This is a genomic window from Corynebacterium sp. HMSC035E02 (assembly GCF_001836065.1).
Classification (GTDB): Bacteria; Actinomycetota; Actinomycetes; order Mycobacteriales; family Mycobacteriaceae; genus Corynebacterium; species Corynebacterium hiratae.
This window is the reverse complement of the sequence record NZ_KV827376.1, coordinates 58375-114909: the sequence shown is the minus strand read 5'-3', so window position 1 is coordinate 114909 and position 56535 is coordinate 58375. Positions and strand designations below refer to the sequence as shown.

The window sequence follows — 56535 nt, the reverse complement described above, 5'->3', positions numbered from 1 at the left end:
CCTTCCTTATCGGTACCCGCGCTGCGGCCTCCGATAACAAGGATCTGGAGACCTACTCCGAGCAGTCCCCGCTGGGTGCTGCCCTCCTGGGTGCTGCTGAGGGCGAAACCCGCGAGTACACCGCGCCGAACGGCAAGACCTTGTCGGTGACCGTGGTCTCCGCGGCACCTTATGATTCCGCAAAGGCCGCAACTCCGCGCAAGTCCTAATTTATACTGCTCTTAGGTCATCGTTTTTCTGAGAAAGAGTTTTATCACATGAAGAAGTTCACTCGTTTCGCTGCCGCTGGTCTGGTTGTCTCCGCTGGACTCACCCTGGCTGCTTGCCACCCGCCGAGCGAGCAGGATTCCACTGAGAAGGTCGACACCGGTGCCACCTTCACCGGTGAGGCCCCGGGTGCTGGTGCATCCGAGTCCACCGCAGCAACGGCTGAGACTGAAGCCACGGCTGAGACTGAGGTTGCTCCGGCCGAGTACACCACTGCTCCGGTTCAGCAGTAGGCTCACCGTCAGCTTAAAGCGAAAGCGGCGTCCCGTTATTCGGGCGCCGCTTTTCGCGTTATGAGGTTATGAGAAAATCCCTCACCCGCAGTCCCCTAGTTTTCTTCCCGGGCCCACTCGCCGATGACTCCGGGCAGCACCGCGGGCGCTTCACCGAGGAGATCTCGGCGGTTCGGATCGCGTTCAACCTGCGTGGTGACGGATTTGATCCTCTTTTCGCTTTCACCGCCGCGGGCTGCTCCGCCCACCATGGGCATCATCCGCATACCCGCGCCGCGGGTTTGACCGCCGCTAGCCTTCGCGGCGCCTGCTCCCCCAGCGGCACCTACGACACTATTTGTACCGCCAGCGTTACCAATACCACCGGCGCTGCCGGCGCCAACGCCGCCAACTCCACCAGCGCCACCGATCACTCCGCCTCCGGCCATACTGCCTGCGCTTAGCGACGCCCTTCCGTCCCTCTGCAGTCCACTCCCCGCTACGGCCCCGGGAAGGCCACCGATAACCGGGTGCGTACCCGTCTGCGGTCCGCTGGGCGCAGTACCGAAGCCGCCCAGCCCCGCCGCTGCGGTCGTCGGATTCGCCGACATCTCCGGTAATCGGCCCAGCCCTCGGCCGCCGAGTCCAGCAACGCCCCCAGGCAGCGCGTTGCCGCGGGCATTCGCCAAGCCAACGGCGCCAAGCCCCTGCCCACCGACACCGCTGCCCAGACCTCCTAGCCCGCTCAAACCAGCACCAATGTTCGGCGCGCCAATCTGAGTTGCCGACGTCCCCGGAATACCAGCATGAGACGGGTTCAGTGTTCCTACGCCTGCGCTCGCGGCCGACGTGTTCACGTCCGCCGCACTAACGGGTGCCAACGAATCTCCGAAACCCAACTCGCTGAGGATCGTGCGTCCACGATCATGCAATGCGCTATGAAACTTCGCGATGTCACCAGCATCCATTCCAACGCTTTCAAGCCCCTGGATTTCACCGTCTGCAACGCCGAAGGAACCTGGCCCGACGGCGCCGCTTTCCATCGCCTCAGCAATCTGCTGCGGCCAGGCAACGCCTTCCGTAGTGTAGCGGGATCCATCACCTGCGACCGCGCCGAATTGGGTACTGACATCCCCACCACCGCTGGGTGGTGCCGCATCCATGAGCGCGTGCTGATAGGGCATGGCGGCAATAACCTGCTGTTGAAGCACGCCCTGCATATATCCCAACGCTGCCTGTTCTGCGGCCTCGCGTGCAACGGGATCTGGAATTGCTGCTACCTCGAAGGCCAAGGCGATTGCCTCTGGCTGCACATTCATCAGCTGCGCTTGGAAGCCGAACAGCTTTTGTTGCATCACGTCCGCATTGGCAATGAAGTGTGTGCCCGCCTTCGCAACTTCACGAATCTTCTGGGCCGCTCGCGTGGTGGCTTCGCTATCATTCTCCGCCTCCAAGGACGCGGCCGAGTTCTCCAGCCCCGCAACGATATCGGCGACTTCTCCGCTCAAGGCTCCCCACCGCGCATTCGCTTCCGAGACATCCCAGAAACGGGTGCTGAACAAGTTGGATGCCAGGCCCATGATTGATGCACCGGTGTCAACGATCGGAACCGTAAACCCAAATGGGCTGTATCCCGGATCTGGTTGCGACACGATCGGCATCGCCTCCGCCGCGCCCCCGCCACCGGCGTCTGCGACATCCAGCCCTCTGCTGTTGAGTTCATCCTGTGATTCGAAGCCGGCAAGCTCGGTCTGGAGCGCCTCCCCGAGCCAAGAAACCTGTCCCCTAAACCCCTCCAAGGAATTACGCGCCGACCCCGGGTCGGTTGCCAGCACGCGTTGGTGGATTGCGCCGACTTCGCTTAAGCCAGTAACTGGAGAGAATCCTCCGTCAAGGGGGCTATGTGCCCGCTCCTTAGCAAGAGACAGATTTCGATCAAAGTTATGGATTGCTTCAACTTGTTGATTTAAATTTCCTTGATTAATAATCATCATTCACCCCCGAGCCCCCATCTAATTAGATGACGGCGCGTATTACCCTTTCAACGTTTTTACAGTTGCCCTTTATCGAATTAGCGCTAGACAAATTAGTCCAAGATAATGAGATTGAACCTTCGACTGTCTCCACATACCCCGTACACGTTGCATTCGCGATAAGCGATTCTTCAACCAAGTAGATTACTTCTCCGCCTCCTAGCTCAGCCTCGGTTCCATTAGGAAAAGCGGATCGAATCTCAGTAACCGAGTAATCCCTAGATTCTATGCTCACACTGGCTTTGCTTCCATCACGTTCCAGGGCCTCAAAACGACAAGATCGAAAACCAGTCTCCCGATTGATTTCACCCGTGAAAAGTAGTCCCAAATTTCTAAAAGCAGATTGAGCCTCCGCGGTACATGGATCAAACACCTGGAAGCCAGGCTCCGTACGATCAAATTCACCAAGTGGCGGTAGTACCCCACCGCCCGCACGAGACTCACTGCTTGAAGCTTGAGACTCTCGCACCTTCGTGGCGGTGGCTTCAGCGACCCCCGAGTCCACTGAGCCACCGCCGGACATGTCGCCAGAAAAGTTGCTAAAGCCCCCCGAGTTATTACCATTGTCGCGAGCACTAAGGCCCAGCGGAGCTGCGCAGTTTGAAAGCACCCCTATACAAACCGCCACCAACGCAAGGCCCCCGATTCGCTTCATGGTTTCCCTTCAACCAACTTTTCTGACTATCAGAAGCCTCTCGCCAGAGCCAAGCTCAGCGAACGGCTTCTGCGACCAGAATGCACGAGAATGCGCAATATGTCGCGCCAACCCCACATAGCCCATTTTCAATGGGTTGCAAATAATGATGTATTAGATGCGAGTAATAAAAGGTTCATAAATAGGTGCTGGTCGTCGCCTGTAAGAATTGTGGGTGCGCGCCGTGAGACTCTTGTGCCTGCGCTGCCGATTATGACCATGCAGGTGCCCCCTAATTACAACACTGTTAACATTCGATTGTCGTTTTTCACCCTGCAGGCACGACCCCATCACGCGTTTCGGAAGTAAGTACCAGATTCATCCACGCAAGTGTCCATAAAACCACCTATGACCTTGTATAACTTCCATGGAGAAGGGTGGCAACCAGTCGTAGAAAGTGAATCCAGGCCACACGCCGTACTGCTGCCAAAGTTCACTCCGGAACACCGTGGACGGGATTCTCCATCCGTTTTTCCGACTTGGGTGATCGAACATTTCTCCCAAGACAACGGCATCTTCTCGCCGATTTGCACTTTTTGCAAGGCTTGTTTCTTTCTCTTCGCGCCCCGCCTGGCAAGGTGAGAAATTGCCAATTGAGGCACACAAATAATCGCAAGACCCCTGGCACACGTGTACTAACAATGGGGAAGGCACTCTTCTCATGCCTAGGACATCGCCACCTATCGCGCAGCACTGAGCGCCTTGCTTCCCCACGGGGGTTGTAGTTGCAAGCGAACTGGACATAGAAAACCGGCGGCCGGCACCCAGAAGTCGTTGTGGGTGCCGGCCGCCGGTTCTTAAAGGCGGTGCCGAGGCTAGTCCCTGAAGTAGCTCAGCAGACGGAGAATCTCGGTGTAGAGCCAGACCAGGGTCACAGCCAAGCCGAGAGCGATGCCCCAAGCATACTGAGCCGGAGCGCCCTGGCGGATGAGACGGTCAGCCTGATCGAAGTCCGTCATGAAGGACAGGGACGCCAGCACGATGCAGACGAGGGAGAAGATGATGGCGAGCATGCCGCCATCACGCAGCGGGTTAAAGCCGAAGAAGATGGCACCCAGCAAGTTGCCCAGCGCCATCACAGCCACGCCGGCGATGAGGCCGAACATGATCTTGTTGAACTTCGGGGTGACCTTGACTGCACCGGTCTTGTAGACCATCAGCATGCCGATAAATACGCCAACGGTGCCCATGATGGCCTGGCCGATAAGCGCCATACCATCGGAGTTACCGAAGGATACGCCGGCAAACATGAGCGAGAATCCGCCCACGAAAAGGCCTTCAAACACTGCGTAGATCAACGTCACCGCAGCAGATCCGAACTTCTTACCAAACGTTGAGACCAGAACAGTAACGAAACCGCCCAGCGCACCAACCAAGGTAAGAATCATTGAGATGCCCGGGTTGATCAACTCACCAATAGCGAAGTTGAGTACGGCCATAACGATAATGACGCCCAAGGTGATGCCAGTCTTGGTCACGACATCATCAACCGTCAGCGGACGATCAGCGCTGCGGTTTTCTTGGCTGAATGGATTGTCACTCTGCCCGTAGGGATTACCCTGGGTCTGGCTTTGGCTGGACGAGAGGGAACTCATCACGGGGTTACTAGAACGCACGCGAATCCCGATTCCTTTCACAGTCTTTCTCTAAAAGCAGCCCCGGAGGGGGTGCCGTGTTTGTCATTTCACTGGGATCAACGTGCCCCATTGCTAGGAAGTTCCCAAAAATCCCAAAATTCGCAAAATTGTCCACACGTGCCAACGAAACGTCGGGAAGCACCGCTGCACTGCGGTAGCACACTGTGTCCTTGGCTAAGGACTGTGAGGTCTTCTCCCCGCTCCTCGTCCAAGGACGCTACGAAGAGGCTAGGGTTCTTTTCATTCACTATCACTTCAATGGAAGGCGGCAAGCAGCATGAAGAAATTTAGCCTTGCGGTTGCTGCTATTGCTTTTGCCCTCGGCAGTTGCAGCACCGGGCCCGCACCTGAACCAAGCCCAACGAGTACTAGCAACAACGAAACTGGGCCCGACGAGGCGCCACCAAGCACAAGCCCGTCCAGTACCTCCCCCGCAGACGCCTCCACATCCACGGAACCAGAGTCCCACGTGGAAGAGGCACAACCTGACCCAGAACTTCCCGCATCCGACGCTCCTGTAGCAGTAGAACAAGTACCCGCGGAACCCACCGTCGTGGAATGCCTTGAGGGCACCCCTGGCCCAGCACGATGGTCAGATGGCACAGTCTCTTACTCTCAATGGTGTTTCGACACCCGAGGCGGCGAGCAGTACCTCGAAAATGAGGGCCAGGCCGGACTAGAAGAAACTGAGGAATGCGTCGGCCCGGCGGCAACATGTGGATACGGCACTGCAGATAATGGCGCCCGTAACCCAACCTCGGGCGAAATCCAGACTTACCACGGCTGCCAAGACGGATACATTGATGACCCAGACCTGTGCTCCGCAGTAGAAGATATAGTCCGAGCTGCCGACCCAGACGGCTCCATCTATCAGTAGACAAACCCCGCATCACAACAACCGATCCCGACGCTGAAAGCACGGCCCGAATGCAGGGGCGGTACCGCTAGGGGCTTGTGAGTCAGAGACACAGTTCCAGCAAAACTGTGTTGTCTAGCGATTTTTTAGAGGGTTTTTAGAGGGTTTTCGCTTTTTGCTCCAATTTTTCCAGCATTTCCGCTGGTCATGGTGCCCCCAGTGGGACTCGAACCCACACTGAATCGATTTTAAGTCGACTGCCTCTGCCGATTGGGCTATGGGGGCCAAACCGTGCCCACTTATCTTAGGGCACGGGTGGACACATGCCGAAAATAGGGTCGGCAACCGTAGAACTGTGCCGGTCCGCGGGACGGTACCGGCCTAGTTCGCTTAGTTTGCGACAAGGCCGCTAATGATGCCATCGAGGATGTCCTTCTCACTGATGAAGAAGGAACGAGCATCACTGTTGCGCTCAATCATCGTCATGATGCCCTCCACGGCCACGCAGCCGCCGCCGATGACATCGGCGCGGCCCGGGTGGATGACGGGGTTGAGGGCCCTCACGTCCGAGGACAAACCGATCATCTGCCGGGTGAGTACCCGCAGAGCGTCGAAGCGCAGCTCGGATCCGTGGATGGAGTCAGCATCGTAGCGTTCCATGCCCTGAGCCAGCGCCGAGAGCGTCGTGAAGGTACCGGCGCAGCCGACAAAGGTTTGGGCTTTGTCGATGGGCACGATCTTTTCCACTTCAGCCATGCGTTCAGCGACGTAATCAGTAGCGATCTCAATCTCTGCTTCGGTAGGCGGATCGTTGCGCATCATGCGCTCAGTGAGTCGCACGCACCCCATCTGCGCAGAGTGGGAGCCGAGAATCTCGCCGTCGATTGTCCCGACGACGAACTCCGTCGAACCGCCGCCCAAGTCGATGACGCAGTAGGGCCCCTTCTCAGAGCGCAGGTCCCCCACCGCACCGGTGAAGGACAGCAGTGCTTCCTCCTCCCCGGAAATGATCTCCGCGCGGGCACCCGGCTGGACCTGACCAAGAAGCTCCTCGGTCATATCGAAGAACTCGCGGTGGTTTTTGGCATCACGCGTTGCCGAGGTTGCCACCATCCGCACGCGCTCAACCTTCTCAAATTTCATCTGCTTGACGTATTCTTCGAGGGCTGCACGAGTCCGCGCGAGTGCCTCTGGCTCGAATTCACCGGTGGCGTCGACGCCTTGTCCGAGGCGGACGATCTCCATCGTGCGGGAGATATCCCGAATCTTGCCATCCTCTTGGATCTCACTGATGAGCAGGCGGATGGAGTTGGTTCCGCAGTCGACAGCAGCGACGCGAGTCATAAGGCTAGCCTTTCTCTTAACCGGCGTTAGAAAAATCAAACTGGGTCATATCAATGCCCAGGTCCCCCACGGTGGGCCAATCCTCCGGGATGGCGCTTCCCCGGAGTTTACCGTGTTCTGCAGCCATCGCGACGGCCTCGGTGCCAAAGCGGACCCGGCCCGGGCCTTCTGCCAAGGCATAAGCAATAAGCACGTGGAGGCACTTAACGCGCTCAGGCATGCCGCCACCGGAAAAATCAGTGCCCAAGTCCTCCATGGCATTGCGGGTTTCCAGGTAGTGTTCGTGCGCTGCCTGGTAGTCCTTCTGCAAGTCCTCATCCGCCGCGAGACGCTGCTCCATCCATTTCATGACGTGGGCAACTTCAAGGCGCGATGCCTCAGCGGTCAGGCGCGGATCGGTGAGGTAATAGAGGGTAGGAAACGGAGTGCCGTCGGGAAGCTTAGGCGCCGTCTTAATCACAGCAGGAGCTCCGTCGGGGGTGCGGTAAGCAATGTCCACGACGCCGCGCGGGGTGCGGCCCAATTGTTCGCGGACGACTTCAATATCAGCATCGGTCACGGTCATAGGAACCATTGTGACACGGAGGCGCGGGTGCGTCCTATTCAGCAGGAGCTTCGACTAAGTCTTCCGGCGGGTTCTCCGCTTCCGGTGGGGTTTCAGTGTCCGGTGGGGTCTCAGCATCCTGTGACACCGAATCCCACAGCACCGTGTACCACGCGCGCTCGTCGACGTCCTCGCGGCGTTCCGAGGTCACCGTATCGCCTGAGTCCATCCGCGGATCCATGATGCGGAACGCGGTTTCTCCTTCATCCATCACACCGAAGCGGCGGCGCGCTTCTTGTTTGACGTATTCCTCCGAACGGTATTTATCAATCTCGGTGAGGAGGTTTTCCTTCTGCTCCTGCTTGGCGGCGATGGAGCTTTCCAGGCGCGCTATCTCCGACTGGCCGTGGTAGTAATTGCGCAGCGGAACGGCAATGGATAAGAGGACTACGAGCACGACGGCGATAATGACGCCCACACCCAGAATGTCGAGCCCCTTAGGCTGGGCCGGGCTCTTCTTCGGCTTGGCGCGCTGCGCGTCGCGGGCACGCGTGTGGACCGGAACGGTGTTCCGGCGCTTCGTGCGGGAAGAAGTAGTGCGTGCCATCGGGAAGTCATTGTATCCCGCTACAGCCCAGGTGGTGCGCGGCGCGCGTCGTGTCTCAGAAATAACATGCGTCACAGCGCTATGGAGGCCACCCCGACGAAAAAAGGTGCCACAGTTTCCTGTGACACCTTTCGCTTAGACGCTATCTCAGCGAGTGGCCGGTTCCCGGCTACTCCTAGAAACTAGCCCTGGAAGCGCGGGAATGCGGAGCGGCCGGCGTAGACGGCTGCGTCGCTGAGCTCCTGCTCGATGCGCAGCAGCTGGTTGTACTTGGCCACGCGCTCAGAACGTGCCGGGGCACCGGTCTTGATCTGGCCGCAGTTGAGGGCAACCGCGAGGTCAGCAATGGTGGTGTCCTCGGTCTCGCCGGAACGGTGGGACATCATGGTGCGGTAGCCGTTGCGGTGAGCCAGCTCGACGGCGTCGAAGGTCTCGGTCAGGGTGCCGATCTGGTTAACCTTCACCAGCAGTGCGTTGGCTGCCTTCTTCTCGATGCCCTCCTGGAGGCGGGCCGGGTTGGTGACGAAGAAGTCATCGCCCACGATCTGGACCTTGTCACCGATGGCTTCGGTGAGCTTGGTGTAGCCCTCCCAGTCATCTTCCTGCAGCGGGTCCTCGATGGAGACGATCGGGTAGTTGGCAACGAGATCCTCGTAAACCTTAGCCATCTCCTCAGCGGTGTGCTCGCCGCCCTCGAAGTGGTACTTGCCGTCCTTAAAGAACTCGGAAGAAGCAACGTCGAGTGCCAGGGCGATGTCCTCGCCCGGCTTCAGACCGGCCTTCTTGATTGCGTCAACGATGAGGTCGAGTGCAGCCTTGGTGGACTCGACGGACGGAGCGAAGCCGCCCTCGTCACCCAGACCGGTGGACAGGCCCTTGTCCTTGATGACGTTCTTGAGGGCGTGGTAGACCTCGGTACCCTGACGCAGCGCCTCGGAGAAGGACTCTGCGCCGATCGGAGCAATCATGAACTCCTGGACATCCACGCCGGAATCAGCGTGGGAGCCACCGTTGAGAATATTCATCATCGGAACGGGCAGGACGTGAGCGTTCGGGCCACCGACGTAGCGGTAGAGCGGCAGGCCAGCAGACTCGGCAGCAGCCTTGGCAGCGGCAATGGAGACGCCCAGGATGGCGTTGGCGCCGAGGCGGGACTTGTTATCAGTACCGTCCAGCTTGATGAGGGCCTGGTCGATCAGGCGCTGGTCATCGGCCTCAAAGCCGGCAAGTTCATCAGCAATCTCTTCGTTGACGTTTTCAACTGCCTTGAGAACACCCTTGCCCAAGTAGCGGTCACCCCCGTCACGCAACTCGTGAGCCTCGTGAACACCGGTGGAAGCGCCAGACGGAACGCCGGCCACACCGCGTGCTCCATCGTCGAGGAATACTTCAGCCTCAACGGTGGGGTTGCCGCGGGAATCAAGAATTTCGCGTGCCATTACGTGGATGATGTCAGCCATGCTGCTTTCACTCCTATAGAGCCAAATTGATCTTGGGTTCGTGTTCTGGGAGGGGCTCCCAAACCACCTGCAGCCAATTGTTCCAGAAAACTTCGGAACGTGTCGGGCGGAAACGGACAACGTGATAAAGATCTAGAAAGGCGCTAGGACGTCGCAGGCTGTTCAATGGCATAGGAATTCGCCGCAGCGGCCACTTTACGCAGGTAATCCTCGGATTGGTTGTAATTGAGGATGGCTGAGCGCCAGCCTTCCGGCGTCGAAAGGTCCCTATCCCCGAAACACAACAAGGCGGCAGCACCCAGCGCGGCATCATCGATTTGATTTGGATCGGCTACGCCATCACCGTTGGCGTCGCGACCAAAATGCTCCCACGAAGACGGGATGAATTGCATGGGGCCTACCGCCCGATCAAACTCAGTATCGCCATCAAACACGCCGCCATCGCTGTCCGGAACGTGGGTGGTGTTGTTCGTACCGTCGAGAGGGATACCCACGATGGGCGGCTCGGGGTGACCGTTCTCATCGAGTGAAGAACGGTGGAAGATATTGCCGTTATAGGTCCCGTGACGGGTTTCCACCCAGCCAATCCCGGCGAGGGTATTCCAGCGCAGATTGCAGTTCGGCCACGACTGCCGCGCGATCAATTCGGCGTTGCCATAGGCCCGCAAAGCTTGGGCGGGGATGCTGGTGGCGTCGGCAAGCTGATCAGACCACCACGTCAACTTGTCCGCGGTGCGCCCTGGCGCTTCGACATCAATATTGGGCACCTCTGCCCCACCGACGGGTGGAAGATCCTCCGGAACGGGGGACAGCTGCCGGAACGGGGAAGGCTTATCAAGGAAGGAAAGACTCCACGCCACCAGGGAAATGATCAGAATGATGGCCAAGACAATGCCGAGGCCACAGCCCCCAATCCTCCGTAGCCCCTGTGTCATAAAGGTGAATACTACAGACGGTTTCACGTGTGGGTTAGACCGACACAGAGGGCGCCGCTTGGCGACGAAAGGAACCTAGCTAAGCAAAAATATTTTGAGTAATTATGTCAAAGTATTCCCATGCGTAACATTGTGCGCTACACTGCACCGATGAACGGTCCGCCGCGCCTACGCCGGTCCTGCACGTTCTTTCAACGCCCTTTCTTCAATCTCAAGGAGTTCCATGTTCATCCGCCGTATCGCTGCCACCGCTGCCGCTGTTGTCACCCTGGGTGCTGTCGTGCCCGCCACCGCGTCCGCCGCATCCCTCGAGGAGTTGGGCGGCTTCCTTTCCCAGGGCATCCAGAATGCTGACTGCAACACCCTCCGCAGCACCCTGACGCTGATGGATCAGGCGACCGAGGGCGAGCTGCTCGGCCCGGACACCACCCGCAACCAGCTATCAAAGAACCTCATGGCTCTGGGCAACACCGAGGAACTCGGCCCGCTGGCCCTCGCCGCTGTGAAGTACTCCGGCCAGACCGCTGACCGCGCCCTCGAGTGCAAGATCGTTAAGGAAGACACCATCGTCACCGGCGGCACTGGCCTGTCCTCCACGCTCACCGACTACGCTCCTCTGCTGTCCTCCATCATTCAGAAGGGCTAGTCCTTTTCTCGGGCCTTACCTTCGGCCCACAGGCGCTCCTGCTCCTCTACCTCCACGACGTCCTCCGTGCCGTCAAAAAGGTAGGGCGCGCGGGAGCGCATTTTGTTGACGAAGGACATGGCGACGTCATCGAGGCTAAAAGCTCCGCGGCGCGACGCTATCTCGGCATGGAAAAGGACTTGTAAGAAAACATCACCGAGTTCCTTGAGCAGCTCGGCGTCAGAGGCGCGCTCCCGCACCGCCTCGGCGAACTCCGCGGACTCTTCCTCCAGATACGGCAGCAGGCTCTCATGAGTTTGATCGCGTTCCCACTCCCCGATGCGCCGGGCCCGCGTCATCACCTCGCGCGCCTGCCACATCGGCTCTTCCAGGGAGGGGGCTAGGACGAGCTCCGCATGGGCGTCGATAAGCGCGCGCACCTGCGGGTGGGACGGATCTGTGCTCACCACAACACCGTGGCCTGCCGGATCCTCACCGCACAGGAGCTGGTCGAAATTCCACCGCACCTTCACCGGTACTTCATCGGTAAAAACAACAGGTCCCTGCAGTTTTCCAACGGCCTCTAGAGGGATTAGGGTGGGCCAGCGCGGATCTAACAACAGGACAGTCATAAGCAACGAGTATAGGTCCCGGGTTCCATGAGCTTTCGCTGCAGTTGCACAAAAGCCCGCCTTAAGGGGTATTTTTAACCAATGACCACTTCCAATCTCACCGAATCGCCGCGCACGCACTCCGTGACGCTGTGGACGCTTGTCGCGCTCATCATCGGTTCCACGGTGGGCGCGGGTATCTTCTCTCTCCCGCAAAACATCGCCTCCGTCGCCGGCCCGGGCGCCATGCTCATCGGCTGGCTCATCGCCGGCGTGGGCATGCTCTCCGTCGCCTTCGTCTTCCAAATCCTGGCGCACCGCAAGCCGCACCTCGACTCCGGTGTGTACTCCTATGTCCGCGCCGGCTTAGGTGATTTCATCGGTTTTACCTCCGGTTGGGGCTACTGGCTCGGCTCCGTGATGGCGCAGGTGGGCTACGCCACCTTGTTCTTCAACACCATCGGCCACTACGTCCCCCTCTTTGACGCCGACCACCGCTGGGTTTCCGCCATTGCGGTGTCTTTGCTGTCGTGGGGTATTTTTGCGGTGCTGGCCCGCGGTATTAAGCAGGCGGCCATCATGAACATGGTCACCTCCGTGGCCAAGATCGTGCCCATCCTGGCCTTCATCGTCATCCTCGCTTTCGTGGGATTTAGCTGGGACAAGTTCACCCTGGATATCTGGGGCAAGGCTTCTGATAAGTCCCTCTTTGAGCAGGTGCAGGGAATCATGCTCTTCACCGTGTGGGTCTTCATCGGCGTGGAGGGCGCTTCGGTCTACTCCAAACAGGCTCGCACGCGTGCCGACGTCGGCCGCGCCACCGTCATCGGCTTCATCAGCGTCTTGGCGCTGCTGGTGTCCGTGTCCACGCTGAGCTTCGGCGTCCTTACCCAGGAAGAGCTCGCAGCGCTTCCGGATAACTCGATGGCCTCCGTGCTCACCGCCGCGGTCGGCGAATGGGGCGGCGCGCTCATCTCCCTGGGCCTGTGCCTTTCCGTGCTTGGCGCCTATGTGTCCTGGCAGATGCTGTGCGCGGAACCTATCGTCATGATGGCTGTCGATGGTCTTCTCCCCCGCAAGATCGGCACTGTGAACATCGCCGGCGCGCCCTGGGTTGCGCAGCTGATCTCCACGCTGACGATTCAGCTCTTCGTCATCGTCTTCTTCCTCAACGAGACGTCCTATAACGCGATGGTGCAGCTGGCCACCATCATGTACCTGCTGCCCTACATCTTCTCCTCGCTGTACCTGGTGCTCTTGGCGGTGCGCGGCAAGGGGCTAACCCACCCGCACGCCGGGGTGCGCTTCGACTTGTCTGGCCCGGAGGTGAGCCGCCGCGAGAACCGCCGCCACCTCTACATCGGCCTCGTCGCCTTCATTTATTCCGTCTGGCTCATTTACGCCGCCGACCCGGTCTACGTGCTGCTTGGCGCGCTGGCTGTGGTCCCGAGCATGATCCCTTACGTGGCCACACGCTTGCACAAGAAGGAGCGCGTGTTTAACACCTTCGAATGGTGCGTTGTGGCGCTGGTGATTGTCGGCGCTGTCGCCGCGGTGTGGGGCTTGGGCACTGGGCGCCTCGTTCTCTAGAACACCTCAGGTGCTGAGCGGTGCGAGAGCACCGCGTACGTGATGCAGCTTGCGAGCCACATCACGTGGCCGATGCCGCTGATAACGAGGAGGATGCCGCCGGTGATTGTGGCCGCTTCCTCGTTGCCAAACCACCACGTCGGTACGGTGGCCGGTCCGATGTCTCCAAAATCCGGCAGGTTGGCGTTGCCCAGGATGAAGCCGATGAACACCAGGGCCATGGACACCCACGCCCACTCCAGCTTGCTCTCGTAATCACTGCGGATAAAGAGCGGCAGCAGCCCAAGTAACACCCAGACACCAACCAGGATTACCCCAAACATCATCAACATGAAGGTGAGCCAGCCGCCGTTCTCGCCGCTGAACTTTATGACCAGCGAGACGGGGATGCTGATCAACGCCGCGAACATCCACACCGCCACCATGACGATCCGTTGATTCGCCCGAGGATAGCCAATGCGGTTGTTCGCGGCGTCCATTACTTCTCTCCTACGCTAATGACGTTTTTCTTAGTCTTAGCACCACTGACGTCAACGTGCTCGAGTTCAAACATCGACGCTAGGAAATCCGCCACCCATTGCAGCAGCTCAATGTCACGCAGCTTGGGGTCTGTGACATTCCGTCCTGCCTTGGGGAAGCTGAGCTGGATGGCCTTGGCCGCCGCACGATAATTCGAGCCCGGGTAAAGGCGCTTGAGGCGTACCTGTTTCGAATCCGCCAGCTCCACCGGGTGGACCTTGATGCGCGTGCCCTGCACCGTGATATCGCTGACCCCGGCCCGGCGGGCCTGGTGGCGCAGGCGAGCCACGGCGAGCAGGCGCTCGACCGGCTCCGGAATGGGCCCGTAGCGGTCCTGCATTTCCTCCACCACATGAGCCAGGTCCGCGTTGTCCTTGGAGGCCGCCAGCTTGCGGTAGACCTCCAAACGCAAGCGCTCGGAGTTGATATAGGACTCCGGAATATGGGCATCCACCGGAAGATCGATGCGGATTTCCTTCGGGCCTTCGTCCGTGACCACGGGGGTCTCACCGCGCGCGAGCGCCTTAAAAGTCTCCACCGCCTCACCGACGAGGCGCACGTAAAGATCGAAGCCCACACCGGCGATATGGCCGGACTGCTCGGCACCCAGGACGTTGCCCGCGCCGCGCATCTCAAGGTCCTTCATGGCCACGGCCATGCCCGCGCCCAGATCGTTGTTTTGGGCGATGGTGGCCAGACGGTCATAGGAAGTCTCCGTCAGCGTGGCGCCCTTCGGGTAGAGGAAGTAGGCGTAGCCGCGCTCGCGGGAGCGGCCCACGCGCCCGCGCAGCTGGTGGAGCTGGGACAGACCCATGTGGTGGGCGTTCTCCACAATGAGGGTATTCGCGTTAGCAATATCCAGACCGGTCTCCACGATGGTGGTACATACCAGCACGTCGAATTCGCGGTCCCAGAAACCTTGGACGGTGCGTTCAAGCACGTCCTCGTTCATCTGGCCGTGCGCGACGACGATGCGCGCCTCCGGCACCAGATCCCGCAGCTCGCGGGCTTTCTTCTCGATGTCAGCGACTTTGTTATGGATGAAGAAGACTTGGCCGTCGCGAAGCAGCTCGCGGCGGATGGCCGCTGCCACCTGCTTATCCTCATACGCGCCCACATAGGTCAGGACCGGGTGACGGTCCTCCGGAGGCGTCAAAATCGTAGACATTTCACGGATGCCCGCCATGGACATCTCCAAGGTGCGCGGAATCGGCGTCGCGGACATGGTGAGCACGTCCACGCTGGCCTTGAGCGCCTTGATGTGCTCCTTGTGTTCCACGCCGAAGCGCTGCTCCTCATCCACCACGATGAGGCCCAAGTTCTTCCACTGCACGCCCGTTTGCAGCAGGCGGTGCGTGCCGATGACGATGTCTACGGAACCATCCGCCAAACCGGCCAGAATCTCCTTGGATTCCTTGGTCGAGGTAAAGCGCGAGAGCACCTCGATATCCACCGGGAAGCCCTGCATGCGCTCGCGGAAGGTATCGGCGTGCTGTTGCGCCAACAGGGTTGTGGGCACGAGAACCGCCACCTGCTTACCGTCCTGCACAGCCTTGAAGGCCGCGCGCACCGCCACCTCGGTCTTGCCATAGCCCACATCACCGACGACCACGCGGTCCATCGGCACCGTGGATTCCATATCTTCCTTGACCGCATCGATGGCCAGCATCTGGTCCTCGGTCTCGACGAAGGGGAAATTATCTTCCATCTCCGCCTGCCACGGGGTATCGGGCCCAAATTGGTGGCCGGGGGCCGCTTGGCGCTTGGCATAAAGCTCCACCAGCTCACCGGCGATCTCGCGCACCGCGGCGCGCGCCTTCTTCTTGGTGTTCTTCCAATCCGAGCCGCCCATCTTGGACAGCGTCGGCGCCTCACCGCCGGTGTATTTGCTGAGCAAATCCAGCGAATCCATGGGCACCCACAGCTGGTCGGCCGGCTGGCCGCGCTTGGATGCCGCATATTCCAACACTATGTACTCGCGGCGGGAGGTCTCATCACCGGATTGGACAGTGCGCTCGGCCATCTTGAGGAATTTGCCAATGCCATGGGTTTCATGCACCACGTAATCCCCCTGCTTCAGGGCGAGGGGATCCACTCGGTTGCGGCGCTTTGCTGGGCGACGTTTAGCGCCCGCAATATCACCCACGCGGTTGCCCGTCAGATCGGTTTCCGTAATAACCACGAGCGGCAGCGCTTCAGCATCCTTCAGCTTGCGCACCTTCGGGAACACCAGACCTGCATGGGACAAGGCCTGGTAGAGGGTGACCTCGCCGGGACTCGGCTCCCACCCAGGTGTGGCCACCTTGGTGGGGATGCCCTTCTCCGCGAAACGCTCCACCATACGCTTGATCGCACCCTGCGCAGGGGCAATGAAAGCGGCACGTCCACCAGCGGTGGTGTGCGCCAGAAGCTGTGCCATCATGGCATCGATCTCTTGGATATCTCCGCGCGGGGTGGGGCCGGGTTCAAAGTCGAGCGGCAGGGTCTCCGATTCGGCGGCGGCAAACATCCCCGGCGGGGCAAAAGTCCACAGCGGGGCCTCGATATTCCGGCACGTCGCCTCAAGCGACTCATAGGAGCGGTAACTCGACGCCGAGGTATCCAAGCCCTCGGCAGCCAGCGGACCATCCGCACCCATCGCGGCGGCCTCCCAGCCAGCAGCCAAGAACTCCGCATCGGTGGATTCCAGGTCCGCAATGCGCGTGCGGATCTTTTCCGGTGCCACGAGCACCACGTGCGTCCCCGCCGCAAGGAGTTCGGGGAGGGTGACAAAGGGGCCGTCAGCTAGCACGGCAAGCAAAGCCTCCATACCGTCGGCCGGGATGTGCTCGCCTACCTTGGTCAGCAGTTCTGCCAGCGCCGCGTTGCCACCGAACTTCTGCGCCAGTTCGCGGGCGCGTGCGGCAACCTCATTAGTAATCGGCAGCTCGCGGGCGGGATAGATGGCGACCTCGCCGACCTCAATCTCCGGGATGGCGCGCTGATCGGCCACGGAGAACTGGCGGATATCCGTAATCTCATCGCCCCAGAACTCCACGCGCACCGGGTAATCGGAGGTGGTGGGGAAAACATCGAGGATGCCGCCGCGCGTGGCGTACTCGCCGCGCTTGGCCACCATATCCACGTGCTTGTAGGCGCGAAACTCCAGCTCCGAAAGGATATGTGAGAGCTCGTGCTCATCCTCTTCCTTGAGGAAGATGGGCTCGCGGCCCTCCACCTCGCTCAGGATGGGCTGGCAATACCCGCGGGCAGAGGTCACCACCACTTTGGCTTTGCCCGTCCCCACTAGGTCGAGCACACGCGCGCGCTTGCCGACGATATCCGGGGCCGGCGACAGCCGCTCATGCGGCAACGTCTCCCATGCCGGGAAGTAGACGACCTTATCCCCCAGCATGGCTGCCAGCTCCGCGGTGAGGTCCTCCGCCTCACGCCCGGAGGCAGTCACCACCAGCACCGGCGCGTGGTGCGCCAGCGTTCCAATGGCCCAGGGGCGGGCCTGGTCGATGCCCGTGATGTGCAGCGACGGTGTGCCCACTTGAGTAGCGAGACCTTTGAGTTTCGGATCTGAGGCGGCTACTTTGAGCAGCCCGCCCAGCATCGGCGTTGCCACCTACTTGGCTCCCTTCAACTTCGGTGCTGCTTCCATGCCGGAAAGACCATTCCAGCACAAATTGACGATGTGCGCTGCGACTGTCTCGCGCGAAGGCTCGCGCTCATCCAGCCACCACTGGGCCGTGGTGGCCACCATGCCGACGAGCGCTTGGCCGTAGAGCACCGACAGCTCGGGGTCGAGACCGCGATGTTCGAAGGCCTCACCGAGGATGTGCGCAATCTGATTTACCGCCGTGTTCAACAGCGTGGAGAAGCTACGCTCCTCCCCCGGCTTGGAGTCACGCACGAGGATTAAGAAACCATCGGTCTCCTCCTCCACATACGTCAGCAGTGCCACCACGCCCTGCTCGATGCGCTGGCGCCACGAACCCGTCTGCAGTGATTCCGTGACGACCTTTTCCAAAGCGACGAGCTCACGGTCAATGACGACGGCGTAGAGGCCTTCCTTGCCGCCGAAGTGCTCATAGACCACCGGCTTGGACACGCCGGCGCGCGCGGCGATGTCTTCCACGCTGGCACCATCGAAGCCGCGTTCCGCGAAGGCCGCACGCCCTATGGAGATCAACTGCTCTCGGCGCTCACGCCCGGTCATCCTTTGTCGAACCATGCCTTCTACTGTATCTCCCCCACCGGACATCGCCCTCACCAGCCAAGAGCGCCGGCAGCAACGTGAAGGTCGGCCACCTGTTTAGGTCTCGTGTACACCCGTCAGGTAACATGTCCCCCAGCGCTCACTACAGTGTGCGCAGTTTCCCCATGGTGTAATCGGCAACACTACGGTTTTTGGTACCGTCATTCTAGGTTCGAGTCCTGGTGGGGAAGCAAGATAAAGCACCGCGTAACCTGGACTTACCCAGGGGGCACGGTGTTTTATTTTCGCTTTATTTTCTTTTCCTGCGACCGCGCCGAAACCCCCTGATTTCAGCTTTCCGCGCAATCGATGCCACCTGCGCCGCGGTGTAGTTCAAGGGCGCGATTCCGGCGCGCGGAAGCACCCACCCGCGCCAATAGGCCATAACTGCTAGGCCAAAGCCCACGAAGGGCGAGATGACCATGCCAAGGGCGAACTTATCGAAGTGTGCGAAGGAAGCCATCACGATTCCGGTAAGTACCGCCGGCACGGCATACAGCGGGCTGCCGCCAAAGACCGAGGGAATCTGCCCGGAAGCAACATCGCGTACCATACCGCCGCCCACTGCGGTCAGAACACCTAAGAAGACGCAGGCAATAAATGGCATATCGTAGGCCAGCGCCTTCACACAGCCAGTCGTGCACCACACACCCAAGATGACAGCATCCGCGTGCTCAAGGAAGATCTCCCAGACCTTGCCTTTGAGGTCCATCAAGAAAGCAATAAGCGCACCCACGCATGCCAGAGTGAGATACCACGGATCAGAAATAGCGGCTGCTGGGCCATGAGAGATCAGCATGTCACGGATCATGCCGCCCGCCAGCGCCGAAAAGAGCGCCAGAAAAACGAAACCAATAATGTCGAATTCCCTGCGGCGCGCAATCGTGCCACCGATAATGCCGTTGAGTACCACACCAATGAGGTCAAAGACCTGGTACAGGGAATGGATGAGCGGGTCGACGTCCTGAATCACAGATACTGACCCTAGCGTACTGCTCACATAATGATGGTGGATTTGCTGTAGTTCACTATCCTCAGCTTCCTGCCACCTTAAAGCGCCGCCCCGGAACCCCCTTGACGGCCACCCTTTCCAAATGTGCAGACCTGGAAGTGCAGACACGCAGGTGGGCGTCGTGAAGCGCAACGCACTGCTTGGCGACGACCAGGAGGTCTGCACTTTCAGGTCTGCACTTTTGCAGATATCAAGCGCCTCCGCATCGGCACCCCGCTGGCACAGCTCGGCGCTAGCAGGCCGGGCCTACGAGAAAATCGTGAACGGTTAAGCCTTCGCCTCCGGCGTCGCATAGGGGCTGCGGGAGGAGTCCACCACTTGGCCGGCATGTGCGGAGTGGGCGGTGGCGGTTTGGTCGAAGACTAAGGCGGCGGGTTTGACGCGCACGTCGGGCTTCTCGCCTTTGTTGACCATGACGTACTGCCCCATCATTCCCTCGTCCTCATGCAGCAGCATGTGGCAGTGGTACATGTACGGGATGGTCTTATCCGGGAAGTGACCGAACTCCACCAGCAGGCGTGCGGTGACCTTCGGCGGAAGGTTGACAATGTCTTTCCAGCCGGAGTTGAACACATCCATCTTCTCGTCGCCGTCCCACTCCAGAACCTTGAAGCGGGCGTTGTGGATATGGAAGTTGTGCGGCCAGTCAGAGTTCTCATTGGTCACGGTCCAGATCTCCGGGGCGTCATGATCAATGACGGTATCCACCCGCGCCATGTCCATCTGCTCACCATTAATCATGAAGGTGTTGAGCACGAACTCACGCTCCTTAAGCCCCTCATCCGATGGTGTCTTTGCCGCGGCGGGGTCCAGCGTTGCCGGCAGGGCCGATGGCTCCGAGGCGTTTTCCGCCGGCCCGGAAATGGTGAGCAGGTCGAAGGAATCTTGGAAGCCGAAGTCGGCCGCGTCCTTGTCCTTGGGCACCCCAAAATTATCCTTGCGCGGCACCGAGCGCAGCTGGACCCCCTTGCCGGGCTCCAAGTCCACGATGATTTCGGCGCGCTCGCCGGGGCCGAGGAAGAGGGAGTCGACTTCCACGGGGGCGTCGAGAAGCCCCGTGTCCGTGGCGATGACATGGAAGGGACCGTTGCTGAGCTCCAGCGTGTAGAAGCGCATCGAAGCACCGTTGAGCAGGCGCAAGCGAACCCGGCGCGTGGTGGCGTCGAAGCGCGCATTGGTGATGCCGTTGACCAGAGGCGTGGTGCCCAGAAGGCCCAGAGTGTTATCGCTCTTTTCATCAATCTGGCCATCGTCGGTGAACTTGGCATCCATGATGACTACCGGGATGTCGTCCACACCGTAGTCCTGCGGCAGGTCCAGGTCATCGGCCACATCGTCACCGATGAGGAACATGCCCGCCAGCCCGCGGTAGGCATGCGTGGCCGTGGCCATGTGCGGGTGCGGGTGGTACCACAGCGTGGCCGCGGGCTGGATGATCTCCCACTCGGGCTTCCAGGTCTTGCCCACCTCAATCGGTGAGTGCGGGCCGCCATCCGAATAGGCCGGAAGCTTCATGCCGTGCCAGTGCACCGTGGTCATCTCAATGAGGTCGTTGGTGATTTCCGCGCGGACTTTCTCGCCCCGCCGAGCCCGCAGAGTGGGGCCCAAGAAGGCGCCGTTGAAGCCCCACGTCCGCGTGCGGTCGTTGCCGGGGAGGATCTCCGAGTAGCCGTCCTGGGCGGTGAGTTTGAATACGCGCGTGCCGTCGACGACCTCCCCTTCCTCCACGGGCGGGATGGGCAGGGCACGCGGCTCGCCGTCGTAGCCCAGCGGCTCCGGTTGATTCTTCGACCCCGAAGTGGAGCAGGCGCTCAACCCCATCACGGCGGCACCGGCAACAGTCAGCACGGAACCCTGGACAAAAATACGGCGGGATACTGTAGGGCGAGCGGAGATAGACATGCCTCCCAGGATAGAGATCAGGTGAACCTTAGACCCCGGATTGGAGCGAGCCGGGCTTAAGATCACAGTCATGGCTTCGCGTTCAGCATCTCCCCACGGCTCCTCACCGTCCGAAGAGTCCGCCAATGCCCGCCGCTTCGTCTGGTCGAATGGCCTGCAGGGAGTGGGCGATCAATTGCTCTCCGGAAAGACGGTCCTACCCTGGCTGTTTAGCGTGGCCGGGGTGCCGGGCTTCTTCACGGGCCTACTGGTCCCCTTGCGCGAGTCCGGCTCCATGCTCCCGCAGGCGGCGCTGACCCCGTGGGTGGTGTCCCATCCAGCACGCAAACGCCTGTGGGTGCTGGGCTCGGTGGGCCAGGGTCTGTGCGCGGCGATCATCGCGGCGGCTGCGGTGCTTGTCGACGGCCCCCTCCTCGGCCTCATCGTCTGCCTCGCCCTGGCAGCTCTCGCCGTGCTGCGCGCGCTGTGTTCGCTGACCGGCAAAGACGTGCAGGGCCGCACCATTTCCAAGGGCCACCGCGGAGTAGTGACCGGCCGGGCCACGCAGCTCGGCGGCGCGGTCACCTTGATTACCGGTGGCATCCTCGCCGTGCTGGGTGAGCTCCCGCGCTGGGGCTTGGCGGCATTGCTGGCCATCGGTGCGGCCACGTGGTTCTTGGCGGCAGCAGTATTCCGCACCATCGAGGAGCCGGTGCCGGATGATGCCGGCCAGAAGTGCCTGAACCGCAGCTGGTGGACGGATACCTGGAAGCTATACACCCAGGATTCCCGCTTCCGCAGCTTCGTCAACGTTCGTGCCCTGCTTTTGGTGTCTGCCCTGTCCACCTCCTTTATCGTGGTGCTTTCGCAGAGCATCGGTTCGCAGGCTTTGAGTGGGCTCGGCGGCTTCGTCTTGGCCTCAGGCCTGGCCAGCCTCGTGGGTGGCCGTGTATCCGGTGTGCTCTCAGATAAGTCCTCCCGCTTGGTCATGTCCTGGGGTGCGGGTGCCGCAGCGATCATCCTGCTGGGCATCGTCGCGTGTGCCGCGTGGGCGCCGGCAGCGGTAAGCATGTGGGCATTGCCTCTCGGTTTCTTCCTGGTCAACCTGGCGCACACTGCCATTCGCGTGGCGCGCAAGACCTATGTGGTGGATATGGCGGGCGAGGATAAACGCACCCGCTACGTCGGAGCCGCGAACACCATGATGGGCGTCATCCTCCTCGTGATCGGCGGTATCTCCGCCGTGATCGCTTTGGCTGGCCCCTCGGCGGCCATTTTGTTCCTGGCCTGCATCGGGCTACTTGGAGCATGGCGTGCCCGCGCACTTCCGGAGGTCTCACGCGAAAAATAGAACGCAGGCGTTATGATGAAAAAAGTAAGTCCTGACATCCCCAATCACAGGAGAAGCACACACTCGTGGCTGAAGTAACGAACTGCGCCGCCATCGTCCTTGCTGCAGGCGCAGGTACCCGCATGAAATCCTCAACCCAAAAGACGTTGCATGAGATTGGCGGGAGGTCACTTCTCGGCCACGCCCTCCACGCAGCCGCGGGCCTGAACCCGGAGCACCTCGTGGTCGTCGTGGGCCACCAGCGCGACCAGGTCTCCCCTGCCGTCGATGCCATCTCCGAGGAGCTGGACTGCGAGGTCTCCCAAGCCGTCCAGGAAGAGCAGAACGGTACCGGTCACGCCGTCCAGTGCGGCCTGAGTGCGTTGCCTGACTTCGACGGCACCGTTATCGTGACCAACGGTGACGTTCCGCTTCTGCGCCCGGAGACACTGCGCCAGCTGCACGAGACCCACACTGGCCAAGGCAACGCCGTAACCGTGCTGTCCATGACCCTGGAGGATCCCACCGGTTACGGCCGCGTGCTGCGCGCCGAGGATGGATCGGTCACCGCCATCGTGGAGCAAAAGGATGCCTCCGAGGAGCAGCGCGCGGTGCGCGAGGTCAACTCCGGCGTTTTTGCTTTCGATGGAGCCGTGCTTCGCGACGCCTTGACGAAGCTCAACTCCGACAACGCCCAGGGCGAGCTTTACATCACCGATGTGCTGGAGATCGCCCGCGAGGGAGGCCACCGCGTCGGCGCGCACGTTGCTGTCGATCCGGAGGAGCTCTCCGGTGTGAATGACCGCGTGCAGTTGGCCGCGGCCGGTCGCATTCTCAACCGCCGTGTGGTCGAGGAAGCCATGCGCGGCGGCGCCACCATCGTCGATCCCGATACCACTTGGATCGGCGTCAACGTGACCATTGGCCAGGACGTTGTCATTCACCCCAATACCCAGCTGTGGGGTGCGACAACCATCGCCGATGGTGCTGAGGTGGGCCCCGACACCACCCTGACCAATATGCAGGTGGGCGCTGGCGCCAGCGTGGTGCGCACACACGGCTTCGACTCCGTCATCGGCACCAACGCTCAGGTGGGCCCGTTTACCTACATCCGCCCGGGCGTCATCGTGGGTGAAGAGGGCAAGCTGGGCGGCTTCGTCGAGGCGAAGAAGGCGCAGATTGGCCGCGGCACCAAGGTGCCGCACCTGACCTACATCGGCGATGCCACCGTGGGTGATTACTCGAATATCGGTGCCTCTTCCGTCTTCGTCAACTACGACGGCGTCAACAAGCACCACACCACCATCGGCAGCCACGTGCGCACCGGATCGGACACCATGTTCATCGCCCCCGTCACCGTCGGTGATGGCGCCTACTCCGGTGCGGGTACAGTAATTAAGGACGACGTTCCCCCGGGAGCGCTCGCGGTCTCCGGCGGCAAGCAGCGCAACATCGAAGGTTGGGTGCAAAAGAAGCGTCCGGGCACGCCGGCAGCGGAAGCCGCCGACAAGGCACAGGACGCCCAGGCTGACGATCAGACCACTAACTAACGACAAGTAAAGGGATATCTACTGATGACTGGCAAGGTTACCGGCAGCAGCAAGAACATGATGCTCTTCACCGGGCGCGCTCACCCGGCGTTGGCTGAGGCTGTGGCCAAGGAGCTCAAGACCGATCTGGTTCCGACCACCGCCCGCGATTTCGCCAACGGTGAGATCTTCATTCGCTTCGAGGAGTCCGTCCGTGGTGCTGACTGCTTCGTGATGCAGTCCCACACCCAGCCGCTCAACAAGTGGCTGGTAGAGCAGCTCATCATGATTGATGCGCTCAAGCGCGGCTCTGCTAAGCGCATCACCGCCATCCTGCCCTTCTACCCGTACGCGCGCCAGGACAAGAAGCACCTCGGCCGCGAGCCTATCTCCGCCCGCCTAGTGGCGGACCTGCTCGCCGCTGCCGGTGCCGACCGCATCGTGTCCGTGGATCTGCACACCGACCAGATTCAGGGCTTCTTCGATGGCCCGGTCGACCACATGCACGCCATGCCGATCCTGACCGACTACATCAAGTCCAAGTACCCGATGGACAACTTGGCCGTGGTCTCCCCCGATGCCGGCCGCGTGAAGGTGGCAGAGAAGTGGGCACACGAGTTGGGCGATGCCCCACTCTCCTTCGTCCACAAGACCCGCTCTAACACCGAAGCCAACAAGACGGTGTCCAACCGCGTCGTCGGTGACGTCGAGGGCAAGGACTGCATCCTGCTCGATGACATGATTGACACCGGTGGCACCATCGCGGGCGCGGTCCGCGTACTGGAGGAGGCCGGCGCCAAGTCCGTGGTTATTGCCTGTACCCACGGTGTCTTCTCCGACCCGGCTCGCGAGCGCCTGTCCGAGTGCGGCGCTGTCGAGGTCATCACCACCGATACCCTGCCGCAGTCCACCGAGGGCTGGGACAACCTCACTGTGCTGTCCATCGCCCCGCTGCTGGCTCGCACCATCCACGAGATTTTCGAGAACGGTTCTGTGACCACGCTGTTTGAGACTCACTAGATTTGGTTCTGCGACGACGCTGCTGCTAAAATCTTGTGCGTCTCGGCGAGGGAGAAATCCGTTATCGACGCGATAGCACAAGTTAAGCAGTGAATCTTGTATTAAGCCTGCGATGACTCGTCCAAGACGTCCATCGGCAGGCTTTTGTCGTATCTACACGGTTCTTCATGAGCCCTTGCCGCACAACGATACTTTAAGGAGATTTACTTATGGCTTCTGAGCGCCCCGTATTGAAGGCTGAAGTCCGTTCTGAGTTTGGCAAGGGCTTCGCTCGCCGTCTGCGCGCTGCAGGCAAGATCCCGGGCGTTGTCTACGGCCACGCCGTCGACGTTCTGCACTTCGCCGTTGACCGCCTGGAAATGACCGCACTGGTCCGTAACCACGGCGTCAACGCCGTGTTCGAGCTGGAGCTCGAGGGCGAGCAGCACCTGGTCATGGTCAAGCACGTCGACCAGAACGTCCTGACCTTCAACATCGACCACATCGACCTGCTCTCCATTAAGCGTGGCGAGAAGGTTGAGGTCGAGGTTCCGGTTGTCCTCGAGGGCGAGCCGGCTCCGGGCCTCATGTCCATCCAGGATGCCGACGTCCTCCTGGTCGAGGCAGACGTGCTCAACATTCCGGAGGAGATCGCCGTGTCCATCGAGGGTCTCGAGGATGGCACCGTGGTCACCGCTGGCGACATCACCCTGCCGGAGGGCACCACCCTCGTGGCCGAGGAAGACACCGTCATCGTCTCCATCTCCGAGCCGCAGGTTGATGAGGAGCTCGAGGCTGCCGCTGAGGCTGCCGAGGACGGCGGCGCTGAGGCTGGCGCCGAGTCCGCAGACGAGGGCGCCGCCGAGGAGAAGGCCGACGAGGAGTAAAACTCCCCTCTCCTTATCACTCCTCATTCTCTAGCGCACCGCTGCCTGCATTCTTTCTCACTCCCTCCCCTACATACCGAGGGGGTGAGCGTGCAGGTGGCGGTGCGCTCTTGTGTCTTCACCCCAGCGGCTTAGAATGGCTGCGTGACTTCTTCTCCTTTTCTCGTCGTTGGCCTAGGAAACCCCGGGCCGAAGTACGCCGGAACTCGCCACAACATCGGCTTTGACGTGGCTGATGAACTAGCCCACGAGCTATTCGCTTCCTTTTCCGTTCACAAAAAGACAAACACGGATGTCGCCGAAGCGCGACGTGGCGATACCAAAGTGATCGTCGCCAAGCCGCGCTGCTTCATGAACTTGTCCGGCGGTCCCATCAAGGCACTCGCCCAATACTTCAATGTTCCTCATGATCACATCATCGTGATCCACGATGAATTGGAGCTCGACTTCGCCACCATCAAGCGACGCCTCGGCGGCGGGGACCACGGCCATAACGGCCTGCGCTCCACCACGAAGTCCCTGGGCACCAAGGATTATCAGCGGCTTTCAGTAGGCATCGGCCGCCCGCCCGGCCGTATGGATCCGGCCGCATTCGTGCTCAAGCCGTGGACTAAGCAGGAGGCCCACGAGATTCCCATCATCTGTGCCGATGCCGTCGATGAGATTCTTCGCGCGTTAGACTAGCCGCCATGAAGCTCGCTACTCTCCGCACCAGTTTTGGTACTTGCGCTATCCGCATCGACGGCCCCAACGTGGGCACCGAGCTGGATTATGAGGACGTCGGAGAATTGCTCGCCAGCCCCGATTGGAGCAAGGCCGCGCAGCTGTCCGGCGAGCCTGTGGTTTTCAACGATGCCGACCTAGCCCCCGTCATCCCCCACCCCGGCAAGATTATCTGCGTTGGCGTCAACTACGCCAAGCATGCCCGGGAGATGGGGCGCGAGCTTCCCACGCAGCCCACGCTCTTCATCAAGTTTCCGGAGGCCCTGACCGGGCCCTTCGACGACGTTTATGTCCCGGCCTATGCCACGAAGAAGCTGGACTACGAAGGAGAGCTCGCCGTGGTCATGGGACGCCGCGCGCACCAGGTGAGCACGAAAGATGCGCTGGATTACGTGGCCGGCTATGCCATCATGAACGACTACACCCTGCGGGATTATCAGCGCGCCACCACGCAGTTCCACGCCGGCAAATCCTTCTACCGCACCGCCGGCTTCGGGCCGTGGTTGACCACGGCTGATGAATGGGCCCCGGGCAAGGCCGCGCGGCTCACCACGACCGTCGACGGCGACGTGCGCCAAGACGACAACACCGATGACCTCATCTTCTCCGTGGCCGAGCTCATCGCCTTCTGCTCCTCCCTCTACCCTCTCAATCCGGGCGATGTCATTGCCACCGGCACTCCGGAAGGTGTGGGCTTCGCGCGTGGTGAGGAGGCGCTGCTGGGCGACGGCTCCCGCACCCGCATCAGCATCGAAGGGCTCGGGGCAATTGAGAACACCACGCGCTTCGGTGAGCCCCCTGCTGCCGGTGGCTGCGGCGAAGGCTGCACCTGTCACGGCCGTTAACATTCAGCCATATCCAGGCTCTTCAGCGAGCACGCTCTGATTTCGATACGGTGGGGCACCACATTCCCCCTGATTGACTGAGGAGGATGAGCCTCGATGACTCTTCATTCCCGTTTCACCGCCGCCGGCATCGCACTCTGCGCCAGCACCGCGCTGGTGGGGTGCTCGTCGGATAAGGAGGCCGAGCCCGCCCCGACGCCGACTCCCGCGCCGGTGGAAACCGTGACGGAAACGGCCACAGCGACGGGCACGGATGCTGGCGACGATGACCGTGATGACGACGACGCTCAGCAGCCTGCCGGCACGGCTGGTGCCGGGGCCACCGGCAACGCAGAGGGCTCCGGCATGCTCAGCGGCGATGAAGCTTTTGAGAAAGCCTTAGCCCACGCCGGCGTTGATGCCCAGGCCGTCACAGAAAAGGAAGTCGACTACGACGATGGTGACGATGGCAAGGGCCCGCACTGGGAGATTGAATTCAAGGCCAACGGCCAGGAACACGAGCTCGATGTCGACGCCGCCAGCGGCGCGGTGACGCAACACGAGGTTGACTGATCGCCAGTCTGATCCCCAGCTCCATCCCACGCACATCTCTACCCCCTGCGGTTAGGCATTTCCCCAGCTAAGAGGTAAATTTAAAGGTATGAGTTCACAGTCTAAGAAGTCTGCCACCAAGCCGCCGAAGCTAGACAAGCAAGCCTATGAGGACGAGCTCAAGCGCCTCCAAGCAGAGCTCGTCGAGATGCAGCAGTGGGTCGTTGAGACCGGCGCCCGCGTGGTCATTATCATGGAAGGCCGCGACGCCGCCGGCAAGGGTTCCGCCATCAAGCGCATTACGCAGTACCTTAATCCGCGTACCTGCCGCATCGAAGCTCTGCCCAAGCCGACTGACCGCGAGGCGGGCCAGTGGTACTTCCAGCGCTACATTGAGAAGCTGCCCACCGCCGGTGAGATCGTCATCTTCGACCGCTCCTGGTACAACCGCGCCGGCGTGGAGCGAGTCATGGGCTTTTGCTCCCAGCAGGAGTACGTGCGCTTCCTTCACCAGGCGCCGATGCTGGAACACATGCTCATCGAAGACGGCATTATCCTTCTCAAGTACTGGTTCTCTGTGTCTGATGAGGAACAGCTCGCACGCTTTAAGTCCCGCCGCAATGATCCACTGCGCCGCTGGAAGCTCTCCCCCATGGACCTGCAGTCCATCACCCGCTGGGAGGACTACTCGCGTGCCAAAGACGAGATGTTCGTCCACACGGATACCCCGTCCGCCCCGTGGTACACGGTGGAGTCTGAGGATAAGAAGCGTTCACGCATCAACGTGATAAACCACATCCTCAAGACCGTTCCCTATCAGCACGTGGAGCAGGATGTACCTGAGATCCCGAGCCGCCCCGAGCTCGAAGCCGAGTACGTCCGCCCGCCGCGCAACGATTTTGCCTACGTCCCGGATGTCGCGGCTGACTTGGAGCGTGCCAAGGTCAACGGCGACGGCGACAAGAAGACTAAGAAGAAGCACGGCAAGAAGAACAAGAAGAAGAAGAAGTAGTTCTTCCCCAGGCTTCTCCTACATTTTCGGTAGGCACAGCCGCCCCACTCGGTGCACACTGCCCTAGCTGACGAAAGTTGCCCGGATTTTTCAATCTCAGCCTCTACTTTTGGCAGATCGGGCAGTTGCACGTTTGAAGCATCCTGGCAAAGCTAGGTTGCCCGCCGAGCAGAACCCGAAAACAACAACACCGCCCACGCCATACGGCGAGGGCGGTGTTCGTGTTCTAGCGCTTAGAGCTCAGAGACGTCAACGCGCTTCGGGTACACCACCGGGCGGGCGCCGGCGATGTCCTCGACGATGCGGATGACCTGGTTGGAGTAACCGAACTCGTTGTCGTACCACACGTAGAGCACGAGGTGCTTGCCGGAGGAGATGGTGGCGAGACCATCGACCACACCAGCGTGGGTAGAGCCCACGAAGTCAGAGGACACAACTTCCGGGGAGGCAATGTAGGAGATCTGCTGGCGCAGGTCGGAGTGCAGGGATACGTTGCGCAGGAAGTCATTGACCTCGTCGCGGTCAGCTTCCTTCTCCAGCTCGAGGTTGAGCACGGCCATGGAAACGTCCGGGGTGGGAACGCGGATGGCGTTACCGGTGAGCTTGCCCTCGAACTCCGGCAGAGCCTTGGACACGGCCTTGGCTGCACCGGTTTCTGTGAGCACCATGTTCAGGCCAGCTGCGCGGCCGCGGCGGTCACCCTTGTGGAAGTTATCGATGAGGTTCTGGTCATTGGTGAAGGAGTGGGCGGTCTCCACGTGGCCGTGAACTACACCGTAGCGGTCGTTGATGACCTTGAGCACCGGGGTGATGCCGTTGGTGGTGCAGGATGCGGCGGAGAGGATCTGGTCGGAGTCCTCGATGTCGCCGTGGTTGATGCCGTAGACGATGTTCTTCAGGTCGCCCTTGCCCGGAGCGGTGAGCAGCACGCGAGCCACACCCTTGGACTGCAGGTGCTGGGACAGGCCCTCGCGGTCGCGCCACACACCGGTGTTGTCGACGACGATGGCGTTGTCGATGCCGTACTTGGTGTAGTCAATGTCCGCCGGGTCATTGGCGTAGATCATCTGGATCTTCGTGCCGTTGGCCCAGATGACCTCGTTCTCCTCATCAACAGCGATGGTGCCGTTGAAGGCACCGTGGACGGAGTCGCGGCGCAGGAGGGAGGCACGCTTGAAGATATCCATGTCGCCCTTCTTGCGTACGACGATGGCGCGCAGGCGCACGCCGCCGTAGGCAGCCTCGCGGGCAATGAGGATGCGGGCCAGCAGGCGGCCGATGCGACCGAAGCCGTAGAGGACGACGTCGGTGGATTCCTTGTCCACACCAGCGCCGACGAGATCCACGAGGGTCTCCTCGAGGTAGTTGCGCAGGTTATCGGAGCCGGACTCTTCGAAGCCGGTAGCCAGGCGGCCAAGGTCAATGGAAGCGGTGCCCAGGTTCATCGAGCACAGTTCCTTCACAATCGGCAGGGTCTCTGCGGTGGAAAGCTCGCGCTCAGCAATGCGGCGGGCGTAGCGGTGCGCCTTGATGATGTCGATGTCGGTCACGCCGATGAGCAGGCGGCCGTAGATAGAGGTGACAACGTTATTGTTGCGGTGCAGCTGGTGGATGAGCGGGATCATCTCTTGGGCCAGCTCCAGGCGCTCGTTCCAATCCTCGTGCCCAATGTGCGCGTTCGAAGTCACGTGCTTTGTATCCTTTACTCGTCAAAAAGGGTGTAAAACTCTGTCCATCCGTAAATATTAACCGTTATTCATGCCCGTTTGGGTGTAGTTGAGCGAGGATCTCCGCCACACTACCCCCGCCAAGTTTCATTACATCGACACCTACGAGGCAATAGTCCACGTCCGCGTCAAGCTGGGCGCGACGAGGTTTCAGTAGCGCGTTGAGGTAGGGGTAGACCAAAGGCAGGTCCGGGTGTGCCCGCGTGTAGGCGGTCTCCAGCCCGCGGGCGTAGCGCCCGGAGAACGCGCGGGTGGACACCGTCTGGCCACCGCGGCGCAGAAGGCCACGGTTGTGTTCACTCGTCCCCGCTTCCTCGGAGAGCAGGAAGGCGGAACCACAGCTGACTGCTTTTACCCCCGGCCAGGCCAGGGCCGTGGCAACATCTTCCGCCGTGCGCAGACCACCCGCGGCAATGAGCGGAAGGTCCGTCACCTGGTGGACCGCCGCGACGAGTTCCTCGAGAGGGCGCTGATCGGGTTCCGCACTCGGGTCCCACACACCACGGTGCCCGCCAGCTTCAGGGCCCTGCACGCACAACACATCGATGCCGCGGGCGGCCGCGGCCTGCGCCTCCTCGGGGTTGGTGACCGTGGTCCACGCCTCTGCCCCAGCGTCATGGATGCGCGCGACCTCGTCCTCGCTAAAGACGCCAAACATCGACCACAGCACCGCTGCCCCACCCTCCAGCGCGGCGTCGAGCTTGTCCTGCCAGCCGAAGTTTAGGGAGACGTCGCCAAGCACGGCGCCCTCTTCGGCGGCGAGGGCCTGTGCAGCCGCGAGTTCCGTTTCGGTCAGCTCGCGCTGCGGGTGAAAGATATTGGCCCCAAAGCGCGTACCGGCACACGCAGCGATGGCCTCCCGCGCGGCGTCGACGGAGCAGGTTCCCAGCCCCAGCGCGCTGAAGGAACCGGCGGCGTCGGCGGCGGCCACTAGTTCAGGCGTGGTGGGCCCGCCCGCCATCGGAGCAGGTAGGACAGGGCAAGTGATAGTCTCAAGAAGTTGACTCATGGTTACCCAGCCTAAAGAAAACCATCAAGGAAGTAGTTGTGTCTGCCATCCGTGACTTTTTCACCCGCCTCTTTGGCCGCGCCGGCGAAGCACCGAATAAGAAAACACAGAAGGCCGCCACCCCCGGATTAAACCCAGCGGATTTAAGCGCCGAGTGGCTCATCGTGGGTTTGGGTAATCCCGGCGCGAAATACGCCGCGACCCGCCACAATGTGGGGTACATGGCCGTGGATGATCTCCTCGCCGAATCTGGTGACATGCTCGAGCCTGTCACCGGACACCAACTCAGCGCGGCACAGCTCGAGCTTGGGGGCACGAAGGTCGTAGCGCTGCGCTCACACACCTACATGAACCTCTCTGGCGATCCCATCGCCCCGTTGGCCACGCTGCTGGGCGTTGCGGCAGAGAACATCATCGTCATCCACGATGAGCTCGACCTGCCCGCCGGCAAGGTGCGCATTAAGAAGGGCGGCAACGAAAACGGCCACAACGGCCTTAAGTCACTGAGCGAGCGCTTGGGCACGCGCGATTACCTGCGCGTGCGCATCGGTATTGGGCGCCCACCCAAGGGTGGTTCCATCCCGGACTGGGTGCTCGCGCCTGTCGACGCCAGCGCTGAGCTCGATTCCACCATCGCCACCGCCGCCGAGGCCGCACGTCTCATCGTGGCTGAGGGTCTCAACAAGGCCCAGCAGGAAATCCATTCCCGGGCGAAATAAACCCCGGCGCGACCACGCTCAACGTCCTACACTGTCCAAGTATGAGCCGCACGAGCCAGAGCCTGCCATTGAATAACGACCCGAGAACTATCGTCATCACCGGAGCCTCTGACGGCGTGGGCGCGGCCGCTGCCCGTATCCTTCACCAGCGCCGCCCGCAGGATTCGCTCGTGCTCGTGGGCCGCAATCCGGAGAAGACGCAGGCTGTGGCCGAGGAGATCGGCGCCGACTTTCATGTGGCCGATTATGAGTCTTTGGGCCAGGTGCGTCGGCTCGCCGAGGAGCTGAGCCAGTACTCGCAGATCGATGCCTTGGGCAATAACGCCGGCGGCATGTTCGACGGCCCCTTCGCCACCGCCGATGGTTTCGAGCGCACGTGGCAGATCAACGTTGTGGCGCCTTTTCTTCTGACCTCCTTGCTGCGCGATACGCTGCGGGCCAGCGACGCCACCGTGGTGCAGACCGCCTCGTTGGCCAACATGCTGTATTCCGCTTTCGACCCCGGTGACCCGAATACTTTTGAAAAATTCACGGCGGAGCGCGCCTATGGCAACGCCAAGTTGGGCGATATCCTGCTGACCCGCTACCTCGACTCCCATGGGCTGACCTCCGTGGCCTTTCACCCGGGGATATTGAATACTGGCTTCGGGCATAACTCAACGAGCAGGACGAGCAAGCTCTATTCGACCACTGCGGCTCAATACGTCTTGGGCAAGGCGGACAAAGGCGGGGAGAACTTGGCCTACTTCCTCAGCGGCACCCCCGGCATCCATTTCAACTCCGGCGAGTACTACAACCAGAAGCGCAAGCCAGGCCTGCAGCGGCCAATTGCGAAGAAGCTCTCCGTGGCCCGGCGCATCTTTGATGATCTGGGCCGCCAGCTCAATGTGGAGTGGTAGCACCCAGCGGCTAAACTAGCCCGCATGAGTATTGCCTCCGAAGCTTCCCGCCGCCGCACATTCGCAGTCATCGCCCACCCGGATGCTGGTAAGTCCACGCTGACGGAGGCGCTGGCGCTCCACGCGCACGTCATCAACGAGGCCGGCGCGGTGCACGGCAAGGGCAACCGCAAGTCCACGGTTTCTGACTGGATGGAGATGGAGAAGGAACGCGGTATTTCCGTGGCCTCCTCCGCGCTGCAGTTCGAGTACGCGCCCGAGGGCCACGAGGGCGAGCCCTACATGATCAACCTGGTGGATACCCCGGGCCACGCGGACTTTTCGGAGGATACCTACCGCGTGCTCACGGCGGTGGATGCTGCCGTGATGCTTATCGACGCCGCCAAGGGCCTCGAGCCCCAGACCCTCAAGCTCTTCCGCGTGTGTAAGGCCCGCGGCCTGCCGATCATCACGGTGATCAACAAGTGGGACCGCGTGGGACGGGAACCGCTGGAGCTTGTCGACGAAATCCTCAACGAAATCCAGCTGCAGCCCACCCCGCTGTACTGGCCGGTGGGTATCGCCGGCGACTTCCGCGGTCTAGCCCACATTAATGATGATGGTGAGGCTGACGAGTACGTGCACTTCCTGCGCACCGCTGGTGGTTCCACCATCGCCCCGGAGGAGCACTACGAGCCTGCGGAAGCCGCCGCGAAGGAAGAGGATGCTTGGGAGACCGCTGTGGAGGAAGCGGAGCTACTGGCCGCGGACGGCGCCCTGCATGACCAGGAGCTCTTTGAGCAGTGTGTGACCTCCCCGCTCATCTTCGCTTCCGCGATGCTGAACTTTGGCGTGCACCAGATTCTGGATACGCTGTGCGCGATTGCCCCGGCTCCGCGCTCTCGCGATTCGGATCCGCAGGCCATCGAGGCCGCTACCTCCGCCATCGATGAGGTCCGTGAGGTCACCGATGAGTTCTCGGGCGTCATCTTCAAGGTGCAGGCAGGCATGGACCGCAAGCACCGCGATAACTTGGCCTTCATGCGCGTGGTTTCCGGTGAGTTTGAGCGCGGTATGCAGGTCAACCACGCCCAATCCGGCCGCAGCTTCTCCACCAAGTATGCGCTGACGGTCTTTGGCCGCACGCGTGACACCGTGGATACGGCCTACCCGGGTGACATCGTAGGCTTGGTCAACGCCGGTTCCTTGGCACCAGGTGACACGATTTACACCGGCAAGAAGGTGCAGTTCAAGCCCATGCCGCAGTTCGCTCCAGAGGCTTTCCAGATTTTGCGTGCAAAATCCTTGGGCGATTACAAGGCCTTCCGCAAGGGCTTGGACCAGCTGGCGGCAGAAGGCGTGGTCCAGATTCTGCGCAACGATACGCGCGGCGACGCCGCCCCAGTCATGGCCGCGGTGGGCCCCATGCAGTTCGAGGTCATGCAGGCCCGCATGGAAGTCGAATACAACGTGGAGACCATCACCGAGCCCATCCCCTACTCGGTGGCGCGCCGCACCGATGCCGAGTCCGCGCCCGAGCTGGGCCGTCAGCGCGGCGTGGAGATCTTCACCCGCAGCGACGGCGAGCTCATCGCACTCTTTGGTGATAAGTGGAAGCTGGCCTTCATTGAGAAGGAGCACCCGGAGCTCACCATCGAAACCCTCGTGGCGGATTAGGCACAGCGTTTCCCTTAACTGCTGAGGAATTCCTTCCACGCCGGCCATTCCGCATAGGTCTGCGCGCGCCCGGCTTCATAGTTCGCGCGCAGCTTAGTCACCGAGCGCTCGGTCGAAGCCACCTGCATATCCTCTGGGAAGAAAAGCTGTGCACGCCCCTCCTTTTCCAGCTCCAGAAGCCGCTCCTTGGAGGCGTTGTACCGGGGCGGCCGGGCAATCATTGACTCCGCCACGGCAGGGTACTTTCGGAAGATTCGTCGCAGCGCCGCGGGCCGCCCTACCTCAGGCCGCACGTAGCCACGCGGTTTCGAGCCAAGGAACAAGAACTTTTCAAAGCCGGCCTTCTCCGCCTGCTCGATGAGGATGCCACCGGATTCCCCCATCGCACCGTCGACGTACGGTGCGCCATCGATAACACGCATCGGCATGATCAGCGGCAACGTCGAAGACGCGCGAACGCGCACCATCAGGTCCTCTTGTGTCTTTATGTCATTGCGCCCCCAGTACACGCTCTCCCCGGTATCGGCGCGCGCGGCGGAAATACACATCTGCGCCGGGTTGGCCTGAAATGCTTCCCAGTCAAAGGGCATGTCCTGATCGGCGGCCTTCTCATAGATGAACTCCGCATTGAAGTAGCCGCTACCGCGCAGCAGCGAACCCAGGCCACCGAAGCTGGGGTTCTTGGCAAAATCCACGAAGGATTCTTCCGAGCGGCTCACGTCGCGGGAGAGGAAGTTCACGGTGTGTGAAGAGCCCGCGGAAACACCTCCAACCCAGCCAAATTCCACCTCCTCCTTTAGGAGCTTGACGATGCACGCGGCGGTATAGGAATTGCGCATGCCGCCGCCTTCAATGACGAGTGCTGTATCTTTCGCGTCAATCACAGTGCCCGATGGTACCCCCGCGCTAGGATCGCGCCATGGGATTGTTTTCTGCGGTTAAGAATGCCGTCGACAAGCTTGGCGGCTCCAGCACTGTCCGTTTGGCCTCCCCGGATCCCCACGCCGTCGAGGTTTCTTTCGATCATCTTTCCGTGCACACTGCGAGCGGTCTCATCATCCTGGTTACCTCCCCTGCCGGTGCGCAGGTGCTCAGTGAGGTGGCGCGCTCCGGCGAGCCCGCGCAGTTGCGTGGCCCTCAGACCACGGTGCATCTCTCCCCCACGACTAGAGAACAGCGTCCCGTCCACGACCCCAAGAAGGGATGGGCCATCCCGTTGTCGCTTGCAGAAAGAGAGACGCTGTCCCAACTCAACGCGGAGCCCGGCGATTATGAAGTTTCCGAGTCACTCGCTGTGTCCGTCGAACCCACCCCCTGAAGAAAGCTAATCCGCCATGCTCATCCTCCCCTTCCAAGGGCACACTCCCCGCATCCACCGCAGCGCCTGGATTGCGCCGAATGCCACCATCATCGGTGACGTCACCATCGGGCCAGATTCTTCCGTGTTCTATGGCAGCGTGCTGCGCGGAGATGTTGGTGCCATCCGCCTTGGCGCCCGCGTCAATATCCAAGACAACTGCGTCATCCACGTCGAAACCACTGCGCCGTGTGTGCTGGAGGATGACGTCACCGTGGGCCACATGGCCATGCTCCACGGCACGCGGGTGGGCGCGGGCACGCTGGTTGGAATGAAGTCTTCTTTGCTTTCCGGCTCCACCGTGGGCACAGGCTCTCTCATCGCCGCCGGCGCGGTGGTGCTCGAGGGCCAAAACATTCCCGCCGGCGCCCTAGCCGCCGGGGTGCCCGCCAAGGTGCGCCGTGCGTTGAGCCCTGAGGAATCCGCCGCCTTCATCCCGCACGCCGCGCGCTACGTCGACATTGCTAAGAATCAGGCGCCGCATGGCGACGCCCTCCCCCTCGACGAAGTCCTCTACGACTAGCACCGCAACTGCCGTTGTTGACAAAACTCCCGAGTCCGCCGCAAAAACTGACCAGAACTTTGGCAACTAGGGCAGTTCACTTTTGAACTCTTGCCCACCAGCCGGCTCGTTATAGAAGAGCAACGAGACCCATCACCACCAGGAAGGCGGCCACTCCGTAGCCGCTCCATAGTGCCACTGCTGCAGAGTTTTCCCGCGCCCACGCGAAGGCGCGACCAGCCCAGGAGTCTGGCTTCGCCCGCACAAGCGCGATGAAAAGCCCGCACACCGTGGGCAGCGAGAGCGCGAAGGTGGCATAGAAGAAAAGGCCTCCGTATTTAACGGTGTTGCTGAAATCCCCGGCAGCAAGGTGCATCAGCCCATAGAAAAAGGGTACGGAGGTCAAGGACTGGATAACACCCATGGCATAGCCCACCGCGACAGTCTTGGCCGAGGGCGTGCGCAGTGGGCCGAGGAGTTTCTGCACCATGTCATTGGGTTCGCCCTTGGAGCGCCAGGCCAGAAGGCCCAGCCCCAGGCCGATGACCACCAGACCCCAACCAAGCAGCGGTGATTCCAGCGCGGCGGCCACCTTGTCCTGGATACCGACGAAGACGAACATCACCACAGCAGCGGCGGTGAGCACGCCGAACCAGTCACCGACGATGACGAGGGCCGCGATCTTGCGGTAGCTCCCCCGCGGAAGCATGATGCCGATGGCCACCAGGATTCCGATGAGAAGCGCGTTGACGGAATCGGCGAAGGCATTCAGCACGGCTTCAAGCATGCGGGCTAGTCTACAGGCTCTTAGAGAACATTCATCTACTGTTTACCCCGCGCGCCCCCGACGCAGGCGAGCAAACGGTATGTTCGAAAAAAGTGTGCCACGTAACGAACCCCCAACTTACGCGTGTCAACATAGACTAGACCCCTGCTGGTACAGCACGTTTTGACCCCGACCCAAGAAGTGGAGAGACAAAAAATGAAGGTAGCGATTCTCGGCGGAGACGGCTTCTGCGGTTGGCCCGCTTCCCTTTATCTCTCCGACCAAGGCCACGAGGTCATCATCGTGGATAACCTCTCCCGGCGCGCCATCGATGAGGAGTTGGGCGCGGAATCCTTAACACCCATCGCCTCCATTGAGGATCGCCTGGCCGCGTGGACCGAGGTTTCCGGCAAGACCATCGGCTTCCGTAACCTCGACGTGGCCCAGGACTACGACGGCTTGCTGGAGTTCCTGAATACCGAACGCCCGGATGCGGTGGTGCACTTCGCTGAGCAGCGCGCCGCCCCCTATTCCATGAAGAATTCGCGCACCAAACGCTACACGGTGGATAACAACATCAACGCCACCCACAACTTGCTCGCCGCCATCGTGGAATCTGAGCAAGATATCCACGTCGCCCACTTGGGCACCATGGGTGTCTACGGCTACGGCACCGCCGGTATGAAGATTCCGGAGGGCTACCTGGATGTGCAGGTGGATGCGGGCGAGAATGGCGTCGTCAAGCAGCAAATCCTCTACCCCTCCAACCCGGGCTCGGTCTACCACATGACGAAGGTCCTGGACCAGCACCTGTTTGCCTACTACGCCAAGAATGATGAGCTGCGCATCACCGACCTACACCAGGGCATCATCTGGGGCACGCACACTGAGCAGACCCAGAAGGACGAGCGCCTCATTAACCGCTTTGATTATGACGGTGACTACGGAACGGTGCTCAACCGCTTCCTCATTCAGGCCGGCATTGGTTATCCGCTGACCGTCCACGGCACCGGCGGACAGACCCGCGCCTTTATTCACATTCGTGACATGGTGCGCTGCATCGAGCTAGCCCTGCAGAATCCGCCGGCACGCGGGGAGCGCGTCAAGATCATCAACCAGATGACCGAAACCCACCGCGTGCGTGACCTGGCAGAACTACTGGCGAAGATCTCTGGTGCGGAAGTGGCTTATGTGCCGAACCCGCGCAAGGAATCCGCAGAGAATGAACTCCACGTCACCAACGACACGTTCCTCGAGCTCGGCCTGGAGCCGACCACTTTGTCGGAGGGGTTGCTCCACGAGGTGGAGGAAGTCGCGCGTAAGTACGCCGACCGTGTTGACCGCTCCAAGATTCCAGCCCAGTCGCTGTGGACGCGCCAGCAGCACGCTGGTGTTCCCGAAGCCTTGGCCAACGGCGCGGACGCTGCGGAGGCTTAAACCTTCGTGCGCATCGCTATCGTTACCGAGGTCTTCCTGCCCAAGATCGACGGCGTGGTCACCCGCCTGACGCGCACGCTGGACCAGCTGGCCGCGATGGGCCATGAGGTGCGGATTTTTGCCACAGGCAAGGCCCCTGACACCTATGCCGGCTTCGAGGTCACCCGCATCCCCAGTTTGTCGCTGTGGGTCTACCCGGAGATTAAATTCGGTTTGCCCTCGTGGAAATTCTTCAAGGAAATCCGGGATTTCGATCCCGATGTCATCCACGCGGTCAATCCCATTTGGACCGCGGCCCTCGGCGTCTTTGCCGCGCAGCGCGATGCCGTACCGCTGGTAGCCAGCTTCCACACCAATGTCCCCGAGTACGTTGAAGCGCTGGGGATTGGGTGGACTAGGCCGCTGACCGAAGCCGCGCTGAAGTATCTGCACAACCAGGCTGCGGTGAACCTGTGCACCTCCGGCCCCATGGTGGATAAGGCTCGGATGATGGGGATCCGCAACGTGCAGCTGTGGCCCAAGGCTGTTGATACGCAGACCTATCACCCCAGTCGCGCCACGGAACAGATGCGCGAGCGCCTGACCGACGGTAACCCGGATTCCCCGTTGGTGACCTATATCGGCCGCGTCTCCAAGGAGAAGGACTTGGAACGCCTCGATCACGTGATGGAACTGGTGAGGGCACAGCTTAGCGACGCCCGCCTGGCCATCGTCGGCGATGGCCCCGCCTTGGAGGAGCTCAAGTCCAACTTCGATCCTGCGCACACCGTATTCACGGGCTACCTCTCCGGCGAGGAGCTCGCCGCCGCCTTCGCCGTGGGGGATGTCTTCCTCTTCCCCTCCGCCACAGAGACCTTGGGACTCGTGGCTCTCGAGTCCTTCGCCTCTGGGGTTCCGGTCATCGGCACGAATGCCGGCGGCATCCCCTTCGTTATCGAAGAAGGCGTCACAGGACATCTCATCGAGCCCGACGCTGACGACACCGCGTGGGCCAGCGCCGCTCTCGGCCTCCTGCGTGATTCCTCCCGCCGGGCGCAGATGGGACAGGCCGCCCGCCGCGAAGCTGAAAAACATTCCTGGGTAGAATCCACCCAAGCCCTCCTTCAGGCCTACGAGGAGGCCATCGAGCACCCCTTCCGCAGGAATACAAACTAGTCAAGGAGACCCATGGATTCAGCCCAGAACCTGTACTCCGCTGGCGCCTTTATCCAAGCCGGCATCGACGCCACGTTTGCCTCACGCCTAGGCGTCGTTCGCGACGTCGAGGTGAATTTCATTCCCACCGATTCCGTATCAGCAGCCTCGGAGGAAGGGCAGCCAGACCTGGATCAGCGCGCCGTCGTGCGTTTTAGCACTGATTCCGGGGTCTATGATTTCGATGGACTGCGTCTTGCCACCATCCACAACGGGGAGCTTCGCTGGGCCACCGGCATGGCAGAGCACGCACCGCAGCCGGAATTCCACGGGCCACAACCTGACTCTGCCCTGCTGCGCGGCTTGGCACGACGGCTGGTGGGCGACCGGCCTGTTGTCCGCGTCCCACAGGGCGATGGCGAAGCATTGGTCGCCGTCGATTTCGCGGAGATTAACCCGGATCCTCGGGTGAGCATCCTGGCCGGAATTGAGCACTCAGGGGACGTCGCCGGTGGGGTCGACGAGCGCCTAGCCACCGCCGAGTTGTCCTCCTACCTGGGCATTCTGCAGAGCCACGCGGAAAATCTCGCGCTTTTCCACGGCTCCCGGATCGTAGGTCTCCCCCAGGCCCCGGGCCGCGTTGGGCTCAGCGCGCGCGAGGTGTTGGCCGACGCCCACTTCCTCGCCACCGAGCACAACTTCTTCTTGGAGGCCCGCTTCCCCAACCTGTGGGCGGACCTTGATCCTGTTACGTCGCGGACCGTGGTGAACTCCGATTACGGCTCGCTCACGGTGCCCGCGCACCTCATCGCGACGATCGACGCCTCCACGAACGCCTTCACCTGGGCCTGGGCAGATGAGCTGTCCAGCTCCATGTCCGCCCAAGCAGCGGCGAACCTGCGCCGCTTCGGATATGACCAGGCTATCCCCGAGTTGATTCGGGCCCGCGTGTCCATCACTGAGGCACGCTCTGCACGCTTGCCACAGCTGGCCATGCCAGTTCTGGGCCTGTGGACCTTGCTGCCAGTGCAGCTTCCCGACGGCCGCCAAGGCCTCGCGCTGTCCGATGCCCCCGCGTTCCACCTCCCCGCACCGACTCCGGCGGCCACGCAAGCCACCCTCAACGTTGCGGTGCCGGCAGGCGTGGACGAGCAGCGGGCGCGCGCTGCCTACCACCGGGCGCGCCCCCTATAAGTGCTCGGACAGCGCTGAGTGCGTGAGCGGCTGGGAGCGTTAGGAGTTCAGCACGGCGCGGAACTCCTCGACGTCAACCTCCTCTGTGGTGGCCGGGTTAAACGCTGCGTCCTGGGTCTTGTCCACTAGTACCGCGCGCACGCCCTCAGAAAAGTCGGGACGGCGGTACATGTGCATGCCCAGCTTGAGTTCCAAAAGGAGGGCCTCGCGAATGTCGTCGACACCGGCCTCTGCCTCATAAAGCTCGTTAGCCGCGATAATGGCAGCTGGGCACGCCCCTGCCATAAGGCGGCGGACCTCACCGGCAATGAGCGGGCGCTTGTCCAGCTCCGCGGAGATTTCCTCCCACGTTGGCAGGGCAAACGTCTCCTCCAGGTCCTTGGCCACCTGCTCCAGCGGGGCGGGCTCTTCGGGTGCGGGCAGGGCGAGGTCCTCCAGCGCGGCATCAATACCGCGCTCAATGGCGGCCTCAATCAGCTCGTGTGCATCCTTGACAACGTGGGTTGCCACGCCAGTCCACAACATGTCTGCGGCATACATGCGGTATCCACTAAGACCCCAGAACTTGGCCAAGCCCGGTGAGGCGATACCGCGGGTGCCCACCATGCGCTGGGCCGCATAGGCCACACCGACGTCGGTGACATAGCCGATGTTCATCTCCGGCATCGAGGCGAAGGCCTTTTCCGTCACCACGCGGTGCGAGCCGTGCAGGGAAATGCCCAATCCACCGCCCATGACAACACCGTCGATGACGGCGATATAGGGCTTCGGGAACTCTGCGATATCACCGTTAGTGAGGTACTCGCTGGCGAAGAAGGCATCGACCTCCTCCAGCTTGCCTTCCGCGATTCCCTCCCGCGCGTGACGCACATCGCCGCCCGCGCAAAATGCCTTAGGGCTATTGGAGTAAATCAGGACCTGCTCAATCTCATCGTCCTGCGCCCACGTTTCGAGGGAGCGGCGGATGATATCGATCATGTCCGGGGTCAACGAGTTCAGGGCCTTCGGCCGATTGAGTTCGAGGACTCCGGTATGGTTGCGGACGGAAACGAGTACTGGATCAGTCGTAGTCATGCGCACCAGTGTTCCATATCACACATGTTTCAGCCACCTGTTTTTGAGGCTGGTTTTAACATCGACCCCTGCTTCTAAACCCAACCTTCAGATTGGTGTGAATTTCTTGCTCCCACAGCTTGTTGCTCTTGACATGGACGGCACCCTCCTCGATGCCCACGGTCAGCTGCCCGCAGACTTTTCAGAGCTTGAGGAGCTCGCCACTGCCCGCGGCTGCGAGCTGGTTCCGGCCTCGGGACGCCAGCTGGCCACCCTACAAGACATGTTCCCAAAGGGTGGCACATTCATTGCCGAGAACGGCTCGGTGATTTTGCGCGGCAGCGAGATCATCGCCACCTTCCCGCTGCAGGAAGAAACCGTGCGCGCGGCGCGCGAGGCCGCAGCCTCCATCAGCGAGGCACACACCGTCGTTCTCTGTTCTCCGGAGACCGCCTACGTGGCGCGGGATGTCACGCAGGCAGCACGCGCGGAGATTTCCAAGTATTACAAGGCGGTCACGTGGGTCGACGACTTGGACGACGTCCCCAATAGCGACATCATCAAGATCGCCATCTTCTGCGAATCCGGTTCCGAGGCTCACCTCTACGAGCCGATTCGTCGCGCCGTACCGGAGGACAACGTGGCGGTATCGGGCAAGGTCTGGCTCGATGTCATGGCCCGCGGCGTGGATAAAGGCGCAGCCTTGCTCAAGCTCGCTGAACTTGCCAACGTTCCAATCACCGCCACCGTGGCCTTCGGTGACTACCTCAATGACCTCGAAATGCTGCGTGCCGCTGGGACGGCTATCGCCATGGACAACGCGCATCCGAAGCTGAAGGAAATAGCGGATATTATCGCGCCTGCCAATACCGACAATGGTGTGAGCACGGTGCTGCGCCAGCTTCTGCGCACCTAACACGCTCCCAGGAAACCTTCCCGATTCTCTGCCACCACCCGAGTAGGATTACCCCGGTTCCCTAGACCCCCGATCCCTTACGTGTGGAGTGTTCAGTGAAGAAGTTCCTGCGATCCCCTGGGCCCCGTGTCCCTCGTCGGGCCACGGACACCTCCCTTGAGCTGGACCCGGGGTCCCTCCCCAAGGCATCCGCTGTGCGCAAGGCCAAGCTGCACAAAGCCCGCGAGGCCGCCGAGGAAACCCCCTCGCCGCGCCGCCGCCCGCTCCCGCGCGCTACGCGGCCACAGCGTATTCAATCTACCCGGCCGCAGTGCGACGAACAGCCCCGTCCGGCTCAGCCTGTCGAGCGGATCGCCAAGGCCGCTTCGCAGCCCCCAGCTCAGCCCACACCCGCCGAGAGTTCCCCCGAACCACGGCCTGAGAATGAGATATCGCGCGCCTTGGCGCGGCGCTCGCAGCCCGTCGGCACACCGACGAGCAAGCAGCTCAAAACACCACGCCCCTCCCGGGAACAGCGCCAAGCCGCGCGACAGGACAACACGAAGGGCGCTGACACTCCAGCGGTGCCAAAGGAATCTGCCACCGTCACGCGCCAGCGTCGCGCGCGCCTGCGCCCGGTACCGGGCTTGGATGGGCTGCGCGGTCTCGCGGTCTTGGCGGTCGTGCTCTACCACTTCTTCGGGGATCTGCTCCCCGGCGGATACCTCGGCGTGGATATGTTCTTTGTCCTCTCCGGCTTCCTCATTACCTCGCTGCTCGTGCGCGAATTCGCCGTGAGCGGGCGCATCAGCCTCACCGACTTCTGGGTCCGGCGCTTCCGGCGTATCCTTCCGGCTGCGCTCGTCGTCTTATGCCTGTGCACGGCCCTCGTCGCCATGATTGGCGGGGACCTCGCCGTGGGGATCCGGGAACAATTCTTGGGGACCTTCTTCTTCGTCAACAACTGGACCCAGATCGCCACCAGCCAGACCTACTTTGCACCCAATGAGGTGCAAGTCTTTGCCCACTACTGGTCCCTAGCGGTTGAGGAGCAATTCTACCTCCTGTGGCCCCTACTGATGTTTGGAGCTTTTGCTCTGTCGCGGCGCCAGCCCAAGCGCCTGCCCATCGCGCTTTCTCTTGTCCTCGCCGCCGCCTCCGCTGCCGCGATGGCGCTGCTGTTCACTCCGGGCGAAGACCCCACACGTGTTTATTACGGCACCGATACCCATGCCTTCGGCCTCCTCATCGGTGCGCTTTTATCCCTTCTACTCACCTCGACGTCGAAGGAGGCAAAGGCGGATTCGTGGGCGTCGACAAGCACAGGCGTTATCGCCGGCACCATCGGGTCCTTTGCCTTAATCGGATACCTGGCGCAGCTGGTGTGGATGGGCGCGGACCTTGAGTTCACCTACCGCGGCGGCCTGGTCCTCACCAGCCTCCTCGGCGCGGCAATGATCTGGGGCGTGGTGCGTGAGACCGGACCGCTCACATGGCTCTTCCGCACCCGGGTGATGCGGTGGCTGGGCCAGCGTTCCTTCTCGCTGTACCTGTGGCATTGGCCGGTGGTGATGATCCTCCGCGAGCTGTCTGATGCCCCGGCGTGGCTGCTGGGACTACTCGCGCTTCCCGTGTCCTGCCTGTTGGCTGAGGTGACGTATCAGTTCGTGGAAAACCCCTTCCGCCGCGCCGGATATGTCGCCACGTGGCGCACTTACTGGGCTTCGCGCCCCACTGTGGGAGAGATGAAGGAAGGGTTCGGCAAGGCCATGTGGCCTGCCGTGCCCGCCATGGTGATCTTCTCCGCGCTGGGCGTGGCCTATGGGCTGGTCACGTCACAGGACCAGACCGAGCTGGAGCGAGAATTGGAGCGCATGTCGCAGGCCAATGAGCAGACCGCCGCATCGGCCCCAGCAACGCCGACAGAAACCACGAAGCCGAAGGAGAAGCGGGCGCTACCTGCGGGCACGGAGATCAACGCGGTGGGTGATTCGGTCATGCTTGCTGCTTCCGAAGCCCTCAACGAGCGCTTCCCCGGAATCCTCATCGATGCGGCGGTTTCCCGCCAGTATGGGGAGGCGATTCCTGCGATTCGACAGCTGAAGGACTCTGAACAGCTACGTTCCACCGTCTTTGTGGGGCTGGGAACGAACGGGCCGGCTGCGGACGGCGAGATGGACGAGCTCCTCACCATCCTCGGTTCCGATCGCACGGTTATCCTCGTCGTGCCCTACGGCGAGCGCGACTGGATGGGTCAGGCGCGCGCAGAGATTATCGAGGCCGCAAAGGAGCACGACAACGTCTACGTGGCCGACTGGTGCGGCATGGCCCAAGAGAACCCGGCGTTGCTCTACGACGACGGCGTGCACCCACAGGCCGAGGGCGCAGCGCTGTATGTGCAGGCGCTTTCCGACGCCCTCGAGCAGTACGCCAACGGGGACAAGTCCAGCACCACGGCCTGCTCGCTCTAGCCTTCGGCCGCTCTCGAGTCAGCTGCTCTCCAATCAGGGCAGTGCGCTAGCAGCATTGTCCCAGCAGCACTGCCAAAGTTGACAAAGTTCTGGCCAGATCCTGCGGCGGGAGCACATGTTTTGGCAACTCGGGCAGTTGACGTGATTCGCCTCTAGGTCTGAGCACATAGAAAACGGCCGGGGATGTGCCTCCCCGGCCGTTCTCGCTTCGCCGTTACTTGTGTGCTTCCTTCTTACTGGAAGCCAAGCTGCTCACTCTCCTATACGGAGAATTCAGCCATCTTATCCCAATTGGTCTTTCCATCGATGTGAGTGTTGATGATGTCCGGCGTCTCCACCAGGTACTTCGGGAGCTCCTCGCAGGAGCGCTTGAAGTGCTCGGTGTTGACGTGGTCAACGTCGGTGCCGTCCTTGTAGGACTCGAGGAGCAGGAAGCGCTGCTTGTCTTCCGGATCGCGGAACCACTTGAAATCGATACAGCCGGGCTCAGCCTGGCAGGCCTTGGTGTACCAGTCGATCTCGTCGAGGAAGGTCTCGGCATACTCGGGCTTGACGTGGAACTGTACGTTGATCAAAATCATGGGCCCCACTGTAACCTTCTCCACGAAAACGTGCAGAAGGCCCCGCCAATGGCTGAACTGAGCTAGCCCAATTCCAGCAGGGCCTTAAAAAGAGCCTCTCGGGAGGATTATTTGTTGAAGAAGTACTCCGCCACATAGACGTAGGTTCCGTCAAAAGCTTGGGCGACGCCGAAGCCGGTGCCATCCGTCTTGGTCACGGGCACGTCGCGGTTGAGCCAGTCCACGCGCTCCTTGGCCTCAGATTCGGTGAGCTTGTAAATGTTGCCGCTGCCCTCCTCCAGGTGGGTCAGCCCATCGCCTGCGTTGTCGTGGAAGGTGACCTTGCCAGCTGCTGCCTGGTTTGCCCACTCCTGCGCGATGTTCTTGGCGTTGGCATCCTCGTGGTGGCCCTGCTTGAGCAGGTGGGCGTGGGTAGCACCAACGAGTTCGCCGGCGACGGCCGGGGTCGGCTTCTTAATGAAGCCCGGCAACTGGACGTTAAACTGCTTCGCCAGGTCATAGGCCTGCGCAGGCAGCTCGATCTCTAAAGAGTTGACCTGCTCAACGGCCTGGGAAGACAGCTGGTTTACGTCCTGCAGCTGTGCGGAAGAGGAGTTAACCGGGGCGGCCTGGGCAGCGGACACCGACAGAGCAGTGGTGAGGGTAGCTGCCACGGCGGCGGTGGCGGACATGCGGGAAACACGACGGAAAGAATTCATGCCTTCCACCGTGCCACAAAAATGCTTCGGCGGAAAAAGACTTCCCGCTCATGTGGGATTTTCGATACCACTTTGTTATCACTTGCCGGTGGCTGCATGCCGGCATGGAAGAATAGCCAAGGCTGGCTTTAGTATGGATTTTTTAACGAGTATCCGAAAGGTGATCACTGTTGCTGGACGTCTTAACCGGTTTCGCCATCATTTTTGTGGTTATCGGCGTGGGCTTCATCATGGCTCGGCGCGGCGTTATCGGCGAAGGTGAGGCGCGCCTGCAGTTCAATCGCACGGCGTTCTGGGCGGCGACCCCAGCGCTGATCTTTTCCAGCGTGGCCACCTCTGACACCTCGGCCTTTGCCTCGCCGGTTGTCGCCGTCATCGCGATAGCTTCGGTCGCCACGATGGCCTTGTATTGGGTGCTGAGCGCGTTATTCTTCCGGCGTAGCGGAGCGGAAACCATGGCCGGCGCGGCCGCGGCCAGTTACTACAACTCGGTCAACATCGGGCTGCCCATCGCCACCTATGTCATCGGTGATGCCACCTTTGTGGTGCCAGCGCTCGTGCTGCAAATGGCAGTCCTCTCGCCCTTCATCATTGCCGGCCTCAACGCCCAGGGAACAAGCCTGCGTTCGATTTTAAGTTCCGTGGTCTCAGGGTTGACAGCCCCAGTGGTCATCGCGGCGATCGCCGGCTTCATCGTGTCCGCCGCAGGCTGGCACGTCCCCGACGTCATTATGGCTCCGCTCGAGATCCTTGGTGGTGCCTCCATCCCGATGATCCTGATGAGCTTTGGCGCCTCACTCACCGGCGACGGGCTGTTAGCCGTTGACCGCCTGCCGACGATTACCGCCACGGTTCTCAAGCTCATTGCTATGCCGGCGATTGCGCTGGCGGCCGGCTTGGCGTTGGGGCTGAGCGGCAACGAGCTCTACACAGCGCTGATCTTGGCCGCGCTTCCGACCGCACAGAACGTCTACAACTATGCCGCGACCTACCAGTCGGGAGAAACGGTGGCGCGCGATACGGTCTTCCTCACCACCTTCCTCTCGCTGCCGGCGATGCTGGGCATCGCGGCTCTCTTCGGGTAGGGCTGGGCCTACCCCTCGAGCTTCTCCCCCAACTCCAGCCATTCCATTTCTAGCTCTTCGCGCTCAGAGGCAATGGCCTTGAGCTCGGAGTCGAGCTTCGCTAGCTCACCGCTGTCCCCCTCACCGGAGGACATCTTCTCTGCAGCCACCGCCATCTTTTCGTTCAGCTTCGCCGTCTTATCGTCGAGCTTGCCCATCTTGCGCTCCAGCGCATTCATCTTCTTGGTCAGCTCGCGCTCTTCCTGGGAGCTCAACCGCTTGGCCGGGGCGGCATCCGCGCTCTGCTCGTCAGAGTTCTTGGAGGCTTCTCCTAAATCAAGGACGCCGCGGGCGGTGGCGGCCTCCATCTCCTGACGGCGGCGCAGGTATTCCTCGATTCCGCCCGGCAGGTTGGTGAGCTTGCCATCCCCAAACAGCGCATAGGTGTTATCCGCGATGCGCTCGATGAGGTAGCGGTCGTGCGAGATGACCACCAAGGTGCCCGGCCACGAGTCCAGAAGAGACTCCAGCTCCTGGAGAGTATCGATGTCGAGGTCGTTCGTGGGCTCGTCGAGAAGCAGCACGTTTGGCTCCGCCATAAGCACGCGGGTCAGCTGCAGACGGCGGCGCTCACCGCCGGAGAGGTCGCCGACCGGCGTGCGCTGGCGCTTGGCGGAAAAACCCAGGCGCTCCGCGAGCTGGGACGCGGACAGTTCCTTCTTGCCTAGGTGAACGTAGGTGGCGACGTCTTCGACGGCGTCGAGAAGCCGGCGCTCCGGATCCAGATCATCGAGCTCCTGGCGCAGCCAGCCCAGGCGCACCGTCTTGCCCTCGATGCGCTTGCCAGCGGCAAGCTCGACTTCACCAGCAAGGGCGCGCAGCAGCGTGGTCTTGCCCGAACCGTTAACACCAACGAGGCCGATGCGCTCGCCCGGCGCCAAGCGCCAGGTGAGGTGATCCACGAGCGTGCGACCGTCCGGGGTTGTGACCTTTGCGTCCTCGAGCTCAATGACGACTCGTCCCTGGCGCTGCTTGGAAAAGGCCATGAGCTCGACCTTGTCGCGCGGTGCGGGGACGTCGGCGATGAGTGCCTCGGCTGCCTCGATGCGATAGCGCGGCTTCGAGGTACGCGCCGGCGCTCCGCGACGCAGCCACGCCAGCTCCTTGCGGGCCAAGTTCTGCCGGCGCTGCTCAATAGCATCGGCTTGGCGGGCGCGCTCGGCGCGGGCAAAGGTCCAGTCGTTATAGCCACCCTCGTAGGCATCGACGACACCGTCGTGCACCTCCCAGGTAGTGGTGGCCACGGTGTCGAGGAACCAGCGGTCGTGCGTGACGACGACGACCGCTAGCTTGCGCGAAAGCAGGTGGCTGGCCAGCCATTGCACACCTTCGACGTCGAGGTGGTTGGTCGGCTCATCGAGCACCACGATGTCGAGGTCTTGAACGAGTGCGGCAGCCAGGTTGACGCGGCGGCGCTCACCACCGGAGAGCGAGCCCACAGGGGTGTCTAGCCCTAGGTCAACAATGCCGAGGCCGCCGAGGACATCGCGCACCTTCGCGTTGGATGCCCACTCGAAAGTCTCCAAGCCCAACGGCTCAATGATGGCTTGGGCGATGGTGAGCGATTCTTCTAATTCAAAGCGCTGGGTCACCACCGCCATGCGCAATTCCGAGTTGTGGGACACGCGGCCCGAGTCTGGGGATTCGATACCGGTGAGAACTTCCAGCAGCGTCGTTTTGCCGCCGCCGTTGACGCCGACGATGCCGATGCGATCACCGGTTTGCACGCCGAGGGAGACCCCGTCCAGCAGGGTCTTAAGACCGAAGGACTTGGTTACGTTTTCAAGGTTAATGAGGTTCGCCATATCGAGAGTTCATCTTAGTGCCTCAGCGCGGTTACCCCCGCACCATTACCTTTATTGCTATTGATTTTCACTTCCAATACTCTGGCGCACTATGAAAAAAGAACGTCTCGCCCTGTGCGCCGCACTTTCCGCCACGATCCTCACCATGTCCGCTTGCTCCTCCCCTGACAGCGAGGAATCCACGTCGCCCTCCAGCACTGAAGCCTCCCACGCGCATGCCGAGCACAGCGATGGCCATGACGGGGAGCACAGCCATGACGGCTTCGAAGCCGCTGAAGGTGAGACTGAGGTAGCCGAGCTGCCAAACCGTATCCTTCTTTCGCACAAAAACGGCCTCACCACGCTCGACGGCGAAACCGGTGAGGTCATCGAGAGCGAAGATCTGAAAGCATTCCTCCGTCTAAGCGATGCCGGCGATAACCGCCACATCATGGTGACCAAGGGCGATAGCTTCCTCACCTTCGACACGGGGCGCATCACTAAGCCCCACGGCGACCACAAGCACTACTACGCGGCGCAGCCGCAGCTTCTCAGCGCAGCCATCGACGCACCGCACGCCGGTCACGTGGTTCACCACGACGGCTTTACCGCGCTCTTCTCCGACGGCGATGGTGTGGCACGGATTTACAAGACCGAGGACATCGGCAAGGAAGACGCCAAGCCTGTCAACACCGTCGAGACAGGCGCTGCGCACCACGGTGTGGCCGTCCCGCTGAAAGACGGCTCCGTGGTCACCACGAAGGGCACGGAAGACGAGCGCCACACCATCCAGCACCTCGACAAATCCGGCAAGGTCCTTGCGGAAACCACTGAGTGTCCTGGCGTCCACGGCGAAGCTGCCGCCGGCAACGGTTCCCTTTTCTTCGGCTGCGAGGATGGGCCCGTCGTCTTCGACGGCACTGAATTCCACAAGATCGACGTCTCCGCATACGCGGGCAAGGACGGATACCAGCGCTCCGGCAATTCTGCGGGTTCGGAGGAATCCAAGATCATCTTGGCAGACAACAAGACCGACAAGGATGCCGACTTCGAGCGTCCCACCTCAGTGACCCTCATCAATACGGAGGACTACTCTGCCAAGAAGGTCGAGCTGGGCGAATCCTATTGGTTCCGCTCGTTGGCCCGCGGCCCCTTGGGTGAGGCACTAGTCCTCACGACCGACGGCAAACTCAACGTCATCGACCCAGATTCCGGCGAGGTAACAAAGAAGATTGACGCTATCTCCCAGTGGAAGGAAAACGAGGAGTGGCAACAGCCGGGTCCGATCCTCAAGGCGGCAAACGGCTATGCCTACGTAACGGATGCGAACAAGCAAGAACTGGTGGTCCTTGACCTCCTCGGCGACCAGGAAGCACAGCGCTACAAGCTCGACTTCAAGCCCGTGGAGATGGCCGTTCTTTAAGGACCGCTAACTAATGCAACGCGGGTGCTAGACCAGCGTTGCTCCGGTTGCGGGGCCTGTGGTCACCAGGCCACGGGTTCCGCGGTTATCGGCGCAGACCTGGGCCACCACTTCCTGTGCGGTCTCCTCGTCCTCGCAGAGGAAAGCACAGGTCGGCCCAGACCCGGAAACGATGCCCTTGAGGGCGCCGGCGGCCTCACCGGTGTCGAGAATCTTGCGTAAGTCCGGACGCAGAGAGAGTGCTGCCGGCTGGAGGTCGTTGTGCATCACCGCGGCAAGTTCGTGGGGGTTGCCGCCGACGAGGGCTTGGCCCACGGCTTCCGTGTCCAAGTGTGGCGTGCTTCCACGGCCGGCAGCGCGCAGCTCATCCAGTTTGTGGAAGACAGAGGGTGTGGACAAGCCCTCCGCATTGGTGATGATTGCCCAGATATAGCGCCCGCGCGAGAGCATCGGGGTCAAGAGTTCGCCGCGCCCGCGCCCCAAGGCCGTGCCGCCCATGAGGGTAAAAGGCACGTCGGAGCCCAGTTCCGCGGCGAGTTCGTAGAGCTTCTCCATGCTGAGAGCTTCACGTCCGAATTCGGTACTCAAAGATTGGTTGGCCAAAAGCAAGGCGGCCGCGGCATCAGCAGAGCCACCGGCCATGCCCCCGGCGGCGGGGATGTTCTTTTCCATCGTGAGCGTGCCAGCAGCTGGCAACATGAGGTTGTGGGCCACCAGTTCCACCGCGCGCCACGCAAGATTCTCGGCTGACGCCGGCACACCCTTCGCGTGGTTGCCGGTGACCTCCACTGCGGTTTTCTCGCCCCAGCGGTAGCTCACGCGGTCATGTACGTCGAGGGCCTGAAACACGGTGGCCAGCTCATGGAAACCATCCGCGCGTGCCTCCCCCACCCCCAGGTGCAGGTTGACCTTGGCGTGGGCGCGCGCCTGCCAGATCTGCGGGGAGTCGTCTCCTGTCCTACTCATGAGGCTTCCGCCAATCGGACGAAGTCCTCCACGCCCAGCTTCTCACCGCGCAGGCGCGGATCGATATCCGCCGCGCGCAGCGCTTCCTCGGCTGCTGCGGCGGAACCATAGAAACCTGCCAGGGCGGCGCGAAGTGTCTTGCGGCGTTGGGCAAAGGCGGCGTCGATCAGCGCAAAGAGCCGCGGCCGTAGTGTCTCGTCGAAGGGGCGGGTGCAATCGATGCGCACCAACCCTGACTCAATCTTGGGTGCCGGCCAAAACACGTTCTTGCCAATCGTGCCGGCCTGGCGAACCGGTCCATAGAAGGATGCTTTCACGCTGGGGATGCCATAGACCTTGCTGCCTGGCGCGGCGGCGAGGCGCTCAGCTACTTCCAGCTGCACCATGACCAGGACGCGGCGAATGGATGGGTAGACCTCCAGCAGGTGGAGCAGCACCGGCACCGCCACGTTATAGGGCAAGTTGGCTACCAAGGCGGTCGGCTCCCCCAACTCCCCTGCCGCAACGGTGAGCGCGTCCTTCTCCACCACGGTGAGGCGATCCGCAAAGTTGGCTGCCCGCGCCGCCACGGTATCTGGGAGCTTGCCTGCCAGGCGCGGGTCAATCTCCACGGCCGTCACGTGCTCGACTTCGCCCAGTAGTCCCAAGGTCAGCGAACCCAAACCAGGGCCGACCTCCACCACGCGGTCCTCCGGTTGCAGGTCCGCGGCAGCCACGATGCGCCGGATGGTGTTGGGATCATGCAGAAAGTTCTGGCCCAGCTTCTTTGTCGGCGTCACGTCGAGCTCAGCGGCGAGCTCGCGGATCTCCACCGGGCCCAGCAGGTGGGGTTGTGTCATGTCATCCAGACTAATACGCAGGGCGCTGAAGCTTTAGCGCAGGCCGAGCTTCGAGGTGCAGGCGGGCCATGCGCCCCAGCCCTGCGCGGCCTGAACCTTCTGGGCCACCGCAATCTGCTGCTCGCGGGAGGCCTGCCAGGCCTGCGGGGCGTACTCGGTGCCGCCAAAGGCAGCCCAGGTCGACGGGGTGAACTGCAGGCCGCCGGAGAAACCGTTACCGGTGTTGATGGACCAGTTACCGGTGGCCTCACACTGTGCCAAGGCATCCCATACGGAGCCCTCAGCAACGGCCGGTGCGGTGGACTTCGGCTTGGTACCGCGCGCGATGACTGCGGCGACGGCCTCGGTGCGCACGTCTTCCTTGATGATGTCGTTGGACTCTTCTGCACCGTTGACCTTCACAATCTTGCGGGTCACGGTGCGTGAACCTGGGGTGCCCTCCTCGCGGACTTCCTCAGTGCCTTCTTCCAGCTCCGGGTCATCAACGTAGGTAGCTGGTGCGTCGAAGTCCTCCGTCTTCTCCTCTTCGGAGATGTCCACGCGGTCCACGGTGATGGCCGTGCCGGCCTTGACGGGAGTGTCGAGGTCCGGCGACACACGGTCATCCTTGCCCACGGTGATACCGCGGGCTTCCAGTACGTCCTCCACGGTCTTAGCCGCAACGCTGGCGTAGGACACAGAGCCACCGTCAGAGAGCTTAATGATCTTCGGGGATACCACCTCAAGGTTCATTCCCTCAGTCAGAACCTCATCATCCTCGACGGTCTTGGAACCGGAGGTGATAGCAGCGCCCGGGACGATGCCGTCGAGTCCGCCCAGCAGGTCAGACACAGTGAGGTCAGTGGAGGACATCTTCGTCTCCACGCCATCGATGGTCACCGCAACCGGCTTGGCGGTGCGAACGGTAATCGAGTCACCATCGGAGACCTGCTCAGACAGCGCCGGGTAGACAACGTCCTCCCCGCCAACGCTCACACCTGCAGCCTCGAGAGCCGCGTTAACATCGCCGGCGAAGGTAGCCAGCTGGGTGGTCTCACCGTTGATGTCGAGCGTGATGTCCTTCTGAGAACCGACGGCAACGACACCACCCACAGCCAACGTGCCGAGCACACCGCCGGTGGCCATGCGCAGCGGCAGGGAGCGGGAGTTGTTGATTCGCTTGATCTGCTTCTTCGGGGACATAAACCTTTACTCGTCTCTGCGTTGCTTCGTGCCCAGAGAGGCCTTTGCACTCTCCTCAGCACCTGACGTGGCGTGCAAGTGCACGCCAGCCGGCAACATCAAGGCCGGACTAACTTTGGATAACGATACGGTAACAGAGCGTAACGATCGAGACGTTCTCACACGCCGCCACCACTGGCAACACACTCGTCACACCAAACACGCGCGCCACCGTTGAGCAGCACCTTTGCTTTGAGTGAAGATCATCACACTCCGAAGACCTCGGCGAAGGTTTCAGCCACCTCTGCGGCCAAGTCTTCCACTTCTTGGCCGCGCGCCTGCGCCACGCAGCGGTACGTATGACCAATCAACGAAGGTTCATTACGCGCACCACGGAAGGGCTCCGGGGTCATGTACGGCGCGTCCGTCTCAATGAGCAGCTGCCCGGCTGGCGCGAGCGCTGCGGCTTGGCGCATCTCCTCGTTGCGCTTGAACGTCACGTTGCCGGCGAAGGACAAAACGTAGCCACGCTCCAGAGCCTCCTTGGCCACATCAAGTGGCGAGGAGAAACAGTGCAGCATGACCTTCGGCGCCTCAGCGCACTCCCCCAGCACGCGCATGAGATCCTCATCGGCCTCGCGGTTGTGGATCATCAGCGTCTTGCCCACCTTCGCTGCCAACTCGGCGTGCCAGTGAAGCGCTTCCTCCTGGACGTCAAGCGGCGCAGTTCGTTCCGGCTCATGATAAATCCAGTAGGTATCCAGACCCGTTTCCCCGATGGCCACGCAGCGCGGGTCCGCAGCCATTTCGCTCAGGCGCGCACGGGCGGCCTCGTCGAGTTCATGCGCCTTGGTGGGATGAATAGCGCAGGCCGCGTACACGTTGTCGAATTCCTGCGCCGCGGCCAAAGCCTTCTCCGCCTCCGCTAGGCCATCGCCCACGGTGACGATGCGCTCAACACCTGCGGCACGGGCACGCTCAACGAGGTCGGCGTCAGCGTCGCGGCAAGAGGCGAGGTGCGTGTGGGCGTCGATAAGCTGGCTCAAACCTTCGGCGGGAACGGGCATGGGGCGTGGCTTCTTCTTAGACATGGCTGCGAGTGTAGTCTTGCGCGCATGATAATCCGTGAAGCGACGGACGCCGACGTCCCCGCAATGACCGCCACCTTAAACTGGGCCATCCGGGAGACCCACTTCATCTTTCGCAGCGAACCCGCCACAGTGGAAGAGCGCACCGAGTATCTCCACCAGCTGCGCCGCGAAGCCTGTCCTTGTTTCGTGGCTTTCGATGACGATGGCGCGTACTTGGGCTGGGCACTCTACCGCCCCTACCGCGATCCTAAGGTGTGGCTGGGCTGCTACGAGACGACGATCTACGTTGATCCCACCGCCCACGGCCGCGGGGTAGGCACGCGCTTGCTCGATGCAGTCGTTCAGCATGCCCGCGAGGCGGAGCAGGTCCATACGCTGCTGGCACTCATCGTGGCGGACAACGTCGCATCCATCAAGTTGCATGAGAAGTTCGGCTTTGCCACTGTAGGAACGTTAAAAGAAGTCAGCCGCAAAGCTGGGCGCTGGATAGACCTCACCCACTTGCAACTCATGGTTTAAGGAACATCATGCACGTACGTCCCGCAGAGCTTGCCGACGCCCCCGCAATCGCCGCCATCTATAATGCCGCCTCCGCCGCGAAGCCGGCCACCAACCTAGTCACGTGGCAGGAGTCCGTCGAGGACCGCGAAAAGTGGCTCGCACAGATGGAGGAGGAAGGTTTTCCCGTCTATGTGGCGGTGGACGATGACGAAATCATTGGCTGGGCCGCCTACTTCCAGTTTGTCACCCCAGCTATCTACTACGGCACGGCGGAGGATTCCATCTATATTGCGGAGTCCGCACGGGGCAAGGGCGTGGGCAGCGAGCTCATGGACACGCTCATGGACCACGCGAAGGAAAATGACTACGTGGAGACGATGATTACCTACATCGTGGACACCAACGAGTCCTCCATTGCCCTGCACAAGAAGTTCGGGTTCGTGGAAACCGGCCGCATGCCCAATATCCACACCAAGGACGGCGTGCGCCTCGGGCTGGTGCACCTGCAGCGCGACTTCGACCGCTCCTAAAGCGGTTTGATGGCCACTAACTCAGGGAGGCGCGTGCCAGCCGCCCCACCACCAGTGACGGCACTGCCATTGTTGCCAAAGATCTGGCCAGA

The 56535-nt window shown here is 61.5% G+C and carries 53 protein-coding genes and 1 tRNA gene (1 of these 54 only partly in view); 27 read left to right on the top strand and 27 right to left on the bottom strand.

Annotation, left to right across the window (positions count from 1 at the left end):
• On the top strand, positions 1–209 hold the end of the coding sequence (gene greA / locus HMPREF2635_RS11750; protein WP_046648329.1) for a transcription elongation factor GreA. The gene continues 313 nt to the left of window position 1, outside the view; 209 of the gene's 522 nt are visible here — the last part of the coding sequence; its start codon lies beyond the left edge, outside the window; its stop codon occupies positions 207–209.
• A gap of 48 nt (positions 210–257) precedes the next feature.
• Positions 258–500, top strand: a complete 243-nt coding sequence (locus HMPREF2635_RS11745; protein ID WP_046648328.1) for a hypothetical protein — start codon at positions 258–260, stop codon at positions 498–500.
• 95 nt (positions 501–595) lie between these two features.
• Here HMPREF2635_RS11745 and HMPREF2635_RS11740 read toward each other — a convergent pair whose 3' ends face one another.
• The 3 genes from HMPREF2635_RS11740 to HMPREF2635_RS11735 form a co-directional block, all read right to left on the bottom strand.
• Positions 596–2314, bottom strand: a complete 1719-nt coding sequence (locus HMPREF2635_RS11740) for a hypothetical protein (protein WP_246824889.1) — start codon at positions 2312–2314, stop codon at positions 596–598.
• 181 nt (positions 2315–2495) lie between these two features.
• Positions 2496–3035 (bottom strand): DUF3558 family protein, encoded by a 540-nt coding sequence (locus HMPREF2635_RS13900; protein ID WP_371326327.1) that lies wholly within the window; start codon positions 3033–3035, stop codon positions 2496–2498.
• Between the two features lie 986 nt (positions 3036–4021).
• Positions 4022–4822 (bottom strand): Bax inhibitor-1/YccA family protein, encoded by an 801-nt coding sequence (locus HMPREF2635_RS11735; protein WP_046648326.1) that lies wholly within the window; start codon positions 4820–4822, stop codon positions 4022–4024.
• 490 nt (positions 4823–5312) lie between these two features.
• Here HMPREF2635_RS11735 and HMPREF2635_RS13350 point away from each other — a divergent pair, with 490 nt between their 5' ends.
• Complete coding sequence (locus HMPREF2635_RS13350; protein WP_141756271.1) at positions 5313–5720, top strand: hypothetical protein; 408 nt, start codon at positions 5313–5315, stop codon at positions 5718–5720.
• 187 nt (positions 5721–5907) lie between these two features.
• On the opposite strand, the gene HMPREF2635_RS11730 is transcribed toward HMPREF2635_RS13350, so the two are convergent.
• From HMPREF2635_RS11730 to HMPREF2635_RS11705, 6 genes are all read right to left on the bottom strand, one after another.
• Positions 5908–5984: transfer RNA gene (locus HMPREF2635_RS11730), tRNA-Leu, on the bottom strand.
• Positions 5985–6089: 105 nt separating this feature from the next.
• Positions 6090–7043, bottom strand: a complete 954-nt coding sequence (locus HMPREF2635_RS11725; protein ID WP_070510312.1) for a Ppx/GppA phosphatase family protein — start codon at positions 7041–7043, stop codon at positions 6090–6092.
• Between the two features lie 16 nt (positions 7044–7059).
• Positions 7060–7608 (bottom strand): DUF501 domain-containing protein, encoded by a 549-nt coding sequence (locus HMPREF2635_RS11720; RefSeq protein ID WP_070546154.1) that lies wholly within the window; start codon positions 7606–7608, stop codon positions 7060–7062.
• 34 nt (positions 7609–7642) lie between these two features.
• The gene (locus HMPREF2635_RS11715; RefSeq protein WP_070821810.1) at positions 7643–8194 is read right to left on the bottom strand and encodes a septum formation initiator family protein; all 552 of its coding nucleotides are present in this window, start codon (positions 8192–8194) and stop codon (positions 7643–7645) included.
• 182 nt (positions 8195–8376) lie between these two features.
• Positions 8377–9654: a phosphopyruvate hydratase gene (eno, locus tag HMPREF2635_RS11710; protein ID WP_070821809.1), complete on the bottom strand. Its 1278-nt coding sequence runs from the start codon at positions 9652–9654 to the stop codon at positions 8377–8379.
• Positions 9655–9797: 143 nt separating this feature from the next.
• The gene (locus HMPREF2635_RS11705) at positions 9798–10589 is read right to left on the bottom strand and encodes a lytic transglycosylase domain-containing protein (protein ID WP_049155526.1); all 792 of its coding nucleotides are present in this window, start codon (positions 10587–10589) and stop codon (positions 9798–9800) included.
• 223 nt (positions 10590–10812) lie between these two features.
• On the opposite strand from HMPREF2635_RS11705, the gene HMPREF2635_RS11700 reads away from it, so the two are divergent.
• The gene (locus HMPREF2635_RS11700) at positions 10813–11235 is read left to right on the top strand and encodes a hypothetical protein (RefSeq protein WP_070517578.1); all 423 of its coding nucleotides are present in this window, start codon (positions 10813–10815) and stop codon (positions 11233–11235) included.
• Here HMPREF2635_RS11700 and HMPREF2635_RS11695 read toward each other — a convergent pair.
• Complete coding sequence (locus HMPREF2635_RS11695; RefSeq protein ID WP_070821808.1) at positions 11232–11846, bottom strand: MazG nucleotide pyrophosphohydrolase domain-containing protein; 615 nt, start codon at positions 11844–11846, stop codon at positions 11232–11234. The two genes, HMPREF2635_RS11700 and HMPREF2635_RS11695, sit on opposite strands and share 4 nt — an antisense overlap.
• 81 nt (positions 11847–11927) lie before the next feature.
• Between HMPREF2635_RS11695 and HMPREF2635_RS11690 the strand changes: the two genes are divergently transcribed.
• Positions 11928–13415 (top strand): amino acid permease, encoded by a 1488-nt coding sequence (locus HMPREF2635_RS11690; RefSeq protein ID WP_049155530.1) that lies wholly within the window; start codon positions 11928–11930, stop codon positions 13413–13415.
• Here the strand turns inward: HMPREF2635_RS11690 and HMPREF2635_RS11685 are convergent.
• The 5 genes from HMPREF2635_RS11685 to HMPREF2635_RS11660 all read right to left on the bottom strand — a co-directional run bounded on the left by HMPREF2635_RS11685 (position 13412) and on the right by HMPREF2635_RS11660 (position 21091).
• A complete protein-coding gene (locus HMPREF2635_RS11685; protein ID WP_070821807.1) occupies positions 13412–13894 on the bottom strand; it encodes a hypothetical protein in 483 nt (160 codons plus the stop codon). The genes HMPREF2635_RS11690 and HMPREF2635_RS11685 overlap by 4 nt on opposite strands.
• The gene (mfd, locus tag HMPREF2635_RS11680) at positions 13894–17532 is read right to left on the bottom strand and encodes a transcription-repair coupling factor (RefSeq protein ID WP_070821830.1); all 3639 of its coding nucleotides are present in this window, start codon (positions 17530–17532) and stop codon (positions 13894–13896) included. Before mfd ends, HMPREF2635_RS11685 begins: the two co-directional genes overlap by 1 nt.
• A 12-nt stretch (positions 17533–17544) precedes the next feature.
• Entirely contained in the window at positions 17545–18153 is a 609-nt protein-coding gene (locus HMPREF2635_RS11675; protein ID WP_046648318.1) for a TetR/AcrR family transcriptional regulator, read from the bottom strand.
• Positions 18154–18427: 274 nt separating this feature from the next.
• The gene (locus tag HMPREF2635_RS11665) at positions 18428–19147 is read right to left on the bottom strand and encodes a trimeric intracellular cation channel family protein (protein ID WP_246824893.1); all 720 of its coding nucleotides are present in this window, start codon (positions 19145–19147) and stop codon (positions 18428–18430) included.
• A gap of 309 nt (positions 19148–19456) precedes the next feature.
• On the bottom strand, positions 19457–21091 hold the full coding sequence (locus tag HMPREF2635_RS11660; RefSeq protein WP_070821829.1) for a multicopper oxidase family protein: 1635 nt from the start codon (positions 21089–21091) through the stop codon (positions 19457–19459).
• 70 nt (positions 21092–21161) lie between these two features.
• Between HMPREF2635_RS11660 and HMPREF2635_RS11655 the strand changes: the two genes are divergently transcribed.
• From HMPREF2635_RS11655 to ppk2, 8 genes are all read left to right on the top strand, one after another.
• Positions 21162–22421: an MFS transporter gene (locus HMPREF2635_RS11655; RefSeq protein ID WP_070515884.1), complete on the top strand. Its 1260-nt coding sequence runs from the start codon at positions 21162–21164 to the stop codon at positions 22419–22421.
• A gap of 65 nt (positions 22422–22486) precedes the next feature.
• Complete coding sequence (gene glmU, locus HMPREF2635_RS11650) at positions 22487–23950, top strand: bifunctional UDP-N-acetylglucosamine diphosphorylase/glucosamine-1-phosphate N-acetyltransferase GlmU (protein WP_049154281.1); 1464 nt, start codon at positions 22487–22489, stop codon at positions 23948–23950.
• A gap of 24 nt (positions 23951–23974) precedes the next feature.
• Entirely contained in the window at positions 23975–24949 is a 975-nt protein-coding gene (locus tag HMPREF2635_RS11645) for a ribose-phosphate diphosphokinase (RefSeq protein WP_049154279.1), read from the top strand.
• A 209-nt stretch (positions 24950–25158) separates the two neighbouring features.
• The gene (locus HMPREF2635_RS11640; RefSeq protein ID WP_049154276.1) at positions 25159–25815 is read left to right on the top strand and encodes a 50S ribosomal protein L25/general stress protein Ctc; all 657 of its coding nucleotides are present in this window, start codon (positions 25159–25161) and stop codon (positions 25813–25815) included.
• A 144-nt stretch (positions 25816–25959) separates the two neighbouring features.
• Positions 25960–26499 carry an aminoacyl-tRNA hydrolase gene (gene pth, locus HMPREF2635_RS11635; RefSeq protein WP_070510332.1) on the top strand — a complete coding sequence of 180 codons (540 nt, stop codon included), beginning with the start codon at positions 25960–25962 and terminating at the stop codon, positions 26497–26499.
• Positions 26500–26504: 5 nt separating this feature from the next.
• Positions 26505–27383, top strand: coding sequence for a fumarylacetoacetate hydrolase family protein (locus HMPREF2635_RS11630; protein ID WP_070821805.1), 879 nt, complete (start codon positions 26505–26507; stop codon positions 27381–27383).
• Between the two features lie 96 nt (positions 27384–27479).
• A complete protein-coding gene (locus tag HMPREF2635_RS11625) occupies positions 27480–27935 on the top strand; it encodes a PepSY domain-containing protein (protein WP_232745225.1) in 456 nt (151 codons plus the stop codon).
• An 88-nt stretch (positions 27936–28023) separates the two neighbouring features.
• Positions 28024–28926, top strand: coding sequence for a polyphosphate kinase 2 (ppk2, locus tag HMPREF2635_RS11620; RefSeq protein ID WP_070821804.1), 903 nt, complete (start codon positions 28024–28026; stop codon positions 28924–28926).
• Positions 28927–29159: 233 nt separating this feature from the next.
• On the opposite strand, the gene HMPREF2635_RS11615 is transcribed toward ppk2, so the two are convergent.
• Positions 29160–30614, bottom strand: coding sequence for a glyceraldehyde-3-phosphate dehydrogenase (locus tag HMPREF2635_RS11615; protein ID WP_070510340.1), 1455 nt, complete (start codon positions 30612–30614; stop codon positions 29160–29162).
• Between the two features lie 64 nt (positions 30615–30678).
• Positions 30679–31662, bottom strand: coding sequence for a nitronate monooxygenase (locus tag HMPREF2635_RS11610; RefSeq protein WP_070821803.1), 984 nt, complete (start codon positions 31660–31662; stop codon positions 30679–30681).
• A 38-nt stretch (positions 31663–31700) separates the two neighbouring features.
• Between HMPREF2635_RS11610 and pth (HMPREF2635_RS11605) the strand changes: the two genes are divergently transcribed.
• The 3 genes from pth (HMPREF2635_RS11605) to HMPREF2635_RS11595 are packed head-to-tail and all read left to right on the top strand — an operon-like array spanning position 31701 to position 34936.
• Complete coding sequence (gene pth / locus HMPREF2635_RS11605; RefSeq protein ID WP_070821802.1) at positions 31701–32381, top strand: aminoacyl-tRNA hydrolase; 681 nt, start codon at positions 31701–31703, stop codon at positions 32379–32381.
• A gap of 41 nt (positions 32382–32422) precedes the next feature.
• Positions 32423–33280: an SDR family NAD(P)-dependent oxidoreductase gene (locus HMPREF2635_RS11600; RefSeq protein ID WP_070510347.1), complete on the top strand. Its 858-nt coding sequence runs from the start codon at positions 32423–32425 to the stop codon at positions 33278–33280.
• A 24-nt stretch (positions 33281–33304) separates the two neighbouring features.
• The gene (locus tag HMPREF2635_RS11595; RefSeq protein ID WP_070821801.1) at positions 33305–34936 is read left to right on the top strand and encodes a peptide chain release factor 3; all 1632 of its coding nucleotides are present in this window, start codon (positions 33305–33307) and stop codon (positions 34934–34936) included.
• Between the two features lie 14 nt (positions 34937–34950).
• On the opposite strand, the gene HMPREF2635_RS11590 is transcribed toward HMPREF2635_RS11595, so the two are convergent.
• Positions 34951–35820 (bottom strand): patatin-like phospholipase family protein, encoded by an 870-nt coding sequence (locus tag HMPREF2635_RS11590; protein WP_049154251.1) that lies wholly within the window; start codon positions 35818–35820, stop codon positions 34951–34953.
• A 35-nt stretch (positions 35821–35855) separates the two neighbouring features.
• On the opposite strand from HMPREF2635_RS11590, the gene HMPREF2635_RS11585 reads away from it, so the two are divergent.
• Both HMPREF2635_RS11585 and HMPREF2635_RS11580 read left to right on the top strand, forming a co-directional pair.
• The gene (locus tag HMPREF2635_RS11585) at positions 35856–36254 is read left to right on the top strand and encodes a hypothetical protein (protein WP_046646927.1); all 399 of its coding nucleotides are present in this window, start codon (positions 35856–35858) and stop codon (positions 36252–36254) included.
• A 16-nt stretch (positions 36255–36270) separates the two neighbouring features.
• Complete coding sequence (locus HMPREF2635_RS11580; RefSeq protein ID WP_070821800.1) at positions 36271–36816, top strand: gamma carbonic anhydrase family protein; 546 nt, start codon at positions 36271–36273, stop codon at positions 36814–36816.
• Positions 36817–36925: 109 nt separating this feature from the next.
• Here HMPREF2635_RS11580 and HMPREF2635_RS11575 read toward each other — a convergent pair whose 3' ends face one another.
• The gene (locus HMPREF2635_RS11575) at positions 36926–37582 is read right to left on the bottom strand and encodes a sulfite exporter TauE/SafE family protein (protein WP_046646929.1); all 657 of its coding nucleotides are present in this window, start codon (positions 37580–37582) and stop codon (positions 36926–36928) included.
• A 195-nt stretch (positions 37583–37777) separates the two neighbouring features.
• Here HMPREF2635_RS11575 and HMPREF2635_RS11570 point away from each other — a divergent pair, with 195 nt between their 5' ends.
• The 3 genes from HMPREF2635_RS11570 to HMPREF2635_RS11560 are packed head-to-tail and all read left to right on the top strand — an operon-like array spanning position 37778 to position 41326.
• Positions 37778–38998: an NAD-dependent epimerase/dehydratase family protein gene (locus tag HMPREF2635_RS11570; RefSeq protein WP_070754567.1), complete on the top strand. Its 1221-nt coding sequence runs from the start codon at positions 37778–37780 to the stop codon at positions 38996–38998.
• A gap of 6 nt (positions 38999–39004) precedes the next feature.
• A complete protein-coding gene (locus HMPREF2635_RS11565; protein WP_070546183.1) occupies positions 39005–40153 on the top strand; it encodes a glycosyltransferase family 4 protein in 1149 nt (382 codons plus the stop codon).
• A 12-nt stretch (positions 40154–40165) separates the two neighbouring features.
• Positions 40166–41326 (top strand): DUF6882 domain-containing protein, encoded by a 1161-nt coding sequence (locus HMPREF2635_RS11560; RefSeq protein WP_070681872.1) that lies wholly within the window; start codon positions 40166–40168, stop codon positions 41324–41326.
• A gap of 39 nt (positions 41327–41365) precedes the next feature.
• On the opposite strand, the gene HMPREF2635_RS11555 is transcribed toward HMPREF2635_RS11560, so the two are convergent.
• Positions 41366–42400, bottom strand: a complete 1035-nt coding sequence (locus HMPREF2635_RS11555) for an enoyl-CoA hydratase/isomerase family protein (RefSeq protein ID WP_070510383.1) — start codon at positions 42398–42400, stop codon at positions 41366–41368.
• Positions 42401–42497: 97 nt separating this feature from the next.
• Between HMPREF2635_RS11555 and HMPREF2635_RS11550 the strand changes: the two genes are divergently transcribed.
• Complete coding sequence (locus tag HMPREF2635_RS11550) at positions 42498–43295, top strand: HAD-IIB family hydrolase (RefSeq protein ID WP_232761096.1); 798 nt, start codon at positions 42498–42500, stop codon at positions 43293–43295.
• 563 nt (positions 43296–43858) lie between these two features.
• The gene (locus HMPREF2635_RS11545) at positions 43859–45745 is read left to right on the top strand and encodes an acyltransferase family protein (RefSeq protein WP_070821828.1); all 1887 of its coding nucleotides are present in this window, start codon (positions 43859–43861) and stop codon (positions 45743–45745) included.
• 260 nt (positions 45746–46005) lie between these two features.
• Here the strand turns inward: HMPREF2635_RS11545 and HMPREF2635_RS11540 are convergent, their stop codons facing one another.
• Together HMPREF2635_RS11540 and HMPREF2635_RS11535 are read right to left on the bottom strand one after the other, a co-directional pair.
• Complete coding sequence (locus HMPREF2635_RS11540; RefSeq protein WP_070510385.1) at positions 46006–46326, bottom strand: putative quinol monooxygenase; 321 nt, start codon at positions 46324–46326, stop codon at positions 46006–46008.
• A gap of 107 nt (positions 46327–46433) precedes the next feature.
• Complete coding sequence (locus tag HMPREF2635_RS11535; protein WP_070510387.1) at positions 46434–47024, bottom strand: hypothetical protein; 591 nt, start codon at positions 47022–47024, stop codon at positions 46434–46436.
• Between the two features lie 170 nt (positions 47025–47194).
• Between HMPREF2635_RS11535 and HMPREF2635_RS11530 the strand changes: the two genes are divergently transcribed.
• A complete protein-coding gene (locus HMPREF2635_RS11530; protein WP_046646938.1) occupies positions 47195–48109 on the top strand; it encodes an AEC family transporter in 915 nt (304 codons plus the stop codon).
• 8 nt (positions 48110–48117) lie between these two features.
• On the opposite strand, the gene HMPREF2635_RS11525 is transcribed toward HMPREF2635_RS11530, so the two are convergent.
• On the bottom strand, positions 48118–49953 hold the full coding sequence (locus HMPREF2635_RS11525) for an ABC-F family ATP-binding cassette domain-containing protein (RefSeq protein ID WP_070510389.1): 1836 nt from the start codon (positions 49951–49953) through the stop codon (positions 48118–48120).
• 91 nt (positions 49954–50044) lie between these two features.
• Here HMPREF2635_RS11525 and HMPREF2635_RS11520 point away from each other — a divergent pair, with 91 nt between their 5' ends.
• Entirely contained in the window at positions 50045–51355 is a 1311-nt protein-coding gene (locus HMPREF2635_RS11520; protein WP_070821799.1) for an NHL repeat-containing protein, read from the top strand.
• 27 nt (positions 51356–51382) lie between these two features.
• On the opposite strand, the gene HMPREF2635_RS11515 is transcribed toward HMPREF2635_RS11520, so the two are convergent.
• The 4 genes from HMPREF2635_RS11515 to HMPREF2635_RS11500 all read right to left on the bottom strand — a co-directional run bounded on the left by HMPREF2635_RS11515 (position 51383) and on the right by HMPREF2635_RS11500 (position 55412).
• Entirely contained in the window at positions 51383–52321 is a 939-nt protein-coding gene (locus tag HMPREF2635_RS11515) for a 4-(cytidine 5'-diphospho)-2-C-methyl-D-erythritol kinase (protein ID WP_070821798.1), read from the bottom strand.
• A complete protein-coding gene (gene rsmA, locus HMPREF2635_RS11510; protein ID WP_070701592.1) occupies positions 52318–53160 on the bottom strand; it encodes a 16S rRNA (adenine(1518)-N(6)/adenine(1519)-N(6))-dimethyltransferase RsmA in 843 nt (280 codons plus the stop codon). The genes HMPREF2635_RS11515 and rsmA overlap by 4 nt, the downstream gene beginning before the upstream one ends.
• Before the next feature lie 33 nt (positions 53161–53193).
• Positions 53194–54342, bottom strand: a complete 1149-nt coding sequence (locus HMPREF2635_RS11505; RefSeq protein WP_070681877.1) for a resuscitation-promoting factor — start codon at positions 54340–54342, stop codon at positions 53194–53196.
• Positions 54343–54587: 245 nt separating this feature from the next.
• Complete coding sequence (locus tag HMPREF2635_RS11500) at positions 54588–55412, bottom strand: TatD family hydrolase (protein ID WP_046646942.1); 825 nt, start codon at positions 55410–55412, stop codon at positions 54588–54590.
• A 24-nt stretch (positions 55413–55436) separates the two neighbouring features.
• Here HMPREF2635_RS11500 and HMPREF2635_RS11495 point away from each other — a divergent pair, with 24 nt between their 5' ends.
• Both HMPREF2635_RS11495 and HMPREF2635_RS11490 read left to right on the top strand, forming a co-directional pair.
• Positions 55437–55931 (top strand): GNAT family N-acetyltransferase, encoded by a 495-nt coding sequence (locus tag HMPREF2635_RS11495; protein WP_080975046.1) that lies wholly within the window; start codon positions 55437–55439, stop codon positions 55929–55931.
• A gap of 8 nt (positions 55932–55939) precedes the next feature.
• Positions 55940–56443, top strand: a complete 504-nt coding sequence (locus HMPREF2635_RS11490) for a GNAT family N-acetyltransferase (protein ID WP_046646944.1) — start codon at positions 55940–55942, stop codon at positions 56441–56443.
• Positions 56444–56535 lie beyond the last annotated feature (92 nt).

Coding starts and splice junctions, on each gene's coding strand:
- HMPREF2635_RS11725 (WP_070510312.1), bottom strand. CDS start 7,043: ATGACTCGCGTCGCTGCTGTCGACTGCGGAACCAACTCCATCCGCCTG.
- ppk2 (WP_070821804.1), top strand. CDS start 28,024: ATGAGTTCACAGTCTAAGAAGTCTGCCACCAAGCCGCCGAAGCTAGAC.
- HMPREF2635_RS11555 (WP_070510383.1), bottom strand. CDS start 42,400: ATGACTACGACTGATCCAGTACTCGTTTCCGTCCGCAACCATACCGGA.
- HMPREF2635_RS11720 (WP_070546154.1), bottom strand. CDS start 7,608: ATGACCGTGACCGATGCTGATATTGAAGTCGTCCGCGAACAATTGGGC.
- HMPREF2635_RS11495 (WP_080975046.1), top strand. CDS start 55,437: ATGATAATCCGTGAAGCGACGGACGCCGACGTCCCCGCAATGACCGCC.
- HMPREF2635_RS11525 (WP_070510389.1), bottom strand. CDS start 49,953: ATGGCGAACCTCATTAACCTTGAAAACGTAACCAAGTCCTTCGGTCTT.
- HMPREF2635_RS11535 (WP_070510387.1), bottom strand. CDS start 47,024: ATGAATTCTTTCCGTCGTGTTTCCCGCATGTCCGCCACCGCCGCCGTG.
- HMPREF2635_RS11640 (WP_049154276.1), top strand. CDS start 25,159: ATGGCTTCTGAGCGCCCCGTATTGAAGGCTGAAGTCCGTTCTGAGTTT.
- HMPREF2635_RS11500 (WP_046646942.1), bottom strand. CDS start 55,412: ATGTCTAAGAAGAAGCCACGCCCCATGCCCGTTCCCGCCGAAGGTTTG.
- HMPREF2635_RS11630 (WP_070821805.1), top strand. CDS start 26,505: ATGAAGCTCGCTACTCTCCGCACCAGTTTTGGTACTTGCGCTATCCGC.
- HMPREF2635_RS11660 (WP_070821829.1), bottom strand. CDS start 21,091: ATGTCTATCTCCGCTCGCCCTACAGTATCCCGCCGTATTTTTGTCCAG.
- HMPREF2635_RS11655 (WP_070515884.1), top strand. CDS start 21,162: ATGGCTTCGCGTTCAGCATCTCCCCACGGCTCCTCACCGTCCGAAGAG.
- HMPREF2635_RS11625 (WP_232745225.1), top strand. CDS start 27,480: ATGACTCTTCATTCCCGTTTCACCGCCGCCGGCATCGCACTCTGCGCC.
- HMPREF2635_RS11515 (WP_070821798.1), bottom strand. CDS start 52,321: ATGAGTAGGACAGGAGACGACTCCCCGCAGATCTGGCAGGCGCGCGCC.
- HMPREF2635_RS11705 (WP_049155526.1), bottom strand. CDS start 10,589: ATGACACAGGGGCTACGGAGGATTGGGGGCTGTGGCCTCGGCATTGTC.
- HMPREF2635_RS11560 (WP_070681872.1), top strand. CDS start 40,166: ATGGATTCAGCCCAGAACCTGTACTCCGCTGGCGCCTTTATCCAAGCC.
- HMPREF2635_RS11575 (WP_046646929.1), bottom strand. CDS start 37,582: ATGCTTGAAGCCGTGCTGAATGCCTTCGCCGATTCCGTCAACGCGCTT.
- HMPREF2635_RS11715 (WP_070821810.1), bottom strand. CDS start 8,194: ATGGCACGCACTACTTCTTCCCGCACGAAGCGCCGGAACACCGTTCCG.
- HMPREF2635_RS11700 (WP_070517578.1), top strand. CDS start 10,813: ATGTTCATCCGCCGTATCGCTGCCACCGCTGCCGCTGTTGTCACCCTG.
- eno (WP_070821809.1), bottom strand. CDS start 9,654: ATGGCTGACATCATCCACGTAATGGCACGCGAAATTCTTGATTCCCGC.
- HMPREF2635_RS11540 (WP_070510385.1), bottom strand. CDS start 46,326: ATGATTTTGATCAACGTACAGTTCCACGTCAAGCCCGAGTATGCCGAG.
- HMPREF2635_RS11580 (WP_070821800.1), top strand. CDS start 36,271: ATGCTCATCCTCCCCTTCCAAGGGCACACTCCCCGCATCCACCGCAGC.
- HMPREF2635_RS11690 (WP_049155530.1), top strand. CDS start 11,928: ATGACCACTTCCAATCTCACCGAATCGCCGCGCACGCACTCCGTGACG.
- HMPREF2635_RS11695 (WP_070821808.1), bottom strand. CDS start 11,846: ATGACTGTCCTGTTGTTAGATCCGCGCTGGCCCACCCTAATCCCTCTA.
- HMPREF2635_RS11505 (WP_070681877.1), bottom strand. CDS start 54,342: ATGTCCCCGAAGAAGCAGATCAAGCGAATCAACAACTCCCGCTCCCTG.
- HMPREF2635_RS11490 (WP_046646944.1), top strand. CDS start 55,940: ATGCACGTACGTCCCGCAGAGCTTGCCGACGCCCCCGCAATCGCCGCC.
- mfd (WP_070821830.1), bottom strand. CDS start 17,532: ATGCTGGGCGGGCTGCTCAAAGTAGCCGCCTCAGATCCGAAACTCAAA.
- HMPREF2635_RS11675 (WP_046648318.1), bottom strand. CDS start 18,153: ATGGTTCGACAAAGGATGACCGGGCGTGAGCGCCGAGAGCAGTTGATC.
- HMPREF2635_RS11610 (WP_070821803.1), bottom strand. CDS start 31,662: ATGAGTCAACTTCTTGAGACTATCACTTGCCCTGTCCTACCTGCTCCG.
- HMPREF2635_RS11585 (WP_046646927.1), top strand. CDS start 35,856: ATGGGATTGTTTTCTGCGGTTAAGAATGCCGTCGACAAGCTTGGCGGC.
- HMPREF2635_RS11595 (WP_070821801.1), top strand. CDS start 33,305: ATGAGTATTGCCTCCGAAGCTTCCCGCCGCCGCACATTCGCAGTCATC.
- HMPREF2635_RS11570 (WP_070754567.1), top strand. CDS start 37,778: ATGAAGGTAGCGATTCTCGGCGGAGACGGCTTCTGCGGTTGGCCCGCT.
- HMPREF2635_RS11600 (WP_070510347.1), top strand. CDS start 32,423: ATGAGCCGCACGAGCCAGAGCCTGCCATTGAATAACGACCCGAGAACT.
- HMPREF2635_RS13900 (WP_371326327.1), bottom strand. CDS start 3,035: ATGTCCGGCGGTGGCTCAGTGGACTCGGGGGTCGCTGAAGCCACCGCC.
- rsmA (WP_070701592.1), bottom strand. CDS start 53,160: ATGACACAACCCCACCTGCTGGGCCCGGTGGAGATCCGCGAGCTCGCC.
- HMPREF2635_RS11520 (WP_070821799.1), top strand. CDS start 50,045: ATGAAAAAAGAACGTCTCGCCCTGTGCGCCGCACTTTCCGCCACGATC.
- HMPREF2635_RS11745 (WP_046648328.1), top strand. CDS start 258: ATGAAGAAGTTCACTCGTTTCGCTGCCGCTGGTCTGGTTGTCTCCGCT.
- HMPREF2635_RS11685 (WP_070821807.1), bottom strand. CDS start 13,894: ATGGACGCCGCGAACAACCGCATTGGCTATCCTCGGGCGAATCAACGG.
- HMPREF2635_RS11645 (WP_049154279.1), top strand. CDS start 23,975: ATGACTGGCAAGGTTACCGGCAGCAGCAAGAACATGATGCTCTTCACC.